General features: G+C 63.4%; 48 protein-coding genes and 3 tRNA genes (2 of these 51 only partly in view). 28 read left to right on the plus strand and 23 right to left on the minus strand.

What is annotated here, in order from left to right:
* The 4 genes from JQX08_RS15040 to JQX08_RS15055 all read left to right on the plus strand — a co-directional run.
* A protein-coding gene (locus tag JQX08_RS15040) for a histidine phosphatase family protein (RefSeq protein WP_205349212.1) crosses the window boundary here: on the plus strand, positions 1–302 show its end. It extends 406 nt beyond the left edge of the window; the window shows 302 of its 708 coding nt (coding positions 407–708); the start codon falls outside the window, past its left edge; the stop codon is at positions 300–302.
* Positions 303–363: 61 nt separating this feature from the next.
* Positions 364–678 carry an SCP2 sterol-binding domain-containing protein gene (locus JQX08_RS15045; protein WP_205349213.1) on the plus strand — a complete coding sequence of 105 codons (315 nt, stop codon included), beginning with the start codon at positions 364–366 and terminating at the stop codon, positions 676–678.
* Positions 679–875: 197 nt separating this feature from the next.
* Entirely contained in the window at positions 876–1,943 is a 1,068-nt protein-coding gene (locus JQX08_RS15050) for a phosphotransferase family protein (RefSeq protein ID WP_205349214.1), read from the plus strand.
* A gap of 24 nt (positions 1,944–1,967) precedes the next feature.
* Positions 1,968–2,735, plus strand: a complete 768-nt coding sequence (locus tag JQX08_RS15055) for an SDR family oxidoreductase (protein WP_205349215.1) — start codon at positions 1,968–1,970, stop codon at positions 2,733–2,735.
* Positions 2,736–2,795: 60 nt separating this feature from the next.
* Here the strand turns inward: JQX08_RS15055 and JQX08_RS15060 are convergent, their stop codons facing one another.
* The gene (locus tag JQX08_RS15060; RefSeq protein WP_205349216.1) at positions 2,796–3,446 is read right to left on the minus strand and encodes a hypothetical protein; all 651 of its coding nucleotides are present in this window, start codon (positions 3,444–3,446) and stop codon (positions 2,796–2,798) included.
* 101 nt (positions 3,447–3,547) lie between these two features.
* Between JQX08_RS15060 and JQX08_RS15065 the strand changes: the two genes are divergently transcribed.
* On the plus strand, positions 3,548–4,333 hold the full coding sequence (locus JQX08_RS15065; protein ID WP_205349217.1) for a TSUP family transporter: 786 nt from the start codon (positions 3,548–3,550) through the stop codon (positions 4,331–4,333).
* Here JQX08_RS15065 and nudC read toward each other — a convergent pair.
* The 8 genes from nudC to JQX08_RS15105 form a co-directional block, all read right to left on the minus strand.
* Positions 4,301–5,134, minus strand: coding sequence for an NAD(+) diphosphatase (gene nudC, locus JQX08_RS15070; protein ID WP_205349382.1), 834 nt, complete (start codon positions 5,132–5,134; stop codon positions 4,301–4,303). The two genes, JQX08_RS15065 and nudC, sit on opposite strands and share 33 nt — an antisense overlap.
* Positions 5,134–6,807, minus strand: coding sequence for a FimL-related protein (locus tag JQX08_RS15075; protein WP_205349218.1), 1,674 nt, complete (start codon positions 6,805–6,807; stop codon positions 5,134–5,136). Before JQX08_RS15075 ends, nudC begins: the two co-directional genes overlap by 1 nt.
* Before the next feature lie 55 nt (positions 6,808–6,862).
* Entirely contained in the window at positions 6,863–7,675 is an 813-nt protein-coding gene (locus tag JQX08_RS15080; protein WP_205349219.1) for a crotonase/enoyl-CoA hydratase family protein, read from the minus strand.
* A 164-nt stretch (positions 7,676–7,839) separates the two neighbouring features.
* The gene (locus JQX08_RS15085; protein WP_205349220.1) at positions 7,840–9,195 is read right to left on the minus strand and encodes an amino acid permease; all 1,356 of its coding nucleotides are present in this window, start codon (positions 9,193–9,195) and stop codon (positions 7,840–7,842) included.
* 17 nt (positions 9,196–9,212) lie between these two features.
* Positions 9,213–11,468, minus strand: coding sequence for an arginine/lysine/ornithine decarboxylase (locus JQX08_RS15090; RefSeq protein ID WP_205349221.1), 2,256 nt, complete (start codon positions 11,466–11,468; stop codon positions 9,213–9,215).
* 135 nt (positions 11,469–11,603) lie between these two features.
* Positions 11,604–12,350 carry a DNA polymerase III subunit epsilon gene (gene dnaQ / locus JQX08_RS15095; RefSeq protein ID WP_205349222.1) on the minus strand — a complete coding sequence of 249 codons (747 nt, stop codon included), beginning with the start codon at positions 12,348–12,350 and terminating at the stop codon, positions 11,604–11,606.
* Positions 12,343–12,795: a ribonuclease HI gene (gene rnhA, locus JQX08_RS15100; RefSeq protein WP_205349223.1), complete on the minus strand. Its 453-nt coding sequence runs from the start codon at positions 12,793–12,795 to the stop codon at positions 12,343–12,345. The genes dnaQ and rnhA overlap by 8 nt, the downstream gene beginning before the upstream one ends.
* An 18-nt stretch (positions 12,796–12,813) precedes the next feature.
* Positions 12,814–13,569 (minus strand): class I SAM-dependent methyltransferase, encoded by a 756-nt coding sequence (locus JQX08_RS15105; protein WP_205349224.1) that lies wholly within the window; start codon positions 13,567–13,569, stop codon positions 12,814–12,816.
* Positions 13,570–13,637: 68 nt separating this feature from the next.
* Between JQX08_RS15105 and gloB the strand changes: the two genes are divergently transcribed.
* Both gloB and JQX08_RS15115 read left to right on the plus strand, forming a co-directional pair.
* Positions 13,638–14,414: a hydroxyacylglutathione hydrolase gene (gene gloB, locus JQX08_RS15110; protein WP_205349225.1), complete on the plus strand. Its 777-nt coding sequence runs from the start codon at positions 13,638–13,640 to the stop codon at positions 14,412–14,414.
* 100 nt (positions 14,415–14,514) lie between these two features.
* Positions 14,515–16,083 (plus strand): LysM peptidoglycan-binding domain-containing protein, encoded by a 1,569-nt coding sequence (locus JQX08_RS15115; protein WP_205349226.1) that lies wholly within the window; start codon positions 14,515–14,517, stop codon positions 16,081–16,083.
* Here JQX08_RS15115 and JQX08_RS15120 read toward each other — a convergent pair whose 3' ends face one another.
* Positions 16,084–17,529, minus strand: coding sequence for an HDOD domain-containing protein (locus JQX08_RS15120; protein ID WP_205349227.1), 1,446 nt, complete (start codon positions 17,527–17,529; stop codon positions 16,084–16,086).
* A gap of 146 nt (positions 17,530–17,675) precedes the next feature.
* On the opposite strand from JQX08_RS15120, the gene JQX08_RS15125 reads away from it, so the two are divergent.
* Genes JQX08_RS15125 through JQX08_RS15145 form a run of 5 tightly spaced genes read left to right on the plus strand, consistent with a single transcriptional unit; the run spans position 17,676 to position 25,074 of the window.
* Entirely contained in the window at positions 17,676–19,505 is a 1,830-nt protein-coding gene (locus JQX08_RS15125; protein ID WP_205349228.1) for an extracellular solute-binding protein, read from the plus strand.
* Positions 19,502–21,343 carry an extracellular solute-binding protein gene (locus JQX08_RS15130; protein WP_205349229.1) on the plus strand — a complete coding sequence of 614 codons (1,842 nt, stop codon included), beginning with the start codon at positions 19,502–19,504 and terminating at the stop codon, positions 21,341–21,343. The genes JQX08_RS15125 and JQX08_RS15130 overlap by 4 nt, the downstream gene beginning before the upstream one ends.
* Positions 21,344–22,429 carry a microcin C ABC transporter permease YejB gene (locus tag JQX08_RS15135; protein WP_205349230.1) on the plus strand — a complete coding sequence of 362 codons (1,086 nt, stop codon included), beginning with the start codon at positions 21,344–21,346 and terminating at the stop codon, positions 22,427–22,429.
* Position 22,430: 1 nt separating this feature from the next.
* Complete coding sequence (locus JQX08_RS15140; RefSeq protein ID WP_205349231.1) at positions 22,431–23,462, plus strand: ABC transporter permease; 1,032 nt, start codon at positions 22,431–22,433, stop codon at positions 23,460–23,462.
* Positions 23,463–23,466: 4 nt separating this feature from the next.
* Positions 23,467–25,074, plus strand: a complete 1,608-nt coding sequence (locus JQX08_RS15145) for an ABC transporter ATP-binding protein (protein WP_205349232.1) — start codon at positions 23,467–23,469, stop codon at positions 25,072–25,074.
* A 62-nt stretch (positions 25,075–25,136) separates the two neighbouring features.
* On the opposite strand, the gene JQX08_RS15150 is transcribed toward JQX08_RS15145, so the two are convergent.
* The 9 genes from JQX08_RS15150 to JQX08_RS15190 all read right to left on the minus strand — a co-directional run bounded on the left by JQX08_RS15150 (position 25,137) and on the right by JQX08_RS15190 (position 34,069).
* A complete protein-coding gene (locus tag JQX08_RS15150; protein WP_205349233.1) occupies positions 25,137–27,011 on the minus strand; it encodes a SurA N-terminal domain-containing protein in 1,875 nt (624 codons plus the stop codon).
* A 219-nt stretch (positions 27,012–27,230) separates the two neighbouring features.
* On the minus strand, positions 27,231–27,503 hold the full coding sequence (hupB, locus tag JQX08_RS15155) for a nucleoid-associated protein HU-beta (RefSeq protein WP_003282502.1): 273 nt from the start codon (positions 27,501–27,503) through the stop codon (positions 27,231–27,233).
* 134 nt (positions 27,504–27,637) lie between these two features.
* A complete protein-coding gene (lon, locus tag JQX08_RS15160) occupies positions 27,638–30,034 on the minus strand; it encodes an endopeptidase La (RefSeq protein WP_205349234.1) in 2,397 nt (798 codons plus the stop codon).
* Positions 30,035–30,184: 150 nt separating this feature from the next.
* Positions 30,185–31,465, minus strand: coding sequence for an ATP-dependent Clp protease ATP-binding subunit ClpX (clpX, locus tag JQX08_RS15165; protein ID WP_205349235.1), 1,281 nt, complete (start codon positions 31,463–31,465; stop codon positions 30,185–30,187).
* A gap of 107 nt (positions 31,466–31,572) precedes the next feature.
* The gene (gene clpP, locus JQX08_RS15170; RefSeq protein ID WP_205349236.1) at positions 31,573–32,217 is read right to left on the minus strand and encodes an ATP-dependent Clp endopeptidase proteolytic subunit ClpP; all 645 of its coding nucleotides are present in this window, start codon (positions 32,215–32,217) and stop codon (positions 31,573–31,575) included.
* 90 nt (positions 32,218–32,307) lie between these two features.
* Positions 32,308–33,618 carry a trigger factor gene (gene tig, locus JQX08_RS15175; protein WP_205349237.1) on the minus strand — a complete coding sequence of 437 codons (1,311 nt, stop codon included), beginning with the start codon at positions 33,616–33,618 and terminating at the stop codon, positions 32,308–32,310.
* A 131-nt stretch (positions 33,619–33,749) separates the two neighbouring features.
* Positions 33,750–33,834: transfer RNA gene (locus tag JQX08_RS15180), tRNA-Leu, on the minus strand.
* Positions 33,835–33,886: 52 nt separating this feature from the next.
* Positions 33,887–33,962 (minus strand) — tRNA-His (locus tag JQX08_RS15185).
* Positions 33,963–33,992: 30 nt separating this feature from the next.
* A tRNA-Arg gene (locus tag JQX08_RS15190) sits at positions 33,993–34,069 on the minus strand.
* Between the two features lie 276 nt (positions 34,070–34,345).
* Here JQX08_RS15190 and folD point away from each other — a divergent pair.
* Positions 34,346–35,200, plus strand: a complete 855-nt coding sequence (gene folD / locus JQX08_RS15195) for a bifunctional methylenetetrahydrofolate dehydrogenase/methenyltetrahydrofolate cyclohydrolase FolD (protein ID WP_205349238.1) — start codon at positions 34,346–34,348, stop codon at positions 35,198–35,200.
* A gap of 52 nt (positions 35,201–35,252) precedes the next feature.
* Here folD and cysS read toward each other — a convergent pair whose 3' ends face one another.
* Both cysS and JQX08_RS15205 read right to left on the minus strand, forming a co-directional pair.
* Positions 35,253–36,638, minus strand: coding sequence for a cysteine--tRNA ligase (gene cysS / locus JQX08_RS15200; RefSeq protein ID WP_205349239.1), 1,386 nt, complete (start codon positions 36,636–36,638; stop codon positions 35,253–35,255).
* A complete protein-coding gene (locus JQX08_RS15205; RefSeq protein WP_205349240.1) occupies positions 36,638–38,305 on the minus strand; it encodes a glutamine--tRNA ligase/YqeY domain fusion protein in 1,668 nt (555 codons plus the stop codon). Before JQX08_RS15205 ends, cysS begins: the two co-directional genes overlap by 1 nt.
* A 120-nt stretch (positions 38,306–38,425) precedes the next feature.
* Here JQX08_RS15205 and JQX08_RS15210 point away from each other — a divergent pair, with 120 nt between their 5' ends.
* The gene (locus JQX08_RS15210; RefSeq protein WP_205349241.1) at positions 38,426–38,923 is read left to right on the plus strand and encodes a peptidylprolyl isomerase; all 498 of its coding nucleotides are present in this window, start codon (positions 38,426–38,428) and stop codon (positions 38,921–38,923) included.
* Between the two features lie 11 nt (positions 38,924–38,934).
* Positions 38,935–39,654 carry a UDP-2,3-diacylglucosamine diphosphatase gene (gene lpxH / locus JQX08_RS15215; RefSeq protein WP_430472541.1) on the plus strand — a complete coding sequence of 240 codons (720 nt, stop codon included), beginning with the start codon at positions 38,935–38,937 and terminating at the stop codon, positions 39,652–39,654.
* A 24-nt stretch (positions 39,655–39,678) separates the two neighbouring features.
* Here lpxH and JQX08_RS15220 read toward each other — a convergent pair whose 3' ends face one another.
* Positions 39,679–40,281, minus strand: coding sequence for a MiaE family protein (locus tag JQX08_RS15220; protein ID WP_205349243.1), 603 nt, complete (start codon positions 40,279–40,281; stop codon positions 39,679–39,681).
* Between the two features lie 222 nt (positions 40,282–40,503).
* Here JQX08_RS15220 and JQX08_RS15225 point away from each other — a divergent pair, with 222 nt between their 5' ends.
* The gene (locus JQX08_RS15225; RefSeq protein WP_205349244.1) at positions 40,504–41,367 is read left to right on the plus strand and encodes a universal stress protein; all 864 of its coding nucleotides are present in this window, start codon (positions 40,504–40,506) and stop codon (positions 41,365–41,367) included.
* A 27-nt stretch (positions 41,368–41,394) separates the two neighbouring features.
* Here the strand turns inward: JQX08_RS15225 and JQX08_RS15230 are convergent, their stop codons facing one another.
* On the minus strand, positions 41,395–41,871 hold the full coding sequence (locus tag JQX08_RS15230; RefSeq protein ID WP_205349245.1) for a DUF1289 domain-containing protein: 477 nt from the start codon (positions 41,869–41,871) through the stop codon (positions 41,395–41,397).
* A 395-nt stretch (positions 41,872–42,266) separates the two neighbouring features.
* On the opposite strand from JQX08_RS15230, the gene acnB reads away from it, so the two are divergent.
* The 12 genes from acnB to JQX08_RS15290 all read left to right on the plus strand — a co-directional run.
* Positions 42,267–44,876, plus strand: coding sequence for a bifunctional aconitate hydratase 2/2-methylisocitrate dehydratase (gene acnB, locus JQX08_RS15235; protein WP_205349246.1), 2,610 nt, complete (start codon positions 42,267–42,269; stop codon positions 44,874–44,876).
* Between the two features lie 123 nt (positions 44,877–44,999).
* Complete coding sequence (locus JQX08_RS15240) at positions 45,000–45,209, plus strand: YgdI/YgdR family lipoprotein (protein ID WP_205349247.1); 210 nt, start codon at positions 45,000–45,002, stop codon at positions 45,207–45,209.
* 186 nt (positions 45,210–45,395) lie between these two features.
* Positions 45,396–46,619, plus strand: coding sequence for a CmpA/NrtA family ABC transporter substrate-binding protein (locus JQX08_RS15245; RefSeq protein WP_205349248.1), 1,224 nt, complete (start codon positions 45,396–45,398; stop codon positions 46,617–46,619).
* Positions 46,613–47,197: an ANTAR domain-containing response regulator gene (locus JQX08_RS15250; RefSeq protein WP_205349249.1), complete on the plus strand. Its 585-nt coding sequence runs from the start codon at positions 46,613–46,615 to the stop codon at positions 47,195–47,197. The genes JQX08_RS15245 and JQX08_RS15250 overlap by 7 nt, the downstream gene beginning before the upstream one ends.
* Before the next feature lie 137 nt (positions 47,198–47,334).
* Positions 47,335–48,573 (plus strand): alanine transaminase, encoded by a 1,239-nt coding sequence (alaC, locus tag JQX08_RS15255; protein WP_205349250.1) that lies wholly within the window; start codon positions 47,335–47,337, stop codon positions 48,571–48,573.
* Positions 48,574–48,752: 179 nt separating this feature from the next.
* Entirely contained in the window at positions 48,753–50,051 is a 1,299-nt protein-coding gene (locus tag JQX08_RS15260; RefSeq protein WP_205349251.1) for a PQQ-dependent sugar dehydrogenase, read from the plus strand.
* A 3-nt stretch (positions 50,052–50,054) separates the two neighbouring features.
* Complete coding sequence (locus JQX08_RS15265; RefSeq protein ID WP_205349252.1) at positions 50,055–52,127, plus strand: TonB-dependent receptor family protein; 2,073 nt, start codon at positions 50,055–50,057, stop codon at positions 52,125–52,127.
* Between the two features lie 129 nt (positions 52,128–52,256).
* Positions 52,257–52,946: a polysaccharide lyase family 7 protein gene (locus JQX08_RS15270; protein ID WP_205349253.1), complete on the plus strand. Its 690-nt coding sequence runs from the start codon at positions 52,257–52,259 to the stop codon at positions 52,944–52,946.
* 102 nt (positions 52,947–53,048) lie between these two features.
* Positions 53,049–53,477: a thioesterase family protein gene (locus JQX08_RS15275; RefSeq protein ID WP_205349254.1), complete on the plus strand. Its 429-nt coding sequence runs from the start codon at positions 53,049–53,051 to the stop codon at positions 53,475–53,477.
* Positions 53,478–53,937: 460 nt separating this feature from the next.
* Positions 53,938–54,606, plus strand: a complete 669-nt coding sequence (locus tag JQX08_RS15280; protein WP_205349255.1) for a hypothetical protein — start codon at positions 53,938–53,940, stop codon at positions 54,604–54,606.
* A 444-nt stretch (positions 54,607–55,050) separates the two neighbouring features.
* On the plus strand, positions 55,051–56,262 hold the full coding sequence (locus JQX08_RS15285) for a NarK family nitrate/nitrite MFS transporter (protein WP_205349256.1): 1,212 nt from the start codon (positions 55,051–55,053) through the stop codon (positions 56,260–56,262).
* A gap of 183 nt (positions 56,263–56,445) precedes the next feature.
* On the plus strand, positions 56,446–57,671 hold the 5' portion of the coding sequence (locus JQX08_RS15290) for a bifunctional protein-serine/threonine kinase/phosphatase (protein WP_205349257.1). It continues 442 nt past the right edge of the window; only the first 1,226 of its 1,668 coding nucleotides appear in the window; the start codon lies at positions 56,446–56,448; its stop codon lies off the right edge, out of view.

Consider the following 57,671-nt stretch of genomic DNA (forward strand, 5'->3'; position numbering starts at 1 on the left):
CCGCCGAGCTGGAAAGCTGGGCGCAGTTCGTCGACAAGGTGCGCGGCGGCCTCGAGCGCATCCTCGCCCAGGCGGACAGCCGGCAGAACATCGCCGTGTTCACTTCGGGCGGCACCATCACCGCCCTGCTCCACCTGATCAGCGGCGTACCGGCCGACAAAGCCTTCGAATTGAATTGGCAGATCGTCAACACCTCGCTCAGCCGCCTGAAGTTCCGCGGCCGCGAAGTTGCCCTGGCCTCTTTCAACAGCTGTATTCACCTGGAGCTGTTGAAGACCCCGGAGCTCATCACTTACCGCTGAGCCCCATCCACCCCGGCCCCGCAAAGGCCGATGGAACACCAAAACTAAAAAGGATCGACCCATGACCACAGTTGCTGACATCGTCAAAACCATGCAGTCCAAGTTCAACGCCAGCGCCGCTGCCGGCCTGGACCTGGTCTTCCAGTTCAACATCGAAGACGGCGAGAACCACTACCTGGTCGTGAAAGACGGCACCTGCGACCTGCAGCAAGGCGACGCGCCGAACCCGAACGTCACCCTGATCATGAACACCGAAACCCTGAAAGGCATCACCAGCGGTGAAACCGACGGCATGCAAGCCTTCATGGCCGGCAAGCTGCGCGCCGAAGGCGACATGATGCTCGCCATGAAGCTCGGCGAGCTGTTCCCGGTCTAAGCTTGCCGGCAGCATGCAACAACAGAAAACCGGAGTCCCATGACTCCGGTTTTTTTTCGTCGATAAAGAGCAATCAGGCAGGTTGATCAGGCGGCAACACCGAGGCCAATAAGGGCTGGCGACGCTTGTGACACCACGGCAGCGGCATTAGATTAACCAATAATCTGACGCCCCCATCATAACTAGAAGGGATACGCATGGCGCTTACCGACCAGTCCACTCGCATCCGCGATGGCGAAGAACTCGACGCTGCGGCGATCGATACCTACCTCAAGGCCAACATCCCCGGCCTCAGTGGCACGCCGCGCATCAGCCAGTTCCCCGGCGGCGCCTCGAACCTGACGTACCTGCTGGAATACCCCGAGCAAGAGTTCGTCCTGCGTCGCCCGCCATTCGGTCACAAGGCCAAATCGGCGCACGACATGGGTCGCGAGTTCCGCATCCTCAATCGCCTGAACGATGGCTTTCCGTATTGCCCCAAAGCCTATCTGCACTGCACGGATGATTCGGTACTCGGCGCCGAGTTCTACGTCATGGAGCGGGTCAACGGCATCATCCTGCGCGACCAGCTGCCGCCCGAGCTGAACCTCGACGCAACGCGTACCCGTCAGCTGTGCCAGAACTTCGTCGACAAGCTGGTCGAACTGCACAACGTCGATTATCAGGCCTGCGGCCTGGCCGACCTGGGCAAGCCGGAAGGCTACGTGCAGCGGCAGATCGGCGGTTGGACCGACCGTTACGAGAAGGCCATGACCCCTGACGCGCCGCAATGGGACGCGGTCAAGGTGTGGCTGAAAGAGAAGATGCCGGCCGATCACCACAAGCCGAGCATCGTGCACAACGACTACCGCCTGGACAACGTCATCCTCGATCCGCAGAACCCGATGAAGATCATCGGCGTGCTCGACTGGGAGCTGACCACCATCGGCGATCCGCTGATGGATCTCGGCAACACCCTCGCCTACTGGATCCAGGCCGATGATCCAGCGCCGATGCAGACCCTGCGTCGCCAGCCGAGCCACCTGCCCGGCATGCTGACCCGCCAGGAGTTCGCCGACTATTACGCCGAACGTGCCGGCGTCGACGTCGGCCACCTCGATTACTACTACACCTACGGCCTGTTCCGCCTGGCCGGCATCATGCAGCAGATCTACTACCGCTTCTATCACGGCCAGACCAAGGATCAGCGCTTCGCGCAGTTCATCCATGGCAACAAGCTGTTGGAGCAGATCAGCTTGCAGACCATCGATAAATCCCGGCTGTAAAACGCCTACAACAAGGGGAACCCCATGTCCAAGACCCAACTGTTCGACCTCGACGGCAAGATCGCCTTCGTATCCGGCGCCAGCCGCGGCATTGGCGAAGCCATCGCCAAGCTGCTGGCCCAGCAAGGTGCCCACGTGATCGTTTCGAGCCGCAAGATCGACGGTTGCCAGGCAGTCGCCGACGCCATCGTCGCCGAAGGCGGCAAGGCCACCGCGATCGCCTGCCACATCGGCGAGATGGAACAGATTCAGAGCGTCTTCGCGCAGATTCGCGAGCAGTTCGGTCGCCTGGACATCCTGGTCAACAACGCGGCGACCAACCCGCAGTTCTGCAACGTGCTGGACACCGACCTCAGCGCCTTCCAGAAGACCGTCGACGTCAACATCCGCGGCTACTACTTCATGTCCATCGAAGGCGGCAAGTTGATGCGCCAGAACGGCGGCGGCAGCATCATCAACGTCGCCTCGGTCAACGGCATCAGCCCGGGCGAGTTCCAGGGCATCTACTCGGTGACCAAGGCCGCGGTGATCAGCATGACCAAGGTCTTCGCCAAGGAATGCGCGCAGTTCGGCATCCGTTGCAACGCCCTGCTGCCGGGCCTGACCGACACCAAGTTCGCCTCGGCACTGACCAAGAACGACGCCATCCTCAACGCCGCGCTGCAGCGCATCCCGCTCAAGCGCGTAGCCGACCCGAGCGAGATGGCCGGCGCCGTGCTGTACCTGGCCAGCGACGCCTCCAGCTACACCACCGGGGTTTCGCTGAACGTGGACGGCGGCATGCTCGCCTAAGGCCTGCGCCCCAATGAAAAAGGGACCTTCGCGGTCCCTTTTTTCATGCCTGCTGATCGGTCAGCGCCAGTCCTTCAAGGCCTGCTCGGCCGCCTGATTGAGCGGCTGGGCCAGCAACCCGGTGGGCGTCAGGCTCACCGCATACACCGCGCCGTTGACCATCGGCAGGTAGGTGACCCGCAGCGCCTGCGCATCGAAGATCAGCAGATCGTGCTGCCCCACCCGCAGCCAACGCCACAGATCGATGCCATAGCGGCTCTGCGCAAGGACGGCCTGGCCGTGCTGCGCCATGTCCTGCTGCTCCTTGGCCAGATAGCGCCCGGACAGCTTCTCCAGGCGATAGCCCGGCGCCAAGCCGATCAGCTCAGCCAATCCTTTCCAGCGAAACAAGCGGGCATCCAGCTGCCAGAGGTCGCCCTCCAGGGTGACATTGCGCTCGTCTGCACCCTCCAGCAGGCTGACCCGATAGCGCTGCGACCCATCCGCCTGGAAGCTCACTGTGACGATCGGCTTGCCTTGCGGCAGCGCGGAGTAGCTGGTCAGGTCGTAGGCAACCAGCGCGACCAGCCCGGCGAGCGCGAGGAAGGCCAGACCGCAGGTGCCGCGCAGCCAGCCGAGGAACCAATGGCGGTTGAAGAGGATGCGTGCCGCTACCAGCAAGGCCAGCAGCGCAAGCAACGCAATGCACCAGGCCAAACCGTCATACTGCATAAGCGCCAATTCCTTGTGCTGAAAATAGCCGGCATTATGCTCAGCGCGTTGGCCTGCGGCCAGCGAGGCCACCCGACAATCGGACACACGTCGAACTATTTATGCCATTTCCCTTCGAGCTCGCGGTCGATCCACTCACTCTGGCCATCCTCGCCGGGGTGGCATTTCTCGCCGGTTTCATCGATGCCATCGCCGGCGGCGGCGGGCTGCTGACCATTCCCGCACTGCTCACTGCCGGTCTGCCGCCGCACCTGGTGCTGGGTACCAACAAGCTGTGCGCCACCTTCGGCTCGGCGACCGCCAGCTACACCTTCTACAAGCGCAAGCTGTTCGACCCAAAGGAATGGCGCTTTGCGCTGCTCGCCACCTTGATCGGCGCGCTGCTCGGCGCCTCCGTTGCCCACTGGCTGCCCGCGGCCTGGCTGAATCAGATGCTGCCCGTGGTGGTGTTCGGCTGCGGCCTGTACCTGCTGTTCAGCCGCACGCCGGTAGCGCCACGGATCACCGACCAGCCCATCGCCAAGGGCCGGCAATGGCCACATGGCCTCGGTCTGGGTTTCTACGATGGGGTCGCCGGTCCCGGCACCGGCGCGTTCTGGACGGTCAGCAGCTTGCTGCTCTATCCGCTCGACCTGCTGCGCGCCAGCGGCGTGGCGCGCAGCATGAACTTCGTCAGTAATGCCGCCGCGCTGGCGGTGTTCATCATCGGCGGTCAGGTCGCCTGGGCGTTGGGCATCAGCATGGGCGTGGCGCTGATGGCCGGCGCATTTCTCGGCGCGCACACAGCCATCCACGGCGGGGCGAAGTTCATCCGCCCGGTGTTCATCTTGGTGGTACTGGCGCTGACTGTGCGCCTAGCGTGGCAGCACTGGTTCGGGATGGCCTAGACGGCGCGCCAGATACAGGTCGATCAGGTAGCGGGCGATGGAGCGCTGCATCGGCAAGGGCGGCAACTGCTCGTAGTGGAACCAGCGCGCGTCCTCGATCTCATCGGCCTGCGGGGTGATCTCGCCGGACAGGTACTCGGCGTGGAAACCCAGCATCAGCGAATGCGGGAACGGCCAGCCCTGGCTGCCCAGGTACTGCAGATTGCCGACCTCCAGGCCGACCTCCTCGCGCACCTCGCGCGCCACGCACTCCTCCACCGACTCGCCAGGCTCGACGAAGCCCGCCAGGGTACTGTACATCCCAGGCACGAAGCGTGGTGAACGCGCCAACAGGATCTCGTCGCCGCGGGTGACCAGCACGATCATGCTCGGCGAGATGCGCGCGTAGCTGTCCAGGCCGCAGTCTGGGCAGCGCAGGCAGCGCTCGCCGCTGACCTGCTGGTTACGCGCGCCACAGCGACCGCAGAAGCGATGATGAGCGCTCCAACTGCCGATCTGCTCGGCGAACGACAGCATGCGGAAGGTCGGGTAATCGGCCTGCAGCATGAACTGGCGTAGCCCCTGCCAATGGCAGCCTGGCAGGTCGGCCGGGGCATCCAGTTCTAGCAACCAGACCGGCTCGCCATCGAACTGCCCCAGGCCGTGCTCTGCCACATAGGGCAGGTCCTGGCGCTTGAGCCATTCGCGCGGAAACAGCACGCCGTTATCATCGGCCAGGAAGCCCTGCGCGCAACGCGCCAGGGCCCAGCCGCCGGACACCGCGTTATCCAGCGGCGGAGTGGTCAGCCAGCCCTGCTTCATCATGCAGCCACCGGGCGGCCAAGGGCGCGCACGCTTTCGGCGGCCAGATCGAGCACTCCCGGATTGGCTTCGGGGCGCAGCACGCCACCACCCTCGAGGTAGTACTCGAGACTGGTCAGCGCATCTGCCAAGGTTTCCAGCATCTGTTCGGACGGCATCTGAGGAGTCTCCAGCATCTGCTTCTGGATGTAATCGGCACAGGCGCCGATCAGTTGCGCGGCGCGCTCCTGACCGAGGAACCACAACCCGCCACGCACAGCCTGCAGGCTGAACGGCACGTTGGCCAGGTGCAGTTTGTCGCCATTGGCTTCCAGATAGGATGTGATCGCTCGCTTGGCCAGCGCCAGGCCGGCCTGCGCCTCATCGACTACCACGATTCGCGCCTCGACCAACTGGTGCTGAGCGAACGACTCGACTTCTTGACCCGGCGCCGCCTCACGAATCTGCCGGCGCTCACCGCGCTCCAGGTTCGCCACCATGCTTTCGACGAACAGCACGGCATCGGCCAGCTTGTTCATCGATGGCAAGTCGGCGGCCTGCGCCTCGACCCAGCCATTCACGGTGGGCAATTGCGCGGACAGTGCGGCGCTCGCCGAGCCCAGGCCGACCATGCTGAGGGTCTTGCTCTGCCGGGCCAGCAAACTGTGCAGGCTGGCGAAGCTCTCGGATTCGTGGGTGCCGCGTTCAATCAGGTCAATCAAATCCTTGATGCTGTTCAGCTCTTCGCGGATCGCCGACGACAGCGAACGCATCACCGCCTGACCAGGACCGGACAGGCGCTGGTATTCCTCTTCGAGCAGCTGATCAGTGAACGGCAGGGTCGCCAGGCCGAAAGTTTCGCGCACCTGCGTCGCCAGCGGGCCACGGCTGTCGGCCAGCGCCACCAGGTAGAGCAGCTCCTTCAACAGGTTGCGCGGAGCGTCGTACTGGGCGTTGCCGAGCAGTTGCTTGAGTTCACGATCGAGACGGGAGAACAGCTGCTTGCGCGACTTGCGCGGCAGCAACTGTCCATCAACCTGCGCTTCCAGTGCCGCGGCAGCGACCCAGATCAAGCGGCCGCTGGCTTCGCCGGCAAACAGGCTGTCCAGCCGCGCAAATGCCCGCGCCATCAGTTTGATGCCGGCCTGCGGGTTGTGATCGCGCAAGAAGCCAAGCAGGCCCACCTGGTACATATGGCGCAGCTGGCGAATCTGCTCGAGACGCGCAGCCGGCTCGAGAGCACGGCTGGCAGTCGCCGGGCGCACCTGGTCGAGGCGCGCGCTAAAGAAGAAGCTCTCCGGCAGGCTGGCCTGGCCACCCGCCTGGCGCAGGTCGTTGATCGCCGGCAGCAGCAACTCGGGGAGCTCCTGACGGTGGCTCTCGACGTTTTCCAGGTAGCGGCGCAGCACATGCAGGGCGTTGCTCAGCGCCGACAGCTGGCCGTCGCGCTCTTCGCCGGCACCGGCGGGAATGTCGGTGGCCTGTTGCAGCACTTCCTGCGCCAGCAGCTCGGCACCGGCCAGTTCGATCAGGCTCAGGGTGCCACGCACTTGGTGCAGACCTTCGACGGCCTGTTGCAGGAGACTGCCGTTATGACGCTCGGCGATGAAATGTTCGAGGCTCTGCTCGGCCTCTTCCATGGTCGCGAACAGCTCGTCGCGAACCAAACTCAGGGATGTAGCTCCAGAAACCATGCCTTATGTGCCTCCCGCGCGGGGTTGACGGATTGCAGCGAATGCCCCGAAGGGTTCAATCGGCAAATTCGGGTTTCTGCTTGCTCATGAACGCAGTCATGGCCACGCGCAAGTCCGCGGACTGCAGCATTGCCGCGTTCCAGGTCGCGACGTAGTCGAGGCCGTCGGCGATGCTGTGATCGCGCATGTACGAGAGCATCCGCTTGGAGCCGCGTACGGCGACCGGCGACTTGCTGGCGATCACCCGAGCAATCTCAAACACGCCGGCGATCAGCGCGTCGTAGTCGGCGTAGGTGCGGTTGACCAGGCCCATGCTTCGAGCCTCTTCGCCGCTGATGTCGCAGCCGGTGTAGGCCAGTTCGCGCGCCAGACCGTCGCCGATAATGCGCGGCAGGCGCTGCAGGGTGCCGACGTCGGCGGCCAGACCCATGTCGACTTCGCGGATCGACAGCTTGGCGTCGACCGTGGCGTAGCGCATGTCGCAGGCGGTGATCAAATCGATGCCGCCGCCCAGGCAGTAACCCTGGATCGCCGCCAGCACCGGCTTGCGGCACTCATCCACGGCGGTGAACGACGCTTGCAGCTTGAGAATCTGCCGACGCATCAGGTCGGCGTTGCGCGCCGCATCCGCGCCGAACTTGGTCGCGGTCTGGGCCAGCATCGCCACGTCGATTCCTGAGGAGAAATGCGCCCCCGCGCCGGACAGCACCACCACACGGACTTCGTCGGTCTCGTCGGCCCACCGAAAGATATCGATGATCTCCGTCCAGAAATCGGCATTCATGGCGTTGAGCTTTTCCGGACGGTTGATCACCACATGGGCGATCTTGTCCTTCAGTTCGACACGAAAGGCTTTGTAGTCAGACATGACGCTCCCCAGTACAGCGCAGGCGCGGATAGAAATATTGTTATGGGTAGAACCGCCCAACTATAACAAGCGAGACATAAAAGTCGATGCTGGCGATTGTGATGCAGGACACGGCGCAAACTTCGCGCAAAATCGTGCGAAGAGCCAGTAACTGATTGATCTGCCTAGAGTGGTCGCCCGAGCGCCTCGGCTTCGACGCGGTTGCGCCACTGCCGCCAGGTGTACAGCGGGATGCCTGCGATCAGGACCAGGAAGCCCCAGAAAATCGCCTGCTCGCCGGTGCCGTACAGCGCCCACAGTGAATACAGGAAGCCCAGCGTGCCCAGGGCCACCAACGCAGAGCGCTCGCGCGGCTTGAACTTCTCTGGCGAAACGGCGAGGAACTGCAGCAGCGCCGCCGTACAGAAGGCATACGGCACGACCCCGGTCATGGTGCCGAGCAGGATGATGACGTTGAACACGTCGACCAGATTGCCCTGCCCGTCGACCAGCACCAGCGCGGTGACCAGCACCCCGGACACCAGCAGGCCATTCGCCGGCACATCGTGCTTGTTGGTTTTCGCCAAGGACTTCGGCAGCAGGCCGTCGCGCGCGGTGGCCATGGGAATCTGCCCCTGCAGCAGCACCCAGCCGTTCAGCGCGCCAAGGCAGGCGATCACCGCGCCACCGGCCACTAGGTAATAGCCCCAGGCACCGAGCAGCACCTGCGCCGCATCGGCGAACGGTGCGTGCGATCGCATCAGCACCTCGGGCGGCAGCACGCCCTGCACCGCGGTGATCGACAGCACGTAGACCCCGGCAGCGACCAGCGTGCCAAACACCGTGGCGCGCGGAATGGTGCGTTTCGGGTCGCGCACGTGCTCGGCCGGCACCGTGGCCGATTCCAGGCCGATGAACGACCAGAGGGTCAACGCCGCGGTGGTGGCGATCGCCTGCGCGTAGCCGCCACCACCAGGAATGTCCTCGGGCGCGGGAATCGTCAGGTACTCCGGGTGGAAGGAAAACCAGCCGAGCACGCCGATCAGCAGCAACGGCAGCAGTTTCAGGGCGGTGAGAATGTTCTGCGCCAGGCCGAACGCGCCGATACCGCGCAGGTTGATGAAGGTGCACAGCCAGATCGCGCCGATCGCGGTACCCACCGCCAGCAGCGGGTCCTTCAAGGCGGGAATGAACACCTGCAGGTAACCGACCAGGGTTACCGCGATCGCCGCGTTGCCGATCCAGGCGGCCTTCCAGTAGGTCCAGGCGCACAGGTAGCCGGCGAAGCTGCCAAAGCCGTCACGGGTATAGGCGTAAGGGCCGCCGGCCGCCGGATTGAGCCGCGACAAGCGCGCGAAGGTCAGCGCCAGGATCACTGCGCCGACGCTGGAGACCAGCCAGCCGAACAAGCTGAGGCCGCCGAAGGCGGCGAGACTGGCCGGGAGCAGGAACACCCCCGAGCCCACCATGTTGCCGACCACCAGGGCGGTGCAGGTCCAGAAGCCCATCGTGCCCGCTTGCACTGCCTTTCCCTGACTCATCTGCACTCCCGGCTGGTCTATGGCTTGATGCAATCAACTGTATAACAGCGTTCGCCGTTTATTTCCTCATGCTGCAGACCATGCACGTCGGCGTCGAAGCCGGGGAAGCGGCGATCGAAGGCGCGGGCGAACTCCAGATAGTCGATGATCGAGCGCGTGGCCTGGGTGAACCGCTCGCCCGGCATGATCAACGGAATGCCCGGCGGATAGGGCACCAGCATCACTGCCGCGATGCGCCCTTCGAGCTGATCGATTGGCACCGCTTCCACTTCGCCACGGACCAGTTGGTCGTAGGCATCCGCCGGCTTGATCGCGACTTCCGGGAGCACTGTGTACATCCGCTTGAGCGCCTTGGCCGTGGCGTTCTCGCGGTAGCAGCCATGCAGCTCATCGCACAGATCGCGCAGGCCCATGCCTGCATAGCGCGCCCCACCCGCCTTGGCGATGCTCGGCAGAGCCTGATGCAGCGGCAGATTGGCGTCGTAGGAGCGTTTGAATTCGAGCAGTTCGGTGAGCAGCGTGCTCCATTTGCCCTTGGTGATACCCATCGAGAACAGCACCAGGAAGGAGTACAGGCCGGTCTTCTCCACCACCAGGCCGCGCTCCCAGAGGAACTTGCTGACCACCGCCGCCGGAATCCCGTGCTCGTCGAGCTTGCCCCCGGCCGTCAGGCCCGGAGTGACCAGAGTGACCTTGATCGGATCGAGCAGCACGTAGTCGTCGGCGATATCGCCAAACCCGTGCCATTCGGCATTCGGCGCCAGCACCCAGTCGCTGGTCGCCACTCCTTCGGCGCCTTCCGCCTGCGGCGGCTGCCAGATGCTGAACCACCACTCTGCGGCAGGCAGGTTCTGGCGCAGGTTGGCCAGCGCGCGGCGGAAGCTCAGTGCCTCGTCGAAGGTCTCCTGGATCAGCGAACGACCTGCCGGGCCCTCCATCATCGCCGAGGCCACGTCGAGCGACGCGATGATGCTGTACTGCGGCGAGGTGGAGATATGCATCATGAACGCTTCGTTGAAGCGATGCCGGTCCAGGCGACGCTTGCCGCCTTCCTGCACGTGGATCATCGAGGCCTGGCTGAAGGCCGCCAGCAGCTTGTGCGTGGAGTGGGTGGTGAACACCATCGGCGAGTGCGGATCGCACTGCGTGCCCATGCCATAGCGGCCCTTATAGAACTCGTGGAACGCCGCGTAGGCATACCAGGCCTCGTCGAAATGCAGCACCTCGACGCTGTCGCCGAGCGCCTGCTTGACCATCTCGGCGTTGTAGCACAGGCCGTCGTAGGTCGAGTTGGTCACCACGGCCAGTTTGACCTTGGGTTCGCGGCCCTTGGCCAGCGGACTGGCGTCGATCTTGGCCTGGATCGACTCGCGGGAGAATTCGGACAGCGGAATCGGCCCGATGATGCCTAGCTCGTTGCGCTCCGGGCACAGGTACAGCGGGATCGCCCCGGTCATGATGATCGAATGGAGGATCGACTTGTGGCAGTTGCGGTCGACCAGCACCAGGTCATCGCGACCGACCATCGAGTGCCAGACGATCTTGTTCGCCGTCGAGGTGCCGTTGATGACGAAATAGGTGTGGTCGGCGCCGAAGTTGCGCGCCGCACGGGCTTCGGCCTCGGCCAGCGGGCCAGTGTGATCGAGCAGCGAGCCGAGCTCAGGGACCGACACCGACAGGTCGGAGCGCAGGGTGTTCTCACCGAAAAACTGGTGGAACGCCTGCCCCACCGGGCTCTTGCGGTAGGCCACGCCGCCACCGTGGCCAGGCGTGTGCCACGAATAGTTGGACTGCGCGGTGTGCTCGACCAAGGCGCGGAAGAATGGTGGCAACAGCCCTTCCAGATAGCCACGTGCGGCGCGTGCCACCTGGCGGGCGAGGAACGGCACGGTGTCCTCGAACAGGTAGAGCAGGCCGCGCAGCTGGTTGAGGTCGGCCATCGCCTCGGCCGGCGCGTTCTCGATGGTTACCTGCTCGCCCAGCGCGAAGATCGGCAGTTGCGGCGCGCGCACTCGCGCCACGCGGATCAGTTCGACCACATCCTGCAGCAGGCGCTGGTTCTCGCCCGCCCCTTCGGCGGCGACCAGGATGCAGGCCAGGCCATGGTGAGTGGAGGCGACGATGCGCCCTTCGGTCGAATTGGCCGTGGAGAGGATGCTGAAGCCTTCCTGCTCCAGCTCGCGAGCGATTTCGCGCACGCGGTCACCGGCGACGGTATCGGCCTTGATGTCGCGGTGGACGATGAGGATGGGGAATTTAAGGTCTTTGTACATTGTGCGCCCCTGAAGCGGGTGGCCACGGACGGGCCACCGATCATTTCAGGGTAGAGGCCCGCCCCGGTCGGCGGAACCCCTGCAGCTTGAGGCTGTACGAAAAGGTCGCGCGTCCGTAAGTCCGCGCGCCTCGCCTCATGCCTCGGCGGGCGCCTGCTCCAGCTGCACCCACAGCGCCGGCGCGCCGGCCGACTTCTCAATCGCCGCCAGCCGCGCGGCATGCGCCGCCAGCTCCTCGGCATTGGCCTGCAGCACCTGGGTGCGCACGCGGTCGGCGGCCAGGCGGCGGATCTCGCTGGCCTGGGCGAGACCACCATTGCCGTTGCCATCGGAGGCGTTGCCGGCCAGCGACAGGCTGGTCTGCCCGCCGGTCATCGCCAGGTAGACGTCGGCAAGAATCTCGGCGTCGAGCAAGGCGCCGTGCAGTTCGCGGCCGGAGTTGTCGACGTCGTAGCGCTTGCACAGCGCATCGAGGTTGTTGCGCTGCCCCGGATGCCGCTCGCGCGCCATCATCAGCGTGTCGAGAATCGAGCAGTACTCGCTGACATCGGCGCGCTCGTGCTGCGCCAGCAGGGCGAACTCGTTGTTGATGAAGCCAACGTCGAACGCCGCGTTGTGGATGATCAGCTGCGCGCCGGTGATGAACTCAAAGAACTCGTCGGCGATCTCCTTGAAGCGCGGCTTGTCGGCGACAAACTCGTTGGTGATGCCGTGCACCGCGATGGCGCCTTCGTCGATCTCGCGCCCCGGGTTGAGGTAGACATGGAAATGTCGTCCGGTCAGACGCCGGCCTTCCAGCTCGACGCAGCCAATCTCGATGATCCGGTGGCCATCGCCGACCGGCATACCGGTGGTTTCGGTATCCAGCACCACACTACGCATGCTTCATTCCCCTCACTTCATCGACGCCGCGGTTGGCCAACTGGTCTGCCTTTTCATTGCCCGGGTGGCCGGTATGCCCGCGCACCCACTGCCACTCCACCTGATGCCGATTGACCTGCTCGTCCAGCGCCTGCCACAGGTCGGCATTCTTCACCGGCTCCTTGGCCGCGGTCTTCCAACCGCGCTTCTTCCAGTTCGGCATCCACTCCTGAATGCCCTTCATCACGTACTGCGAGTCGGTGATCAGGCGCACCGAGCAGGGTCGAGTCAGGGCCATCAAGCCACAGATCGCGGCCATCAGCTCCATGCGGTTGTTGGTGGTATCCGGCTCGCCGCCCCACAGCTCCTTTTCCACGCCCTTATAAATAAGCAGCGCGCCCCACCCGCCCGGGCCGGGATTTCCCTTGCAGGCACCGTCGGTGAAGATTTCGATCAATTCGGACATTTCGAGGTTCAGCTCTGGCTATTCGGAATCCCGCTGGCTGACTTTGGCCACCGGCATCGGCACCAGTTTGCCCATTGGCGCGCGCTGCGTCTGCCGCAACGGCCGCAGACCGACGACGATCTTGCGTGCGACCAGCAGGTAGAAACCGGCACCAAAGGGCTGCCAACGCTCGCCCCAATGCTCCAGACGAACAAGGCGCGATTGCCAGACAGCGGAAGAAAGCGGCGGACGATAGCACCCGAAGCGGCGTTTCTCCAGCGCGAAGCCAAGCAGATTGAGCCAGTCGCCGAGGCGGTTGACCGAGATGCAGTGGGCATCGCGAAAGGCGTCACGGGCGAACCAATGACGCAGTCCCCAGGCACTCCAGGGGTTGATCCCGACAATGATCAGATGCCCGCCAGGCCGCACGCAGCGCGCCGCTTCACGCAGCAGGCCGTGTGGAGAAAGACAGAAATCCAGGCCGTGCTGCAGCAGCACCACGTCCGCGGCGTGCTCGCTGATCGGCCAGGACTGCTCGTCGCCGACGATCTCGACACCCGGCAGGTTGGCGCCCAGGTGCACGCGCCGCTGAATCTGCCCGCACCCCGCCGCGCGTTCGGGCGAAGGGCCGTAGTGCACCAGATAGCCACCGAACAGGCGCGCCAGCTCCTGCTCCAGCAGCGCGCGCTCCTGTTCCAGCATCTGCTGGCCCAATGGCCCGGCGAGCCAGGCGCGCGCGGCGCGGATCAGGGCCAGCCGTTCGGCGTCGGCTTCGCAATGAAGGAGGTCGGTCATGGCAATACCTGCCTGGCGCGCTTTGCGCCTAAGATACGGTGATGAATGACAGCTTAGCGACTTCCCCCATGATACAGATCGACGCCCTGCCCGCCTTCACCGACAACTACCTGTGGTTGTTACAAGACGCTGCCACCCGGTGCTGCGCCGTGGTCGATCCCGGCGATGCCGCACCGGTGCTCGACTGGCTGGCCGCTCATCCGGGCTGGCAGCTCAGCGACATTTTGGTCACCCACCACCACCACGACCACGTTGGCGGTGTCGAGCGCCTCAAGCAGGCGACCGGCGCCACCGTGTACGGCCCGGCCAAGGAAAACATTCCGGCGCGCGATGTCGCCCTCGCCGACGGACAGCGCATCAGCGTGCTGGGTCTCGACTTCGAGATCCTGGAAGTACCAGGCCACACCCTCGGCCACATCGCCTACTACCATGCGGCCGCGCAGCCACTGCTGTTCTGTGGCGACACCCTGTTCGCCGCCGGCTGCGGGCGCCTGTTCGAAGGCACTCCGGCCCAGATGTACGCCTCGCTCAGCCGCCTGGCCGCACTGCCCGGCAACACCCTGGTGTACTGCACCCACGAATACACCCTGAGCAACCTGCGCTTCGCCCGCGCGGTCGAGCCGGACAACCCGGCCATCGCCAAGCGCTTCGCCGAGGTCAGCGCCTGGCGCGACGCCGGGCGCATCAGCCTGCCCTCGACCATCGCCCTGGAGCAGGCCACCAACCCGTTCCTGCGCAGCCAGGAGCCGGCAGTGGCGAGGCAAGCCGACGAGCGGAGCGGCCCACTCGAAGCGACGCCCAGCGCGGTGTTCGCCAGCCTGCGCGCCTGGAAAGACCGGTTTTGACCGGGCGCTGAAGATCGCCGCCAAGCGATCAAAACTTGACCAGCTGTGGGCCGATTCCTAGAATCCCCCGACCTTCAAGCTTGGAATAAGCCCCCAGCCAATGTGGTCAATCACTTCTAAAACCCTCGATCTAGACGCATTGGCACGGCCGACTCGACTGCTGCTGGCAACGCTCGTCCTGGGTTTGGCGGGTTGCCAGAACATGGGCGGCGTCCAGGACAGCAACAGCCGCACCACGCCCGCCCCAGTCGTCGAACAGCAGCCGCAGTGGCTGGACAGCGCCGCCGAAGACGAGCCGCCACAGGACGTCTGGGAGCGCATGCGCCGCGGCTTCCAGTTGCAGGACGAGATCGGCACCAACCCGCGCATCGAACGCCAGCGCCTGTGGTTCGCCAGCAAGCCGTCCTACCTGGAAAGCGTCAGCGGGCGCGGCAGCCTGTACGTGCACTACGTGGTCGAGCGCCTCGAAGAACGCGACATGCCGCTCGAACTGGCGTTGCTGCCGGTCATCGAAAGCTCCTACGACCCGTTCGCCTACTCGCGCAGCAACGCCGCCGGCCTCTGGCAGTTCATCCCGACCACCGGCCGCCACTACAACCTGCAGCAATCCAGCTGGTACGACGGTCGTCGCGACATCACCGCCTCGACCGGCGCCGCACTCAACTACCTGAGCCGCCTCCACGAGATGTTCAACGGCGACTGGCTGCTGGCGCTGGCGGCTTACAACGCTGGGGAAGGCACAGTCAGCCGGGCCATCGAGCGCAACCAGAAGCTCGGCCTGCCCACCGACTACTGGAACCTGCCGCTCCCCCAGGAAACCCAGGACTACGTGCCCAAGCTGCTCGCCCTGTCGCAGCTGGTCAAGGCTCCCGAGGCCTACGGCATCAACCTCGATCCGATCGCCAACGAGCCCTATTTCGAAGTCGTCGAACTGAAGCAGCGCATGGACCTGTCCCGCCTGGCGGCGCTGGCGAACATCGACGCCGACGAGATGTACCAGCTCAACCCGGCCTTCAAGAAGCGCATCACCTACGGCGGCCCGCAGCAGCTGCTGGTGCCGGCGGCCAAGGCTGAGTTGCTGACCGCCAACCTGTCGATGCTCAAGCCGCAGGACAAGGTCGACTGGCAGAACTACAAGGTACGCAAAGGCGACACCCTGCAGAGCATCGCCCGGCGATACGACCTGTCAATAAACAGCCTGCAGGACATCAACAACCTGTCCAACTCGCGCCTGCATGCCGGGCAGAGCCTGACCCTGCCGCTGCGCGCCGGCGAGCAGCCGCGCCAGGCGGCACAACCGACGATCGCCGTGGCCACGGTGAGCAAGCCGCGCACCTACCGGGTCAAGAACGGCGACAACATGTGGCAGATCGCCAAGGCCAACAACGTCGCGGTCGACGACCTCAAGCGCTGGAACAAGCTCTCCAACCACGGCCTCAAGGTCGGCCAGGTGCTCAACCTGCAAGGTGCCGGCGCCAAGCCCGCGGTGCGTGCAGGCAAGCCGGCCGCCCGCGAAGCGGTCACCTACTACAAGGTGAAGAAGGGCGATTCGATGTACATGATCGCCAAGCGCTTCAATGTCGAAACCCAGCACATCGCCGACTGGAATCCGCAGACCGGCAGCGCCCTGCGCCCCGGCCAGACGCTGACGCTGTTCCTGCAGGACTGATCAGCCGCGCTTGCTCAGGGCCGCCAGGCAGCGCTCGGTCAATTGGCTGAAGCGCTGAAAGGCCACGAACTGCTCATGCTGCAACGCACGCCCGGAGAGCCGGCGATCGGCATACAGCACGCCGATATCGCGCTTGCCGACGCGCAGCGGGGCAATGAAGAACATGCCCTGCCCCAGCAACTGGCGAAGCGGCAACGTCACCAGCTCGCTGAGGTTGTGACTGGCCGGCACGCCCATCCACAGGGTTTCGTGATGGCGCAGCACGTAGCTGAACAGGTGCTGCTGCTCAGGCTGATCGACCGGCAGGACGAACTCCGTCAGCCACGCCTCGCTCCCCTCACCCAGCGCCCGCTTGACCCGGAACGTCGATTGCCCGTCGGCCAGTACCGCAAGCATCACCCGCTCCAGGCCGGCGCCCTGGTGCAGGCCCTGGCAGACGGTATCGAGCACCTTGTTCAGCTCCGCCTGGCCGGCGATCAAGCCGCCGAGGTCCTGCAGCGCCTGTTGCAGGATCAGCAGATTGGGCTGCAGCAGACGGGCGCGGCGCTGCTCTTGCTGCACGCGAATCTGTTCCGGGTCGGTGTTGGGGATCAGGTGACACAGCCGGCTGGCGCCGAAGGTGGCCGCCACCTTGACCGCCTCGTCGGCACTGGCCAACACCTGCTGTAACGCCTCCTCGGCGGGCACACCGATAAAGGTCGCCAGCTGGCCAACCAGACGCTCGACCGCCGGTGAGTCCCACCCCTGCAGCGCGGCCTCGCTGATCTGCACGCCCAGGGCCACGGCTTTCGCCGCCGGATCGAGCTGGCTGCCACGACTGTGCGCCAGACCGGCCACCTCGCCGAGGTTCCAGCTTTTGACCAGGCCCTGGGTCAACTGACGGAAGCTGAAACCCAGCAGCGCGCGCGCCGTGCTGTCCGCCTCAACGCCGGGTTGCGCCAGGGCCGCCGCCAACTCGTCGGCCTGCTCACCACCGCAGCCCCAGAACGCCAGCTCACCGACCTGGTTGAGCAAAGCGGCAATGAACACTTCTTCCTGATGCTTGGAGAGCACGTAGCCGGCGATGTTGCGTGCCTGCACCGCGGCATGGAAGGCCCGCGCGAGCAGCTCCTGCAATTGCTCACGCGGCTGCCGCGCGAGTAAATGGTCGATCAGGCTGACCGACAAACCGATCACCCGCACCTGCTCGAAGCCGATCAGCACGATGGCCCGGCTAATGGTGCGGATCGCTTCCTGAGACGGGTTGTAGTAGACGCTGTTGGCGACGCGCAGCACCTTGGCGGTCAGCGCGGCGTCACGCAGCAGCACCTCGGCCAGTTGCTGGACCGAGGAATGTTCGGGTTGCGCGAAGCGCTGCAGATCCTGGACCACCGCGGCCAATGCCGGCAGCTCGGCCTGGTTCAGCCGCTCGATCCACGCTTGTAAACCATGACTGCGCTCGCTCACCAGACAACCCCGCTCCAATCTTCGTAGAGGTCCTGCTCAGTGGATGGCACGAGCCCCGGCCGGGTCACTCTTTTTCCAGTGGATACAAGCTGTTACTGTACCGAACAAGCAGCATATAGCCGCCACGGATCGGAACCCTGCGCCAGATGCGACTCCTGCTCCCGCTGATTCTTAGCCTGGCATTCAGCTTCGACGCCCTGGCATCGCTGACCGAAAGCCATGGCTATGCGCAGTTCGGCGACCTCAAGTACCCAGCCACCTTCACCCACTTCGCCTGGGTCAACCCCGACGCGCCGAAGGGCGGTACCGTGCGCCTGATGGCGGGCGGCACCTTCGACACGCTCAATCCCTACACCTTCAAGGGCACCAGCCCGATCGCCACCGGCGACTTCCTGCAGTATGGCATCAACGAGCTGAACGAAACGCTGATGTCCGGCAGCGGCATGTACGACCCCTCGGGCGACGAGCCCGCCTCCAGCTACGGCCTGATTGCCCGCAGCGTGGAGTACAGCGACGACCGCAGCTGGGTGGTGTTCAACCTGCGTCCGGAAGCGCGCTTCCACGATGGCGTGCCGATCACCGCCTATGACGTGGCGTTTTCCTACCGCACCCTGCTCAAGCAGGGGCATCCGCAGTACCGCACCAACCTGCAGGAAGTGAAGCGCGTCGACATTCTCAACCGTCATCGCATCCGCTTCGTGTTCAAGCGCGCCGGCAATCCGCTGCTGATCCTGCGCCTCGGCGAACTGCCGGTGTTGCCGCAGCACTACTGGAAGCAGCGCAACTTCAAGGCCACCAGCTTCACCCCGCCGCTGGGCAGCGGCCCGTATCGGATAAGCCGCGTGGTGCCGGGGCGCGAGCTGGTGTTCGAGCGCGTCAAGGACTGGTGGGGGCAGAACCTGCCGGTCAATCGCGGCAAGTACAATTTCGATCGCGTCGAAGTGGAGTTCTACCGCGACAACGACATCGCCTTCGAAGCGTTCAAGGCCGGCGAGTTCGATTTCTACATCGAGCACCAGGCGAAGAACTGGAGCACCGGCTACCGTTTTCCCGCCGTGCGCCGCGGCGACGTGGTGCAGGCCGAGATCAAGCACCAGATTCCCACGCAGACCCAGGCGCTGTTCATGAACACCCGCCGCAACACCTTCGCCGAGCGCAAGGTTCGCGAGGCGCTGGGGCTGATGTTCGACTTCGAATGGACCAATCGCGCGCTGTTCAACGACGCCTATGTGCGCAGTCGCAGCTACTACCCGAACACCGAATTCACCGCCAGCGGCAAGCCGGAAGGCCATGAGTGGCTGCTGCTGTCGCCGTACCGCAAGCAACTGCCCGCCCGCCTGTTCAGCGAACCCTTCACCCTGCCGCAAACCGACGGCGATGGCATTCCGCGGGAAACCCTGCGCCGTGCGCTCGGTCTATTGCGCGAGGCCGGCTGGACGCTGTCCGGCCAGCGCTTGATCAACAGCCGCGGCGAGCCGCTGCGTTTCGAGATCCTGCTGGTCAACCCGAGCCTCGAGCGCATCCTCCGCCCGTACAGCGCCAACCTCGCCAGCATTGGCATCCAGGCCAGCCTGCGCACGGTGGACCGCGCCCAGTACAAGCAGCGCCTCGACCAATTCGACTACGACATGATCCTGATGACCCTGCCACAAACCCTCAGCCCTGGCCTCGAACAATGGCAGTATTTCCACTCCAGCCAGGTCAAGGTCAAAGGCAGCAAGAACTATGCGGGGGTCGCCAATCCGGTCATCGATCAGATGCTCAACAAACTGCTCGCCGCGCAGACCCGCGACGATCAGGTCGCCGCGGCCCGCGCGGTGGACCGCGTCTTGCTTTGGCAGCACTACAGCATTCCCAACTGGTACATCGATTATCACCGCGTGGCGTACCGCAACCGGTTCGCCTTCGTCACCACGCCGCCCTACACTCTCGGCCTGCGCGCCTGGTGGCTGAAGCCCACGGAGACCTCCCTATGATGCAAGCCCTGCGCGCCCTGCTCCACGGCAGCAGTTTTCTGCTGCTCGGCGTCGCCGGCCTCGTCCAGGCCGCCCCGCAACATGCGATCACGCTCTACGATGAGGCGCCGAAGTACCCGGCCAGCTACCAGCACTTCGACTATGTGAACCCCGCGGCGCCCAAAGGCGGCACCCTGCGCCTGGCCAACTACGGTGGCTTCGACAGCCTCAATCCGTTCATTCCCAAAGGCAACGTGGAAAGCCGTATCGGCATGATCTACGACAGCCTGACCTATCACTCGCCGGATGAGCCGTTCACCGAGTACGGCCTGCTCGCCGAGAAGATCGAGAAGGCGCCGGACAACGGCTACGTGCGCTTCTACCTCAACCCCAAGGCGCGCTTCCACGACGGCAAGCCGGTCACTGCCGAGGACGTCGAGTTCACCTTCGGCATGCTGATGCAGCACGGCGACCCGATGTACCGCAACTACTACGCCGACGTCGACAAGGTGGTGGTCGAGGGTCCACTGAAAGTGCGCTTCGACTTCAAGCACAAGGGCAACCGCGAGCTGCCGCTGATCCTCGGCCAGCTGCAGGTGGTACCGAAGCACTGGTGGCAGGGTCGCGACTTCAGCAAGACCAGCCTGGAGATCCCCCTCGGCAGCGGCCCCTATCGGGTCGCCAGCCTGGAGTCGGGGCGCACCATTCGCTACGAACGGGTCAAGGACTGGTGGGGCAAGGATCTGCCGGTAAGCCGTGGCCAGTACAACTTCGACGCCATCGTCGTCGACTATTACCGCGACATGTCGGTGGCCCTGGAAGCCTTCAAGGGCGGCCAGTTCGACCTCAACCTCGAGTACTCGGCCAAGGACTGGGCCACCGGTTACCAGTCCGCCGCGCTGACTGACGGCCGGATGATGAAGGAAGCGGTGCCCAACCATAACCCGGTCGGCATGCAGGCCTTCGCCTTCAACATCCGCCGCCCGGTGTTCCAGGACCGCCGCGTGCGCGAGGCGATCAGTCTGCTGTTCGACTTCGAATGGTCGAACAAGCAGCTGTTCTTCGGCTCCTACAAGCGCACCACCAGCTACTTCGAAAACTCGGAAATGGCCGCCCACCAGCCGCCGTCGCCAGCCGAGCTGAAGATCCTCGAGCCGCTGCGCGACAAGCTGCCGGCAGAGGTGTTCGACCAGGTGTTCAGCCTGCCGGTAACCCAGGGCGACGGCATCATTCGCGACCAGAAGCGCCGCGCCTATCAGCTGCTGCAGGAAGCCGGCTACCGCATCGAGAACGACCGCATGGTCGGCCCGGACGGCAAGCCGCTGGCCTTCGAGTTCATGCTGTTCCAGACCAACATGGAACGCATCCTGCTTCCCTACAAGCGCAACCTCAGCGAGCTGGGCATCGACATGCAGATCCGCCGCGTCGATGCCTCGCAGTTCATCAACCGCCTGCGTTCGCGCGACTTCGACATAACCAGCGCAACCTGGGGCCAGTCCAGCTCGCCCGGCAACGAGCAGCGCGAGTTCTGGCACTCCAGCAGCGCCGACAACCCCGGTAGCCGCAACTTCATCGGCCTGCGCGACCCGGCCATCGACCAACTGGTCGAGGGGCTGATCCGCGCCGACTCGCGGCAAAGCCTGATCGACCACGCGCGCGCCCTGGATCGCGCCCTGCAGTGGGGCTACTACGTGGTGCCCAACTACTACGTCGACACCTGGCGCCTGGCCTACTGGAACAAGTTCGGCCGCCCGGAAAAGACCCCGCTGTACGACTACGGGCTGATGACCTGGTGGCTCAAGAGCGATCAGGCGCAAGCCGCCACGCCTGCGGCCGCCGTCGCCAAGGATGGCGAGTAGATGCTGGCCTACATCCTGCGGCGCCTGCTGCTGATCATTCCCACCCTGCTGGGCATCCTGCTGATCAACTTCATCATCATCCAGGCCGCTCCCGGCGGCCCGGTCGAACAGATGATCGCCAAGCTGGAAGGCTTCGACTCGGCGTCCGGCGGCGCCACCGGGCGAATCTCCGGCGGCGGTGGCGAAGTTGCCCAGGCCGGCTCCAACTACCGCGGTGCGCAGGGTCTCGACCCCGAGCTGATCAAGGAGATCGAGCGCATGTACGGCTTCGACAAGCCGGCGCCTGAGCGCTTCTGGATCATGCTGAAGAACTACCTGCACCTGGACTTCGGCAGCAGCTTCTTCCGCGACGCCAAGGTCACCGACCTGATCATCGAGAAGATGCCGGTGTCGATCTCGCTGGGGCTGTGGAGCACGCTGATCATGTACCTGGTGTCCATCCCCCTGGGCATCGCCAAGGCGACCCGCCACGGCAGTACCTTCGACCTGTGGACCAGCACCGCGATTATCGTCGGCTACGCCATCCCGGCATTCCTGTTCGCCATTCTGCTGATCGTGCTGTTTGCCGGCGGCAGCTATTGGGACTGGTTCCCCTTGCGCGGGCTGACCTCGAACAACTTCGACGAGCTCAGCCTGGGCGGCAAGATCCTCGACTATTTCTGGCACCTGGCGCTGCCAGTGACTGCACTGGTGATCGGCAACTTCGCCACCCTCACCCTGCTGACCAAGAACAGCTTCCTCGACGAGATCAACAAGCAGTACGTGGTCACCGCCCGCGCCAAGGGCCTCACCGAGCGCAGCGTGCTGTACGGCCACGTGTTCCGTAACGCCATGCTGCTGATCATCGCCGGCTTCCCGGCGGCGTTCATCGGCATCTTCTTCACCGGCTCGCTGCTGATCGAGGTGATCTTCTCGCTCGACGGCCTCGGCCTGATGAGTTTCGAGGCGGCCATCAACCGCGACTACCCGGTGGTGTTCGGCACGCTGTTCATCTTCACCCTGGTCGGCCTGCTGGTGAAACTGATCGGCGACATCACCTACACCCTGGTCGATCCGCGCATCGACTTCGAAAACCGGGAGGGTTGAGATGGGCTTCACTCTCAAGCTGTCGCCACTCAACCGCCGCCGCTTCGAGCGTTTCAAAGCGCACAAGCGCGGCTGGTGGTCGCTGTGGCTGTTCCTCATCCTGTTCGGCCTCAGCCTCGGCGCGGAGCTGATCGCCAACGACAAGCCGCTGGCGGTGCGTTACGACGGCGAATGGTACTTCCCGGTGCTCAAGCGCTATCCGGAAACCACCTTCGGCGGCGAGTTCCCCCTGGAGGCCAACTACAAGAGCCTCTACATGCGCGAGCTGATCGAGGCGAAGGACGGCTGGCTACTCTGGCCGCCGATCCCGTTCAACTACTCGACCATCAACTACGAGCTCAAGGTGCCGGCGCCGGCTCCACCCTCGGCGGAAAACTGGCTGGGCACCGATGACCAGGGCCGCGACGTGCTGGCCCGGGTGATCTACGGCTTCCGCATCTCGGTGCTGTTCGCCCTGGTGCTGACCCTACTCAGCTCGGTGATCGGGGTGATCGCCGGCGCGCTGCAGGGCTTCTACGGCGGCTGGGTCGACCTGTTCGGCCAGCGCTTTCTCGAGGTGTGGTCCGGGCTGCCGGTGCTCTACCTGCTGATCATTCTCGCCAGCTTCGTGCAGCCGAATTTCTGGTGGCTGCTGGGCATCATGCTGCTGTTTTCCTGGATGAGCCTGGTCGACGTGGTACGCGCCGAGTTCCTCCGCGGCCGCAACCTCGAATACGTCCGCGCCGCGCGGGCCCTGGGCATGCAGAACGGCGCGATCATGTTCCGCCATATCCTGCCCAACGCGATGATCTCGACCATGACCTTCATGCCGTTCATCCTCACCGGCGCGATCGGCACCCTCACCGCCCTCGACTTCCTCGGCTTCGGCCTGCCGCCTGGCGCACCGTCGCTCGGCGAGCTGGTGGCGCAGGCCAAATCCAACCGCCAGGCGCCCTGGCTGGGCATCAGCGCCTTCGTGGTGCTGGGCCTGATGCTGAGCCTGCTGGTGTTCATTGGCGAGGCGGCGCGCGATGCCTTCGACCCCCGGAAGTGAAACCATGTCAGACAACCTGATCGAAGTGCGCGACCTCGCCGTGGAATTCGTCACCGCCGACCGCCGCCAGCGCGTGGTCGAAGCGGTGAGCTTCGACATCCGTCGCGGCGAAACCCTGGCCTTGGTCGGCGAGAGCGGCTCGGGCAAGTCGGTCACCGCGCATTCGATCCTGCGCCTGCTGCCCTACCCGCTCACCCAGCATCCGACCGGCAGTATCCATTACGCCGGCATCGACTTGCTGAAGGCTCCCGAGGCCAAGCTGCGCGGCATTCGCGGCAACCGCATTGCCATGGTTTTTCAGGAGCCGATGACCTCACTGAACCCGCTGCACAGCGTGGAGAAACAGATCAACGAGGTGCTCGCCCTGCACAAGGGACTGACCGGCAAGGCCGCCACCCGGCGCACGCTCGAACTGCTCGAGCTGGTGGGCATCCCCGAGCCGCACAAACGCCTCAAGGCATTCCCCCACGAGCTGTCCGGCGGGCAGCGCCAGCGCGTAATGATCGCCATGGCGCTGGCCAACGAGCCGGAACTGTTGATCGCCGACGAGCCGACCACCGCCCTCGACGTCACCGTGCAGCTGAAGATTCTCGAACTGCTCAAGGACCTGCAGCGCCGCCTCGGCATGTCGCTGCTGCTGATCAGCCATGACCTCAACCTGGTGCGGCGCATCGCCCAGCGGGTGTGCGTCATGCAGCGCGGCCAGATCGTCGAGCAGGCGCCTTGCGAGCAGCTGTTCCAGTCTCCGCAGCATCCCTACACCCAGGAGCTGCTCGGTGCCGAACCACGCGGCGAGCCGGTGGACAACCCGCCCGGACCAGCGCTGCTCGAGGTCGACGACCTGCGGGTCTGGTTCCCGATCAAGAAAGGCCTGCTGCGACGCACTGTCGACCACGTGAAAGCAGTGGACGGTATCCGCTTCAGCCTACCCAAGGGGCAAACCCTGGGCATTGTCGGCGAGAGCGGTTCCGGCAAGTCCACCTTGGGCCTGGCCATCCTGCGCCTGCTAGGCAGTCAGGGCTCGATCCGCTTCCAGGGCCAGCCGCTGAATGGCCTGACGCAGCATGAGGTGCGCCCGCTGCGGCGACAGATGCAGGTGGTCTTCCAGGACCCCTACGGCAGCCTCAGTCCGCGTATGTCGGTGGGCCAGATCGTCGGCGAAGGCTTGGATATCCATGGCATCGGCACCCCCGCCGAACAGGAGCAGGCCATTATCGCCGCGCTGCTGGAGGTCGGACTGGACCCGGAAACCCGCCACCGCTACCCCCACGAGTTTTCCGGCGGGCAGCGCCAGCGCATCGCCATTGCCCGCGCCCTGGTGCTGAAACCCGAGCTGATCCTGCTGGATGAGCCGACCTCCGCGCTCGATCGCACGGTGCAGCGCCAGGTCGTCGAGCTGCTCCGCTCGCTGCAGGCCAAGTACAACCTGACGTACCTGTTCATCAGCCATGACCTGGCCGTGGTCAAAGCCCTCAGCCACCAGTTGATGGTGGTCAAACAGGGCCAAGTCGTCGAGCAAGGCCCGGCGGAAGCCATCTTCACCGCGCCGCAACACCCCTACACCCAGCAGCTCCTCGAGGCGGCATTCCTGGTCCCGGCCGGCGCCGAATAAGTCCTAGCGCTAGAAAACAAAAAGGCCGCTAAGTGCGGCCTTTTTGTTGGTTGGCAAAGAACTCAATAGCGTTCGATCTTCGCCTGCTTCTCCAGCCCGTTGCGATAGGCCGAGAAGTCCTGCTGGCCGCTGCGCGAAGCCAGGAAGCGGCGATACATCTCTTTCTCGTCCGCCGCCAGCTCGCCCTTCGGCTCGCTGACGCCTTTGAGTTGCAACACCGCGTAGTCACCGTTCGGCAGCACCAGACCGGCGAAGGTCGCTTTGTCGGCAGCTTCCGGTTTGGCCATCTGGAACAGCGTCTGCAGTACCGACGGCTCGATGCCTTCCTGACTGCGGGTAGCGGCTTCGACCTGCTTCCAGGATTGACCTTGTTGGGCTTGCGCGATCGGCGTCTTGCCTTCGCGCAGGCTGGCCACCAGCGCCTCGCCCTTGCTCTTCGCCGCTTCGCCAGCTTGCTGTTCGCTCAGCTGCTCACGAATGGCCGCAGCCACTTGCTCCAGCGGCAGCTGTTCGGGCTTCTTGTGCTCCTTGACGCGCAGCACCACCACGGTGTCCGGGTCCAGCTCGATCGCCGTGCTGTTGGCGCCGTCTTCGAGGACTTCCTGGGTGTAGGCGGCCTGGACCACCTGATGGTTGGCAGCAAGGCCTTCGCCACCCTCACGACCAAACGGAGCGGTGGTCTTGATCTGCAGGCCGAGGTCCTGCGCCGGCTGAATCAGGTCGGAAGCTTCGAACGCGGAGTCCTCCAGCGCCTTGGTCGCTTCGACGAAGCGCTGCTCAACCTGTTGCGCCTTGAGGTCGTGAACCAGCTTGCCCTTGAGACTCTCGAAGCTCGGCACCTGCGGCGCCTGCACGCCCAACAGCTTGACCAAGTGCCAGCCGTAAGTGGAACGCACCGGCTGGGACACCTCGCCTTTCTTCAGCGCATACAGCGCCTTCTCGAACTCAGGATCGTAGACACCCGGCCCGGCATAACCCAGATCGCCGCCATTGCTGGCCGAACCCGGGTCCTGGGAGAACTCTTTCGCCAGCGCGTCGAAGCTCTGCCCTTGGCTCAGGCGCTTCTGGATGTCCTCGATCTTCGCCTTGGCCTGCTCGTCAGTGGCCTTGTCGTTCACTTCGATCAGGATGTGCGCGGCCTCGCGCTGCTCGGCAAGGTTGGCGATTTCTTTCTGGTAGCTGGCCTGCAGGTCTTCGTCCTTCACGCTGACCTTGTCGAAGAAGGCTTCCTTCTTCAGTTCGACGTATTCGGCAATTACCTGCTCGGCGCTCATGTACTGAGTGGCGTGCTCGTCGTAGTAGGCCTTCACTTCGTCGTCAGAGACCTTCACCGCGCTCTTGTCGGCGGCGATGGTCAGCATCGCGAAATCGCGAGTCTGCTTCTCGAGGCGGGCAAATGCCTGGATCTCATCATCAGTGACGAAGCCAGTGCCGGCGACGCCTGCACGCAGCTGGCCGATCAGCATCTCCTGCTCGAGCATCTGACGGAATTGCAGCCGGGTGTAGCCCATCTGCCGAATGACCTGGTCGAAACGGTCCGAATTGAACTTGCCGTCAACCTGGAACTCCGGGGTCTGCAGAATGACCTGATCCAGTGCTGCCGAAGGGAAGGAAAACTTCGCATTGCTGGCGCTTTGCAGCAGCAGCTTGCGCTCAATCAGGCCCTTGATGGCAGCGTCACGGAGCAGCTTTTCATCCAGACGCGAGGCATCGAATTCCTTGCCCAGCCGCTGAATCAGTTGGCGCCGCTGCATATCCACGGCCTGGCTCAAGTCGTTCTGGCTGATCTCGTCGCCGTTGACCTTGGCCGCAACCTGGTTGTGGGTGACCGCGTTGAAAATGGCATCGAAGCCGGTCAGCGCCATCAGCATGACGATGACACCGATAATGGTCTTGGCAATCCAGCCTTGTGAATTGTCCCTAATGTTCTGCAGCATGCGTGCCCCCAGATACGGCCGTACTGAACGGGACAGCCGCGGAGTGTGGGTAAATCCAGATATAAGAAAGGCGCATCCGAGGATGCGCCTTCGATGTACTGCTGGAACGGTGGAGGATTGTAGCTACGCCCCTCACTTTCCTGTCGGTGGACCGACCAGTTACCGCTCCATGCCAGGCAGACGGTGCGTCCGCCTGGTAGGGCAAGGCCCGAAGAGCGCTTAGTTAACGGCGTCTTTCAGGGCTTTACCAGCTTTGAAGCCTGGGATCTTGGCAGCAGCGATGTTGATCGGCTTGCCAGTCTGCGGGTTGCGACCGGTGCGAGCAGCACGCTCTTTGACAGCGAAAGTACCGAAGCCAACCAGCACTACAGAGTCACCAGCCTTCAGAGCGCCAGTAACGGATTCGATTACTGCGTCCAGCGCACGGCCAGCGACAGCTTTCGGGATATCAGCAGATGCGGCGATAGCATCAATCAGTTCCGACTTGTTCACTCTTAAGTCCCCTTATTCCTGTTGAGTTTGTTTCTTAATTTTTGGTGTAAGCAAAGCGGGTGGCTGAGTGGCCTGCCGACACAAGAGCCGCTTTATAACAAGGGCTAGAAAAATGTGTCAAGGAAGCCCCCCGGCTAATGCGTGCTGATTCGCTCCTTGGAATCAGTCTCGCGCTTGTCATCCTTTGCAACCAGCTCCGGAGCCGCATCGGGCAAGGGCTCCGGGGCGTATTGCAGCGCAATTTGCAGGACCTCGTCAATCCATTTAACCGGTTTAATCTGCAGGTCTTGCTTAATATTCTCGGGAATTTCCTTGAGATCACGAACATTCTCTTCGGGAATGATCACGGTCTTGATTCCACCCCGATGGGCTGCCAGCAATTTCTCTTTAAGACCACCAATTGCGAGCACCTGACCACGCAGGGTGATCTCCCCGGTCATCGCCACATCGGCACGTACCGGAATCTGCGTCAATGCCGAAACCAGCGCCGTGCACATGCCAATACCGGCGCTCGGACCATCCTTCGGAGTAGCCCCCTCGGGCATATGGATGTGGATATCGCGCTTCTCATGGAAGTCCGCCGCTACCCCCAGGCTCTGCGCCCGGCTGCGCACCACGGTGAGCGCCGCGGTGATGGATTCGACCATGACGTCGCCCAGCGAGCCGGTCTTGATCAATTGCCCCTTGCCGGGGACGACCGCTGACTCGATGGTGAGCAACTCGCCACCCACCTGCGTCCAGGCCAGACCGGTCACCTGACCAATTTGATCCTGCTGTTCCGCCAGGCCGTAGCGGTACTTCCTGACCCCCAGGAAGTGCTCCAGCGAGTCTGGGGTAACGGTTACCTTGAAGCGCTTCTCTTGCACATGCTCCTTGACGGCCTTGCGGCACACCTTGGCAATCTGCCGCTCGAGCCCACGCACGCCGGCCTCGCGGGTGTAGTAACGAATGATGTCGCGAATCGCCGCCGACTCGAACTCTAGCTCGCCCTTCTTCAGGCCATTCGCCTGGGTCTGCTTCGGCGCGAGGTACTTCACCGCGATGTTGACTTTTTCGTCCTCGGTGTAACCCGGCAAGCGAATCACTTCCATCCGGTCCATCAAAGGCGCCGGAATGTTCATCGAGTTGGCAGTGCAGAGGAACATCACATCGGAAAGGTCGTAGTCGACTTCCAGATAGTGGTCGTTGAAATTGTGGTTCTGCTCGGGATCAAGCACTTCGAGCAAGGCAGACGCGGGATCGCCACGCATGTCCTGGCCCATCTTGTCGATTTCATCGAGCAGGAACAGCGGGTTGCGCACACCGACCTTGGTCATCTTCTGAATCAGGCGGCCCGGCATCGAGCCAATATAGGTGCGGCGGTGCCCGCGAATCTCTGCCTCGTCGCGCACACCACCCAAGGCCATGCGCACGAACTTGCGGTTGGTCGCATGCGCAATCGATTCGGCCAACGAGGTTTTACCTACGCCCGGCGGGCCTACAAGGCACAGCACGGGCCCTTTGACGGTTTTGACACGCTTCTGCACAGCGAGGTACTCAAGGATGCGTTCCTTGACCTCTTCAAGGCCGTAATGGTCGGCATCCAGAATCGCCTCGGCCCGCGCCAGGTCCAGACGCACCTTGCTCTCGGCTTTCCATGGAACATTGACCAACCAATCGATGTAGGAACGCACGACAGTAGCTTCCGCCGACATCGGCGACATTTGCTTGAGCTTGTTCAGTTCGGCCTGCGCCTTGGCATAGGCCTCCTTGCTCATGCCGGAGTTCTCAATACGCTTCTTGAGCTCCTCAAGCTCGCTGTGCCCTTCGTCGCCATCACCGAGTTCCTTTTGAATGGCTTTCATCTGCTCATTCAAGTAGTACTCGCGCTGGCTGCGCTCCATCTGTTTCTTGACGCGGCCGCGAATGCGCTTTTCGACCTGCAGCAGATCGATTTCTGCGTCCAGCAGCGCGAGCACATGCTCGACGCGCGCCGACAGATCGGTAATCTCGAGAATTTCCTGCTTCTGCTCGATCTTCAACGCCATGTGCGCGGCCATGGTGTCGACCAGACGACCAGGCTCATCGATGCTGTTCAGCGACGAGAGCACTTCGCTCGGCACTTTCTTGCCCAACTGCACGTACTGCTCGAACTGACTCAACAAGCTGCGAACAAAGACCTCGGACTCACGTTCCGCCGTTTCAGTTTCCTCGATCAACGCCACATCGACTCGGGTGTGACCATCCACCTCGACAAAGCGCTCGGCGGCCGCGCGCTGCTCGCCCTCGACAAGCACCTTGACAGTGCCGTCCGGTAATTTGAGCAATTGCAGCACGGTTGCAACCGTGCCGACGCGATACAGCGCTTCCTCGCTTGGGTCATCGTCGGCCGGATTCTTTTGCGCAAGCAGCAGGATCTGCTTGTCGCCGGTCATAGCGGCCTCCAGCGCCTCGATCGACTTCTCGCGACCGACAAACAGCGGGATGACCATGTGCGGATAGACCACGACGTCACGCAGCGGCAAAAGTGGCAATTCAACTGTTGGCTTCATGATTTTGGCTCTACGGCGGCCATTTGGCCGTGAAAGGAAGGAGGTGCCTTGTCGCTAAGATGGAGGCAGGGGAAGGAAAAAACAAGCGCTGGAGCCGGGAAATAAAAAAGGGGCCCGAAGGCCCCTTTTCTAGCTTATACAGCACACCAATCAGGCATCTGGCGCGGCTTTCGCAGGCTGCTCACTGTTCTCGTAGATCAGCAGCGGCTTAGAGGAGCCGGCAATAACGCTCTCATCGATAACCACTTTGCTGACTTCCGTCTGCGACGGAATCTCGTACATGGTGTCCAGCAGCACACCTTCCAAGATGGAGCGCAGCCCACGCGCACCGGTCTTGCGCTCAAGCGCGCGCTTGGCGACCGCACGCAACGCATCAGAACGGAACTCCAAGTCCACGCCCTCCATTTCGAAGAGCTTGGCATACTGCTTGGTCAGAGCATTCTTGGGCTCAGTCAATATCTGCATGAGTGCGGCTTCGTCCAGCTCGTCCAGAGTCGCAATGACCGGCAGACGGCCTACAAACTCCGGGATCAAGCCAAACTTGACCAAATCATCCGGTTCGACCTGACGCAGCGACTCGCCGACCTTCTTGCCCAGATCCGGACTGCGCACTTCTGCGTTGAAGCCAATCCCACCCTTGCTCGAGCGGTTCTGGATGACCTTCTCAAGCCCGGAAAACGCGCCACCGCAAATAAACAGGATGTTGCGCGTGTCGACCTGCAGGAACTCCTGCTGGGGATGCTTGCGGCCACCCTGCGGAGGAACGGAGGCGACAGTGCCTTCGATCAGCTTCAACAGTGCCTGCTGCACACCTTCACCCGAGACATCACGCGTAATCGACGGGTTGTCGGACTTGCGCGAAATCTTATCGATTTCGTCGATATAGACGATGCCCATCTGGGCCTTTTCCACATCGTAATCGCACTTCTGCAGCAGCTTCTGGATGATGTTCTCCACATCCTCGCCGACGTAGCCGGCTTCCGTCAGCGTCGTCGCGTCAGCAATGGTGAACGGCACATTCAGCAGACGCGCCAGCGTCTCAGCAAGCAGCGTCTTGCCGGAACCCGTCGGCCCGATCAGCAAGATGTTGCTCTTGCCCAATTCAACGTCTTCTTTCTTATCGCGCTGGTTGAGTCGCTTGTAGTGGTTGTATACCGCTACAGCGAGGATCTTCTTCGCGCGCTCCTGACCGATAACATATTGATCGAGGATGCCGCTGATTTCCTTGGGTGCCGGAAGCTTGTGCGCATTGTTCTCGGCCTGCGCCTCCTGCACCTCCTCACGGATGATGTCGTTGCACAGGTCGACGCATTCGTCGCAGATAAAGACCGAGGGGCCGGCAATCAATTTGCGTACTTCGTGCTGGCTTTTGCCGCAGAAGGAACAATAGAGCAGCTTGCCGTTATCCTCGCCGTTGCGGGTATCAGTCATTCGATCAATCCAATCCGGTAGGCTTGAAACACAAGATGAAGGCAAATGCGGGCATTTTCAAGCCCGCAGAGCGGTCGGCCAACGACCGACCGTAAGTGCGGAGGGGCTTAGCTGGCGATCTGGCGCTTGGTCAGAACCTGGTCAATCAGGCCGTATTTGACCGCGTCTTCGCCACTCATGAAGTTGTCGCGATCGGTATCACGGGCGATGACATCGATAGGCTGACCAGTGTGGTCGGCCAGAATCTTGTTCAGACGTTCACGAATGGTGAGGATTTCGCGCGCGTGAATCTCGATGTCCGACGCCTGCCCCTGAAAACCGCCCAGTGGCTGGTGAATCATCATGCGCGAGTGCGGCAGGCAATAACGCTTGCCGGCAGCGCCGCCCGCCAACAACAGGGCACCCATGCTGCAGGCCTGGCCGATGCAGATGGTCGACACGTCGGGCTTGATGAATTGCATGGTGTCGTAGATCGACATGCCAGCAGTCACCGAGCCGCCCGGCGAGTTGATATACAGGTGAATATCCTTGTCCGGGTTCTCGGCTTCAAGGAACAGCAGCTGCGCGGCAACCAGGTTGGCCATGTAGTCTTCGACCTGGCCGATCAGGAAAATCACGCGCTCCTTCAGCAGGCGCGAATAGATGTCATAGGCACGCTCACCGCGTGCCGACTGTTCGATAACCATCGGCACCAAGCCACCTGCGGCCTGGATGTCGGGCATTTGCTGCGTGTAGAACGGATTACGGGACATGTCTTGCGATCGCTCCCTAACTTGTCATGTCTCAGATACACATAAGCCAGCACGGAGGCTGGCTTATGGTGTGCTCGTACTTCGGGAGGATCAGGCTGCTTGCGGAGCTTCAGCCGGCTTGACCGCTTCCTCGTAAGAGACCTGTTTGTCGGTCACTTTGGCCTTCTGCAGAACAGTATCTACAACTTGCTCTTCCAGCACAACCGAACGCACTTCGTTGAGCTGCTGGTCGTTTTTGTAGTACCAGGCGACTACTTGCTCCGGCTCTTGGTAAGCCGAGGCCATTTCCTGAATCAGCTCACGAACGCGGGCTTCGTCCGGCTTCAGCTCGAACTGCTTGACTACTTCAGCGACGATCAGACCGAGGACCACGCGGCGCTTGGCCTGCTCTTCAAAGAGCTCAGCCGGCAGTTGATCAGGCTTGATGTTGCCACCGAACTGCTGCACCGCTTGCACGCGCAGACGGTTCACTTCGTTGCCGATCAGCGCCTTCGGCACCTCGATCGGGTTAGCAGCCAGCAGACCATCCATCACCTGATTTTTCACCTTGGACTTGATGGCCTGGCGCAGCTCGCGCTCCATGTTCTTGCCAACTTCGGTCCGGAAGCCTTCGAGGCCACCTTCCTTGATCCCAAACAGGGCAAAGAAGTCGTCGTTCAGCTCAGGCAGCTTGGCTTCGGAAACGCTGTTCACAGTAACAGTGAACTCGGCCGCTTTACCGGCCAGATCCAGATTCTGGTAGTCCTCCGGGAAGCTCAGGCTCAGCACACGCTCTTCGCCAGCCTTTGCACCCACCAGACCTTCCTCGAAGCCCGGAATCATGCGACCCGAACCCAGCACCAGCGCGGTGCCCTTGGCCGAGCCACCAGCGAATGCTTCGCCGTCAACCTTGCCAACGAAATCGATGTTCAGTTGATCGTCATTCTGAGCGGCGCGCTCGACCTTCTCGAAGCGAGTGTTCTGCTTGCGCAGAATTTCCAGCATGCTGTCGACATCGGCAGCGTGAACATCAGCTTGCAGACGCTCAACGGCAACAGCGTCGAAGCCCGACACCTGGAATTCCGGAAACACTTCGAAGGTCGCGACGTATTCCAGATCCTTGCCTTTCTCAAAGGCCTTCGGCTCGACCGACGGCGCGCCTGCCGGGTTCAGCTTCTGCTCGACGACTGCTTCGTAGAAGGTTTCCTGGATCAGGTCACTCAGCGCTTCCTGGCGCGCAGCACCTTCGTAGCGCTGGCGAATCACGTTCATCGGCACCTTGCCCGGGCGGAAGCCTGGGATCTTGGCGCGGCGGGCAGTCTGTTGCAGACGCTTGTTGACTTCAGTCTCGATACGCTCGGCCGGAACGCCGACAGTCATGCGACGCTCAAGAGCGGAAGTGTTTTCAACAGAAACTTGCATGGATATTCCTCGTTGCACAGACGTTAGCCGGGCGTTCCGGCCCCAGAATCAAGGGCAAGCATTCTAGTAGGTGATTTCGAAGAAGTCACCCTGCCGGTGACCGGGACAGCAGGAAGGAAAGCCTTGAATGATGGTGCGGACGGAGAGACTCGAACTCTCACACCTTGCGGCGCCAGAACCTAAATCTGGTGTGTCTACCAATTTCACCACGTCCGCAGACAAGCTTTAAAGCAAGACGCCAGGCTTAAACCTGGCGTCTTGTAAAATATGGGGTGGACGATGGGAATCGAACCCACGACAACAGGAATCACAATCCTGCGCTCTACCAACTGAGCTACGCCCACCATATTGCATGCTTGCATGAAACTGCCGAATGGCGCACCCGGCAGGACTCGAACCTGCGACCATCCGCTTAGAAGGCGGATGCTCTATCCAGCTGAGCTACGGGCGCTTAATCATCGCACTTCAGTTGAAGCACAGACTAAAAGCTTTGGCAGGAACAAATCAGAACCAACTTGCCTTGCCTTCTAACCCGGCGCTAGCCGTGCTCGACAAGCGGGGCGAATGTTAATGGCGCATCTGAAACACGTCAACAGCAAAACGCAAAAAAATCAGCGAGATAAAGGAGTTACATGAATTTGCCGCCGCGCTGCCTTTGCCCACACCCCGAGGCATGCGAGAATGCGCGTCCTTTTTCCCACTCCTTCTTGATGGTTAAGCACGCGTCATGACTGCACAATTGATCGACGGCAAAGCGATCGCCGCTAGCCTCCGCCAGCAGATCGCCCAGCGTGTCGCCGAGCGCCGCGAGCAGCAACTGCGAGCCCCCGGACTGGCTGTAATCCTGGTCGGCACCGACCCCGCCTCTCAAGTCTATGTTTCGCACAAGCGTAAAGACTGCGAAGAAGTCGGCTTTCTCTCCGAGGCCTACGATCTCCCCGCGAACACCACGCAGAATGAGCTACGCGAGCTGATCGATCGACTCAATGATGCGCCGGAGATCGACGGCATTCTGCTGCAGCTGCCGCTGCCGGAACACCTGGACGCCTCGCAACTGCTTGAGCGCATCCGCCCGGACAAAGATGTCGACGGCTTCCACCCGTACAACGTCGGCCGCCTAGCGCAGCGCATCCCGCTACTGCGCCCCTGCACGCCGAAAGGCATCATGACACTGCTCAACAGCACCGGCGCCAACCTGTACGGCATGAACGCCGTGGTAGTCGGCGCGTCCAACATTGTCGGCCGACCGATGGCGCTGGAGCTGTTGCTGGCTGGCTGCACGGTCACCGTCACGCACCGCTTTACCAAGGACCTGGCAGCCCACGTGGTAAACGCCGACCTGGTGGTGGTCGCGGTCGGCAAACCTGGACTGGTGAAAGGCGAATGGATCAAGCCAGGCGCCATCGTCATCGATGTCGGCATCAATCGACAGGAAGATGGCAAACTCATCGGTGACGTCGGCTATGAAGCGGCGCTCGAGCGCGCCAGCTGGATCACTCCGGTCCCCGGCGGCGTCGGACCAATGACCCGCGCCTGCCTGCTGGAAAACACGCTGTACGCCGCCGAGCACCTCCACTCGTAAGGCACAGCCAATAAAAAAGGCCGCATCAGCGGCCTTTTTTATTGCTGGCGGATTACTCAGCCAGGCGCCAGGTCGTACCCGCCTTGCCATCCTCGAGCACAACTCCGAGTGCGGTGAGCTGATCGCGAATGCGATCGGACTCAGCCCAATCCTTCGCCGCCCGTGCAGCCAAGCGCGCCTGAATCAGTGCCTCGACCTGCCCTGCATCCACCCGTCCCTCGGCACCCGCTTTGAGGAACGCATCCGGATCCAGTTGCAGCACGCCCAGCAAGCCAGCCAGCTCCTTCAGCCGAGCAGCCAGCCCAGCAGCCGCCCGAGCATCGCTCTCGCGCAACCGATTCACCTCGCGAGCCATCTCGAACAGCACCGCGCAGGCTTCCGGCGAGTTGAAATCATCATCCATCGCCGCCGCGAACCGCTCGACAAACACCTCACCGCCCGCCGGCGCAGTCTCTGGCAGCCCCTTCAAGGCATGGTAGAAGCGCTCCAGGGCGCCCTTGGCCTCCTTGAGGCTGTCTTCGGAGTAATTGATCGGACTGCGGTAGTGACTGGACACCAGCAGGTAGCGGACCACCTCGGGGTGATACTTTTCCAGCACTTCGCGGATGGTGAAGAAATTGCCTAACGACTTGGACATCTTCTCGCCATCCACGCGCACCGCGCCGGCATGCATCCATGCGTTGGCGTAGAGCTTGCCGGTGGCCGCCTCGCTTTGGGCAATCTCGTTCTCGTGGTGCGGGAACACCAGATCCGGCCCACCGCCATGGATGTCGAAAGTCTCGCCCAGGCAGCAGGTCGACATCACCGAACACTCGATATGCCAGCCCGGACGACCGGCACCCCACGGCGACGCCCAGCTCGGCTCACCCGGCTTGACGCCCTTCCACAGGACGAAATCCAGCGGATCCTGCTTGGCCTCGTCGACCTCGATGCGTGCACCGATGCGCAGGTCCTCGATCTTCTTGCGCGACAACTTGCCGTAGCCGACGAACTTGCCGACCCGGTAGTACACATCACCATTGCCTGGCGCGTAAGCGAAGTCTTTGTCGATCAGGGTCTGGATCATTGCGTGCATGCCGGCGATATGCTCGGTGGCACGCGGCTCCGCATCGGGACGCAGCACCGCGAGGCGCGCCTCGTCCTCATGCATCGCGGCGATCATGCGCTCGACCAGTGCCTCGAACGGCTCGCCATTCTCATTGGCACGACGAATGATCTTGTCGTCGATGTCGGTGATGTTGCGCACATAGGTCAGCGCATAACCGCTGTGGCGCAGCCAGCGCGCAATCACGTCGAATGCCACCATTACCCGGGCATGGCCGATGTGGCAGAAGTCGTAGACGGTCATGCCGCACACGTACATGCGCACGTTGTTACCGTCCAGCGGCTTGAAGACTTCCTTGGTCTTGGACAGGGTGTTGTAGATCGACAGCGCCATCATTGACCCCAGGAGTCACGCAGGGTGACGGTGCGGTTGAATACTGGCGCACCCGGCTGACTATCTTTCAGGTCAGCGCAGAAGTAGCCCTCGCGCTCGAACTGGAAGCGATCTTCGGCCTGCGCCTGAGCCAACGACGGTTCGGCGCGGCAACCCTTGAGCACCACCAGCGAATCCGGGTTGATGTTGTCGAGGAAGCTACCGCCATCCTCGGCCTTCTCCGGATTGGCGGAGCGGAACAGGCGATCATATAGCCGCACTTCGCACTCCACGCTACCGACCGCCGGCACCCAGTGGATCACGCCCTTGACCTTGCGCCCCTCCGGGTTCTTGCCCAGGGTGCCCGGATCGTAGGAGCAGCGCAGCTCGACGATGTTGCCGTCGGCATCCTTGATCGCTTCGTCGGCACGAATCACATAGCTGCCGCGCAGACGCACTTCGCCGTTCGGCTCCAGGCGCTTGTAGCCCTTCGGCGGGTTCTCGTCGTAGTCACCGGCATCGATGTACAGCTCGCGGGCGAACGGCAGAACGCGCACGCCCATGTCTTCCTTCGGATGACGCGCCAGTTCGAGATTCTCGACCTGCCCTTCCGGATAGTTGGTGATCACCACCTTCAACGGACGCAGCACGCACATCGCCCGCGGCGCCGTGGCGTCCAGGTGGTCGCGAATGCTGAATTCGAGCATGCCGATATCCACCACGCCGCTGGCCCGGTTGACGCCGACCATCTCGCAGAAATTGCGGATCGCTTCCGGGGTGTAGCCACGACGGCGATAGCCGGACAGGGTCGACATGCGCGGATCGTCCCAGCCCTCGACATGCTGCTCATCGACCAGCTGCTTGAGCTTGCGCTTGCTGGTGATGGTGTAGTTCAGGTTGAGACGGGAGAACTCATACTGGCGCGGCTGTGCCGGCACCGACAGGTTGGCCAGGAACCACTCGTAGAGCGGCCGGTGATCCTCGAACTCCAGGGTGCAGATCGAGTGGGTGATGCCTTCGATGGCGTCCGACTGGCCGTGGGTGAAGTCATAGCTCGGGTAGATGCACCACTTGTCGCCGGTCTGGTGATGATGGGCATGCCGGATGCGGTAGAGGATCGGATCGCGCAGGTTCATGTTCGGCGAAGCCATGTCGATCTTCGCCCGCAGCGCACGCGCGCCATCGGGGAACTCACCAGCCTTCATGCGGGCGAACAGGTCAAGGTTCTCTTCGACCGAGCGCTCACGGAACGGACTGTTCTTGCCCGGCTCGGTCAGGCTGCCGCGGTAGGCGCGCGCCTCGTCGGGCGACAGGTCGTCGACATAGGCCTTGCCGGCCTTGATCAGCTCAACGGCCCAGCCGTGCAGCTGATCGAAGTAGTTGGAGGCATAGCGCTCCTCGCCTGCCCACTCGAAGCCCAGCCAGCGCACGTCACTCTTGATCGCGTCGATGTACTCCTGATCTTCCTTCGCCGGGTTGGTGTCGTCGAAGCGCAGGTTGCACTCGCCACCAAACTCCTTTGCCAGACCGAAGTTCAGGCAGATCGACTTGGCGTGACCAATGTGCAGGTAGCCGTTCGGCTCCGGCGGAAAGCGCGTGACGATCTTCTGGTGCTTGCCGGAGTCCAGGTCGGCCTGGACGATGGGGCGCAGAAAGTTGGGGGCGGCAGGAGTCTCTGGCTTGCTCATGGGATCCTTGATCATGCTGGTGCGCGGCTCAGGGTAGGCCGCTCAAATCAAAGCGCTTATCATAGCCGAAGCTGTCAACCCCCTGACAGGCCTTCGATTTTTCGACAGAGCGATTCCACCATGATCAAACTGCACACCAATTACGGCGTCATCACCCTGCAACTGTTCGCCGACAAAGCCCCTGAAACCGTGGCCAACTTCGAGGAATATGTGAAGGCTGGTCAGTACGACAACACCGTCTTCCACCGCGTGATCAACAACTTCATGATCCAGGGCGGCGGCTTCGAGCCGGGCATGAAGCAGAAGGCCACCCGTGCCTCGATCAAAAACGAGGCCAACAACGGCCTGTCGAACAAAATCGGCACCGTCGCCATGGCCCGCACCATGGAACCGCATTCGGCCAGCGCGCAGTTCTTCATCAACGTCGCCGACAACAACTTCCTCGACCACAGCGCGCCGACCGTACAGGGCTGGGGCTATGCGGTGTTCGGTGAAGTGGTCGACGGCATGGACGTGATCAACAAGATCAAAGGCGTGGCCACCACCATGCGTTCCGGCCACCAGGACGTGCCGGTAGATGACGTGATCATCGAGAAAGCCGAGGTGGTCGCCGAGTAAGCAGCGTGAGCATCCTGCTGATCTCCGATCTGCACCTTGAAGAGGAGCGCCCGGATATTACCCGGGCGTTTCTGCATTTCCTCCAGACCCGCGCGCCGCAAGCGGAAGCGCTGTACATCCTCGGCGACTTCTTCGAGGTCTGGATCGGCGACGACGCGATGACGCCGTTCCAGCACAGCATCGCTCAGGCGCTGCGCCAACTGTCCGCTGGCGGCACGCGTGTCTACCTGATGCATGGCAATCGCGACTTCATGATCGGCCGGCAATTTTGCCTGGAAGCCGGCTGCACCCTGCTCGCCGACCCCACTTGCGTGGAGATGAATGGCGAGCGCGTGCTGCTGATGCACGGTGACAGCCTGTGCACCCGCGACGAGGCCTACATGCGCCTTCGCCGCTTGCTACGCAATCCGCTGGTGCTGTGGACGCTGCGGCACCTGCCGCTCGCCACCCGGCAGACGCTGGCGCGCAAACTGCGCAACGAAAGCCGCACGCAGACTCGCATGAAAGCCAGCGAGATCACCGACGTCACCCCGGAAGAAGTGCCGCGCATCATGGCGCTGCATGGCGCCACCACCTTGATTCACGGCCACACCCACCGACCCGCCACTCACCCGTTGAAGATCGACGATCGCGCCGCCCAGCGCATTGTCCTCGGCGATTGGGACCGGCAAGGCTGGGCCCTGCAGGTCGACGAGCAGGGATTCCACCAACAGCCCTTCGCCCTCAGCTAGCGAAAGGTTGCCGACGCGCCTGCGTCAGGCCGCAGGCACACCGCTGTGGAAGCGGAACTCGCTATCGGGACTTTCGATCAGCTCGCGCTCGACCACCCGAACCTTCTCGATCACCCGCTCCACATCCGCGGCCTCGCCATACTGGTAGGCAAACCGCAGGTAGTTCTGGAAATGCCGGGCCTCGGACTTCAGCAGGCCGAAATAGAACTTGCCCAACTCCTCGTCCAAGTGCGGCACCACGGCCTCGAAACGCTCGCAACTGCGCGCCTCGATGAACGCCCCCACCACCAGGGTATCGACCAGCTTGCTCGGCTCATGGCTGCGCACCACGGCACGCAAGCCCGAGGCGTAACGACTGGCGGAGATCGGCCGCAGACCAATCTTGCGTTTCTTCAGAATGCGCAGGACCTGCTCGTGGTGGACCAGCTCTTCGCGGGCCAGGCGCGACATGTAGTTGATCAGATCGACATGCTGGCCGTACTTGGCGATCAGGCTGAGCGCGGTCGACGCGGCCTTGAATTCGCAGTTCTTGTGGTCGAGCAGCATTACGTCCTGCTGCGCCAAGGCCGCCTGGACCCAACCGTCTGGAGTCCGGCACCCCAGGAATTCATGGATTTCAGGCAGCATCGCCGCACTCCAGACGCAGAGGCAGACAGGCAGATAGGGGGTCTAGAAGCACAAACATGGCTCACACAGGCGCCAGGCGGCGCGGAATCGATAGAGGGCGGCATTATACGAATGCCCGCCGGCAGGACCAGCCGACCTTATTGATCCAGCTCAAGAATCACCCTCCCCGCCAGCAACTACAGTTGTATCAGGCACGAGAAACTGTTCAGGGAGGCACAAGCCATGCAAGCCATTCGTAGCATTCTGGTGGTAATGGAACCCAATCAGCCGGAAGGGCTGGCGCTCAGACGCGCCAAGTTGATAGCCAGCGTGACCCAGTCGCACCTGCATCTGCTGGTCTGCGACAAAAAACATGATTACACCGACTTCCTCGGCGAAGTCACCGGTACTTTGCAGGAAGAAGGCTTCAGCGTATCGAGCCAGCAGGCCTGGCACGAAAACCTGCACCACACCATCATCACCGTGCAGCAGGCCGAAGGTTGCGGCCTGGTGGTCAAGCGCCACCTGCCGGACAACCCGCTGAAAAAGGCCCTGCTCACTCCCGACGACTGGAAGCTGCTGCGCTACTGCCCGGGCCCGGTGCTGATGGTCAAGACAGACAAACCCTGGGCCGGCGGCGTGATTCTCGCCGCGGTCGACGTCGGCAACGCGGACGGCGAACACCGCACCCTGCACTCCAGCATCATCAGCCACGCTTTCGACATTGCCAGCCTGGCCAAGGCCAACCTGCATGTAGTCACGGCGCACCCGTCGCCAATGCTGTCGGCAGCCGATCCGGTGTTCCAGCTCAAGGAATCGATCGAAACGCGCTACCGCGAGCAGTGCAAGAGCTTCCAGGACGAGTACGGCTTCGGCGATGAGCAGTTGCACATCGAGGAAGGCCCGGCCGATGTGCTGATCCCCTATGTCGCACACCAACTGGGCGCCGCGGTCACCGTCATCGGCACCATCGCGCGCACCGGCCTGTCCGGCGTGCTGATGGGCAATACCTCCGAAGTGGTCCTCGATGCGCTGGAAAGCGACGTTCTGGTGCTGAAACCGGAGGCCGTCATCGGTCATCTGGAGGAGCTGGTGGCGCAGCGCTGAACGGCGCCAAGCGAAGCCGCGGTCGAGTCAAACGCGGCTTTCCACCCCTTCTACAAGGAAACGCGGCGCGATATAGCGCTCGTAGTGCGCTTCGGACAGCAGGAAAAATTCCCGATCAATGGCATCGCGCAGCGCCGGCAGTTCCCAGTGGCGAAACTCCGGCATCAGCGCCACGCCATAGGCGTCCAACTGATTGATCAACCGTGCGGCGCGCGCGATCAATTGATAGGCCCAGCAGTAAGGCGACTGCTCAGGAACGAAGCGAATACTGCGCTGCTCCAGCTGAGTGCGCAGACGAACGGTATCGAAGACATCCAGCTTCGACTCCATGACCTGCACCAGCAGCATCTCCAGGCGCAGCCATACCGCGCGCTTCTCTTCGTCGGCGTACAGATTCCAGTTCACCACCTCATGGTGAAAGCGCTTGCAGCCCCGGCAGACCAAGTCGCCGTAGACAGTGGAGCAAAGGCCGACACAGGGGGTTTTGATGCGCTGGGTAGACATGGCGACAGGAGAACGGAACGCAAGAAGTGGGCTGGCATCTTAGCCCTTTGCCTGGGCAGGGTCACCCTGCTTGCCCCCCGAGGGATTGGCTTAACTTTGTCGCGCCATTCCAGTAGAATCGCAGCGCCTTTAGAGGCGCCGATGTCCGTTGGAAGCTGTTTTCAAAGCGTCACGAGCACAGTTTATCCAGCAGGAACAAGTTGGCGCCGGATCTCTTCCGAGCTCTGCGCCAGCCCTCATCAGTCCGTTCCTGCAAGCGTAAAACTTTGAAAACAGCTTCTGGATGGGGCTACTGAAACCATCGTATCCAGCTCAAAAAGCTGCGACGCGGATGTGTTTAGTGGTTCCTGAATGCGTCCCGGACACCCCTTGGGACCACTGATGAGGGTAATACTGTGCTTGAAGCCTATCGCAAACACGTAGAAGAGCGTGCCGCTCAGGGAATCGTTCCCCAGCCGCTGAACGCCGAACAAACTGCAGGCCTGGTCGAGCTGCTGAAGAATCCCCCAGCCGGTGAAGAAGCTTTCCTGGTTGACCTGCTGACCAACCGCGTCCCGCCAGGCGTCGACGAAGCCGCCTACGTCAAGGCCGGTTTCCTGTCCGCCATCGCCAAGGGCGAAGCCAGCTCCCCGCTGATCAACAAGCAACACGCTGTTGAACTGCTGGGCACCATGCAAGGCGGCTACAACATCGCCACCATGGTCGAGCTGCTGGACAGCGCCGAGCTGTCGAGCGCGGCTGCCGGGCAACTCAAGCACACCCTGCTGATGTTCGACGCGTTCCACGACGTCGCCGAGAAAGCCAAAGCCGGCAATGCCAACGCCAAAGCCGTGCTGCAATCCTGGGCTGACGGCGAGTGGTTCCAGAACCGCCCGGCACTGGCCGAGAAGATCACCCTGACCGTGTTCAAGGTGACTGGCGAAACCAACACCGACGACCTGTCGCCGGCTCCGGATGCCTGGTCGCGCCCGGACATCCCGCTGCACGCCCTGGCCATGCTGAAAATGGCCCGCGACGGCATCAACCCGGAAGTTCCGGGTACTGTCGGCCCGCTGAAGCAGATGGAAGACCTGAAAGCGAAAGGCTTCCCGGTTGCCTACGTCGGCGACGTGGTGGGTACCGGTTCCTCGCGTAAGTCCGCCACCAACTCGGTGCTGTGGTTCTTCGGCGACGACATCCCCAACGTCCCGAACAAGCGCGCTGGCGGCTTCTGCTTCGGCACCAAGATCGCCCCGATCTTCTACAACACCATGGAAGACGCCGGCGCCCTGCCGATCGAATTCGACTGCACCAACCTGGGCATGGGCGACGTCATCGACGTGTACCCGTACAAAGGCGAAGTGCGCCGTCATGGCAGCGATGAGCTGGTCACCAGCTTCGAGCTGAAAACCGACGTCCTGCTCGATGAAGTTCGCGCCGGCGGCCGTATTCCGCTGATCGTTGGCCGTGGCCTGACCGAGAAGGCCCGTGCTGAGCTGGGCCTGGCTCCGTCCACCCTGTTCAAGAAGCCGGTAGCTCCGGTAGACAGCGGCAAGGGCTTCACCCTGGCGCAGAAGATGGTTGGCCGTGCTTGCGGTCTGCCGGAAGGCCAAGGCGTACGCCCGGGCACCTACTGCGAGCCGAAGATGACCACCGTCGGTTCCCAGGACACCACTGGCCCGATGACCCGCGACGAGCTGAAAGACCTGGCGTGCCTGGGCTTCTCCGCTGACCTGGTAATGCAGTCCTTCTGCCACACCGCGGCCTATCCGAAGCCGATCGACGTCAACACCCACCACACCCTGCCGGACTTCATCATGACCCGCGGCGGCGTGTCCCTGCGTCCGGGCGACGGCATCATCCACAGCTGGCTGAACCGCATGCTGCTGCCGGATACCGTCGGTACCGGTGGTGACTCGCACACCCGTTTCCCGATCGGCATCTCCTTCCCGGCCGGTTCCGGCCTGGTAGCGTTCGCCGCAGCCACCGGCGTCATGCCGCTGGACATGCCGGAATCCGTACTGGTGCGTTTCAAGGGCAAACTGCAACCGGGCATCACCCTGCGTGACCTGGTCCATGCCATCCCTTACTACGCCATCCAGGCCGGTCTACTGACCGTCGAGAAGAAAGGCAAGAAGAACATCTTCTCCGGCCGCATCCTCGAGATCGAAGGCCTCAACGACCTGACCGTCGAACAAGCCTTCGAGCTGTCCGACGCCTCGGCCGAGCGTTCCGCTGCAGGTTGCACCATCAAGTTGCCGGAAAAAGCCATCGCCGAGTACCTGACCTCCAACATCACCCTGCTGCGCTGGATGATCAGCGAAGGCTACGGCGATGCCCGCACCATGGAACGTCGCGCTCAAGCGATGGAAGCCTGGCTGGCCAACCCGCAGCTGCTGGAAGGTGACAAGGACGCCGAATACGCCGCCGTGATCGAAATCGATCTGGCCGACGTGAAAGAGCCGGTTCTGTGCGCCCCGAACGATCCGGACGACGCGCGCCTGCTGTCCACCGTGCAAGGTCGCAAGATCGACGAAGTGTTCATTGGCTCCTGCATGACCAACATCGGTCACTTCCGCGCTGCCGGTAAGCTGCTCGACAAGGTCAAGGGTGGCATTCCGACCCGTCTGTGGCTGGCTCCGCCGACCAAGATGGACGCTCACCAGCTGACCGAAGAAGGCTACTACGGCATCTACGGCAAGGCTGGCGCGCGCATGGAAATGCCGGGCTGCTCGCTGTGCATGGGTAACCAGGCACGTGTTCAGACTGGTGCGACCGTGGTCTCCACCTCCACCCGTAACTTCCCCAACCGTCTGGGCGACTCCACCGACGTGTTCCTGGCTTCGGCCGAGCTGGCGGCGGTCGCTTCGATCACCGGCAAGCTGCCGACCGTCGAGGAGTACATGGAGTACGCGAAGAACATCGACAGCATGGCTGCCGATATCTATCGCTACCTGAGCTTCGACCAGATCGCCGAGTTCCGCGAAGCGGCAGCGAGCGCCAAGATCCCGGTCGTTCAAGCCTAAGCGTTAGTCGGTAACGAGAAAGCCCCGCTCTGTGCGGGGCTTTTTCTTTTCAGCCTTGCAGGCGGTGCTTCAGCGACTAGCTTTCTTGGGTAGGACTTTCTTGCCCACGAGGAGTAGTACCCCATGAAGCACTGGATTCTCGCGTTCTGCTGTCTAGCCGCCCTCACCGGCTGCTCCAGCGAATACATCATCACCACCACCGACGGGCAGATGCTCACCAGCGACGACAAGCCGGAGCTGGATGAAGACACCGGCATGCTGGAGTTCGAGGACAGCGAAGGCCGCAAGCAGCAGATCCCGCAAGCCAACGTGAAGCAGATGCTCGAACGCTGAGCACACTCGCGGCACCAGAGCCCCGCTTCGGCGGGGCTTTTTTCTGCCCGCACGCTGGCACATGCCTTGCTAACTCGTTACTGCAGCTGTCTCCAAAGGCGGAACAGCACCCGACAAAGGCGTCGTTCTGGCCACCGATTTTTTGGCAGGAACGGCGTTTTTTCGTTACAGGATGGAATTGGGCACATGAGCGACCACCGCACCACCCGCGACGACACCCTGGCTTGGGTCGCCGGCAGCGACGCACCGGAAAAGAGCAGCTTGGACCTTGGCTTCATGCCGCTCACCGACTGCGCCTCGCTGGTTGTCGCAGCCACCCAGGGCTTCGCCCAACCCTACGGCCTGAACCTCAACCTGCATCGCCAGGCCTCCTGGGCCACCTTGCGCGACCGCCTGCTGAGTGGCGCGCTGGATGCCGCGCAGATGCTCTACGGCCAGGTCTACGGCACGCACCTGGGGATCGGCGGCAGCGCCACGCCGATGGCCATTCTTATGGGCCTGAGCCAGAACGGCCAGGCGATCAATCTGTCCCAAGCGTTGAAGAGCGCCGGCGTGACCAACAGTGAAGCGCTCGCCAAACACGTGCACCAGAACGGCGCCAAACTCACCTTCGCCCAGACCTTCCCCACCGGCACCCACGCCATGTGGCTCTACTACTGGCTCGCCAGCCAGGGCATTCATCCGCTCGAGGATGTCGCTACGGTGGTGGTGCCGCCCGCGCAGATGGTCGCCCACCTGCAGGCCGGACGAATCGACGGCTTCTGTGCCGGCGGCCCGTGGGGCGCGCTGGCCATCGAAGAAGGCCAGGGCTTCACCCTGGCGACCAGCCAGATGATCTGGGCCGACCATCCGGAGAAGGTCCTCGGCGTCACGCGCGCTTTCGTCGAACAGTACCCCAACACCGCCCGCGCGCTGAGCATGGCGGTACTCGAAGCCAGTCGTTTCATCGATGCCAGCGAGGCCAACAAGCGCAGCACCGCCCAACTGCTCAGCGGCAGCGATTATGTCGGCGCCTCGCTGAGCAGCATCGAGCCACGCTTCCTCGGCCACTATGCCGATGGCCTGGGCAATCGCTGGGACGATCCGCATCCGTTGCGCTTCCATGGCGATGGCGCGGTGAACATGCCCTACCTGTCCGACGGCATGTGGTTCATGACCCAATTCCGCCGCTGGGGCCTGTTGCGCAGCGACCCCGATTACCTGGGCGTGGCCGAGGACGTGCAGCAGATCGCGCTGTACCGCGACGCCGCCAGCGCGCTGGGCATCCAGGTGCCGGACGCGACGATGCGCAGCGCCACGCTGATCGACGGCAAGCACTGGGACGGCAGCGACCCCAGCGGCTACGCCCGCAGCTTCACCCTGCACGCCCTGCACGACCAGCCGCGCTCACGGAATCACGCCCCATGCTGAAAATCCTGTTGATCAACGACACCGTGAACAAGGTCGGCCGGCTCAAGGCGGCCCTGGTCGAGGCCGGCTTCGACGTCATCGACGAGTCCGGCCTGACCATCGACCTACCGGCGCGCGTCGACGCCGTGCGTCCAGACGTGGTGCTGATCGACAGCGAGTCGCCGGGGCGCGACGTCATGGAGCAGGTGGTGCTGGTCAGCCGCGACCAGCCGCGGCCGATCATCATGTTCACCGACGAGCAGGACCCCGGCGTGATGCGCCAGGCGATCCGTGCCGGGGTCAGTGCCTACATCGTCGAAGGTATCCAGGCGCAGCGCCTGAAACCAATCCTCGACGTCGCCATGGCCCGTTTCGAAAGCGACCAGGCCCTGCGCGCGGAGCTGCAAGCCCGCGATGCACAACTGGCCGAACGCAAACGCGTGGAGCACGCCAAGGGGCTGCTGATGAAGATGCGCCAGTGCAGCGAGGAAGAGGCCTACACGCTGATGCGCCGCCAAGCGATGAGCAAACAGCAGAAGCTGCTGCAGGTCGCCGACCAGATCATCTCCATGCACGAATTGCTCGGCGGCGGCGCGTAGCACGGCTGGGTGCGGCAACAAGCTGGCGGCGCCTCTCGACAGCAGCCCCCGTGCCCGCTTATCTTCGCTGCCAGGTCACACGCATGTGACCAACGTCGCTCGGACGGTTCCGGGCGCTTACGTACCTCGAGGAAAGCATGGCTGACCAGCCTTCGCGCCGCTTTGCGCGCATCGATCGTCTCCCCCCCTACGTTTTCAACATCACTGCAGAACTGAAGATGGCCGCCCGCCGCCGTGGCGAGGACATCATCGACCTCAGTATGGGTAACCCGGACGGCGCCACGCCGCCGCACATCGTCGAGAAACTGTGCACTGTCGCCCAACGCGAAGACACCCACGGCTACTCCACCTCGCGCGGCATTCCGCGCCTGCGCCGCGCCATCTCGCGCTGGTACGCCGAGCGCTACGACGTGGAGATCGACCCGGAAAGCGAAGCCATAGTCACCATCGGCTCCAAGGAAGGCCTGGCGCACCTGATGCTGGCCACCCTCGACCATGGCGATACCGTGTTGGTGCCCAACCCCAGCTACCCGATCCACATCTATGGCGCGGTGATCGCCGGAGCCCAGGTGCGCTCGGTGCCGCTGGTGCCCGGCGTGGACTTCTTCGCCGAGCTGGAACGGGCAATTCGCGAAAGCATTCCGAAGCCGAAGATGATGATCCTCGGCTTCCCCTCCAACCCGACCGCGCAGTGCGTCGAGCTGGACTTCTTCGAACGCGTGGTGGCCCTGGCCAAGCAGTACGACGTGCTGGTGATCCACGACCTGGCCTACGCCGACATCGTCTACGACGGCTGGAAAGCCCCGTCGATCATGCAGGTGCCGGGCGCCAAGGACATCGCCGTGGAGTTCTTCACCCTGTCGAAGAGCTACAACATGGCCGGCTGGCGGGTCGGCTTCATGGTCGGCAACAAGGAGCTGGTCAGCGCCCTGGCGCGGATCAAGAGCTACCACGACTACGGCACCTTCACCCCGCTGCAGGTCGCCGCGATCGCCGCCCTGGAAGGCGACCAGCAGTGCGTGCGCGACATCGCCGAGCAGTACCGCCAGCGCCGCAACGTGATGGTCAAAGGCCTGCACGAGATCGGCTGGATGGTCGAGAACCCCAAGGCGTCGATGTACGTCTGGGCGAAGATTCCCGAGCCCTATGCCCACCTCGGCTCGCTGGAGTTCGCCAAGAAGCTCCTGGCTGAGGCCAAGGTCTGCGTCTCGCCGGGCATCGGCTTCGGCGACTACGGTGACGACCATGTGCGCTTCGCCCTGATCGAAAACCAGGACCGCATTCGCCAGGCAATCCGCGGCATCAAGGGCATGTTCCGCGCCGATGGCCTGCTGCCGCCGGCGCCGCCGGTCAAAGGCAAGGCGCCCGCCCGCTGAGTCTCCGCTAGCCGCAGAAAAGCCCGCCTTGTGCGGGCTTTTCCGTTTTCTTGTACATGCATTTTTGGATTTGTGGACTGTGCTTTTCCCCGACGAATGGCACACTCCTCATCCGTAGTGAACCGCCCTCCTCAACCCGCTGTCCTCCTAGCAGTCCCAGCCACAAAAGGAACTTCGTGATGATCAGCCGCCTGCTCCCGCTCACCCTGCTCGCCGCCAGCCTCGCCGCCCATGGCGAAAGCGCCACCCTGTCGGTGATGGACGGCACCGGGCCGAATCCGAAGCTGCCGGAGCCGAACAAGACCCTGCTGCCCACCGTCAACATCGCCAAGGCGGTCGGCTGGGCAGAAGGTGCCGCCCCCGTGGCCGCACCCGGCACCCAGGTCAACGCGCTGGCCAAGGGCCTCGACCACCCGCGCTGGCTCTACGTGCTACCCAACGGCGACGTACTGGTGGCCGAAAGCAACGCCCCGGCGCGGGAAACCAGCGGTGTGAAGGATTGGGTCACCGGCAAGATCATGGCCAAGGCCGGCGCCGCTGTGCCCAGCGCCAACCGCATCACCCTGCTACGCGACGCCGACCACGACGGCGTGGCGGAAACCCGCAGCACCTTCCTCAAAGACCTCCACTCGCCCTTCGGCATGACCCTGGTCGGCAACGAGCTGTACGTCGCCAATGCCGACGCGCTGGTGCGCTTTCCGTACAAAGACGGCGACACCGAGATCAGCGCCGCCGCCAGCAAGGTGGTCGACCTGCCGGCCGGGCTCAACCACCACTGGACCAAGAACGTCATCGCCAGCAAGGACGGCAGCAAGCTGTACGTCACCGTCGGCTCGAACAGCAACGTCGGCGAGAACGGCATGGACATCGAGGAAGGCCGTGCGGCGATCTGGGAGATCGACCGCGCCAGCGGCACGCACCGTATCTTCGCCAGCGGCCTGCGCAACCCCAACGGCCTGGGCTGGGAACCGAGCACCGGCGTGCTGTGGACCGCCGTCAACGAACGCGACGAGATCGGCAGCGACCTGGTGCCCGACTACATCACCTCGGTGCGCGACGGCGGCTTCTACGGCTGGCCGTACAGCTACTTCGGTCAGCACGTCGACGAGCGCGTGCAGCCGCAGAAACCCGAGCTGGTCGCCAAGGCTCTGGTCCCCGACTACGCGCTCGGCCCGCACACCGCCTCGCTGGGCATCGCTTTCGCCGAAGGCACGCGTCTGCCGGCGCAGTTCCAGCAGGGCCTGTTCGTCGGCCAGCACGGCTCGTGGAACCGCGACCCGCACAGCGGCTACAAGGTGATCTTCGTGCCCTTCGTCAACGGCCAGCCGCACGGCCAGCCGGTCGATGTGCTGTCCGGCTTCCTGAATGCCGAGGACGAGGCGCAGGGCCGGCCGGTCGGCGTGGTGATCGACAAGCAAGGCGCCCTGCTGGTGGCCGATGACGTCGGCAACGTGATCTGGCGCGTCAAGGCGCAATAAACGATGCCCCGTCGCTTGCCGCTGCTGTCCAGTCTGCTGATCGCTCCCTTCGCCACTGCAGCTAGCGGCGTCGACCTGCAACCGCTGGTGGTCAGTGGCTCGCGCAGCGAGGCGGCCGGCTTCGACCTGCCGTTCTCGGTCGACAGTCTCGACCGCCGGCAGATCAGCGAAGGCCAGCCGGGCATCAACGCCTCGGAGGTGCTGCAGCGGGTCCCCGGCCTGGTGGTGCAGAACCGTCAGAACTACGCCCAGGACCTGCAGATCTCCTCGCGCGGCTTCGGCGCGCGCTCGACCTTCGGGGTACGCGGCATCAAGCTGATCGCCGACGGCATTCCGGCCAGCACTCCGGACGGCCAGGGCCAGGCGGCGACCTTCAACCTCGACACCGCCGAGCGCATCGAAGTGCTGCGTGGGCCGATGGCCACGCTGTACGGCAGCAACGCCGGCGGCGTGATCCAGGTGTTCTCGCGCGACGGTGCAGGACCGCCGCAGGTCTCGGCCGGCAGCGCGCTCGGCAGCGATGGGCTGCGCCGCGAGCGCCTCGGCGCGCAAGGCGGCAACGAACAGGCCGGCTTCCTGATCGACAGTTCCCGGCTGGATACCGACGGCTACCGCGACCACAGCAGCGCACGCCGCGAACAGAACTTCGCCAAGCTGCACGTCAAACCCGACGCCGACAGTCGCCTGGCGCTGATCTACAGCGACCTCAACCAACAGAGCGACGATCCACTGGGGCTCAGCTGGGACGCTTACCGCGCCGACCCGCGCTCGGTGGCGCCGGTCGCCCTGCAGTTCAACACACGCAAGAGCATCGACCACCGTCAGCTGGGCCTCAACTACGAGCGCGACGTCGGCGCCGCGCGCCTGCAGAGCACGCTGTACGCCGGCACGCGGCGCGTCGTGCAGTACCAGTCGATTCCCCGCGCGGTGCAGCTGGCCTCCGCCACCCACGCCGGCGGCGTGATCGACTTCGATCGCGACTTCTACGGCGGCAGCCTGCGCTGGCTGCAACCGGTCGAGGCGCTGCCGGGCGAGTTCGAGTGGGTGCTCGGCCTCGACTACGACGTCAGCGAGGACGACCGTCAGGGCTACGAGAACTTCGTCGGTACGCAGCTGGGCGTAAAGGGCCGCCTACGCCGCGACGAGATCGACACCGTCAGCAGCCTCGACCCCTATCTGCAGGCCAACTGGCGGCTGGGCGACTGGACGCTGCAGGCCGGGCTGCGGCACAACCGCGTCGAAGCGGAAGTGGACGATCGCTTCCTCGCCAATGGCGACGACAGCGGCAGCCGCACCTATCAGCGCAACACCCCGGCGCTCGGCGTGATGTACGCCTTCACCCCCGAGCTGCACGGCTATATGAGTGCAGGCAAGGGCTTCGAAACCCCGACCATGACCGAGCTGGCCTACTCGCCCGGCGCCGGGGGTTTCAACCTCGGCCTCGATCCGTCGACCAGCACCCAATACGAGATCGGCCTCAAGGCGCGGCTCGGCGCCGGCACGCGGCTCAACGCCGCACTGTTCGAGATCCATACCGACGACGAGCTGGTGGTCGCCTCCGCCGAGGGCGGGCGCACCACCTACCAGAATGCCGCGCGCACCCTGCGCCAGGGCCTCGAACTGTCGCTGGACAGCCAGCTGAACGAGCACTGGCGGGCCAATCTCGCCTACACGCGGCTGTCCGCCACCTATGACGACGACTTCGTCAGCAATGGCCAGACCATTCCGAAAGGCCGCCACCTGCCCGGCGTGCCCGGCACCACGGTGTACGGCGAACTGGCCTGGCAGCCGCGCCAGGGTTTCAGCAGTGCGCTCGAGGGGTTGTACCGCAGCCAGGTGTACGTCGACGACAGCAATCAGGCCAAACCGGCGCCCAGCTACGCGGTGTTCAACTGGCGCGCGCGCTTCGAGCAGCAACTCGATCACTGGACCTTCGGCCAGACCCTGCGCCTCGACAACCTGCTCGACCGCGAGTACATCGGCTCAGTGATCGTCGCCGACGGCAATGGCCGCTACTACGAACCCGCGCCGGGTCGTAACTGGTACGCCGGCGCGGACCTCGCCTACCGCTTCTGATCGGCCGAACCGCCATCAACAGCGTCTAGCACGGGCATCCTGCCAGTACCCATTCGTCAGTCCATTTTGAACTTGCCGGCCTGCTGCCGACCGAACGCAGGCTTTTTCATGTTCGAGAAGGAACTTTCAGTGATCGATCTCAGCACCTGGGTCCTCAGCGTCCCCACTCAGACCACCATCACCGACGTCAGCACCGCGCGCCTCAACAACGGCTACCAGAGCCAGTACTTTCGCCAAAACTCGGACGGCAGCGTGACCTTCTGGGCCCCGGTGACCGGCGGCCACAGCGAAGATGCCGTCTACCCGCGCAGCGAGCTGCGCGAGAGCCAGGCCGACGGCAGCCTGAGCAACTGGCCCTACGCGCAGGCTGACAACTACCTCAGCGCCGTGCTGACCGTCACCCAGGTGCCGAGCAAGAACAAGATCGTCATCGGCCAGATTCACAGCAAGGACCAGCCCGGCAGCCAGAACGATCCGCTGCTCAAGCTGCAGTACCACTACCGCAATGGCGTCGGGCGCATCGAAGCGCTGCTGCGCAAGCGCCCCGGTGACAAGACCGTGCAGAACATCCTGATCGCCGAGAACATCCAGCTCGGCGAGCGCTTCGGCTACGACATCCGCCTGACGCCAACCGGCAAGCTCGGCATCAGCGTGACCAGCAGCGGTGGCGACAAGGGCTCGCACTACCAGCCGATCAGCGCCTACTGGAGCAAGCAGCTGCTCTACTTCAAGGCCGGCGCCTATGTGCAGGACAACGCCGGGCCGAGCAACGAAGGCGGTCGCGTGACCTTCTTCTGGCTGAACGCGGTACACAAGTGAACGGGTGAGGCGGGCCCCGGCCAGCGATTCGTTCGTTTGGCCGAATCCACGGCGCCGGCGGTAACGTAGAATTGCCGCCTTTTCCTCCGTCCGAGATTGACCATGGCGCGCCTGAAGCTCGAGTTCCCCTCCGAACTGTTCATCTACACCACCACGCTGACCGTTCGGGTCACCGACATCAACGGCGCCAACCACCTGGGCAACGACTCGATGATCTCGATGATCTCCGAGGCCCGCGCGCGCTTCCTGTTCGACAAGGGCATCCGGGAAACCGGCATCATCGTCACCGACCTCGCCACCACCTACAAAGCCGAGGCGCACGCCCGCGACCAGCTGCTGTTCGAGGTCGGCGTGATGGACTTCAACAAGTACGGCGGCGACATCATCTTCCGCATCACCCGCCCGGCCGACAGCACGCTGGTGGCGATGGCCAAGTCCGGTTTCGTGTTCTTCGACTACAAGCAGGCCAAGGTCGTGGAAATCCCCGAGCAATTCCGTTCGATCTTTCCCAACGTCAACTGGCTGATCTAATCGCTGACTTGCCAGTCACGCCAAATAAGCGGCGCCAAGTTCCCTATAACCGACGAATGGTCGTCATTTTCAGAACCTGACCATGTAGCCAGCTTTTTGCGACGCTACGCCTCTAGGTCGGGGAATCGAAAAAGACCCATCCAAACAACGAACGGACAGCAAATGTCCGTTCGTCAGTTATAGCCCTTTCGTATCAGACTAAGGTCTGAACCAAAGCCCCTCTATCGACTCATAATGGCTGCCCCGGCAGGACGTATCCGCGATTTGCCGAGGCACCCCCGTTGGATTTCCAGCCAACCACCGCAGACCGTACCCATCGGGTACGCGGGATGCTTTTGCGCCGCTGGAAGGGCAAGACGCCATGCAAGAAGGATCGTTCCACGGGATCACGCACTGAAGGAGCAACGACACCAACGATGTGATTGCATCACCTGTTAACCGATAAGAAGAGGTAACTCCCATGGAGCTGTTTGAATTTGTCACTTCCCTGCTCAAGCAGGAAGTCACCATGGAGCTAACGCGAATGGGCGTGATCTATGCCCACCTGATTGCTTGCTGTGTCGCCATCGGCATGGTCATCGTGAGTGATGTCGCGATGCTCAAGAACCTGCTGTCCAGCGCCCCGGCCAAACCTCAGGACAGCGAACACCTGGAACAACTCAAACGCGTCGTGGCCTGGGCCCTTGGCGCCCTGTGGATTACCGGCTTCCTGGTGATCGCCATCGATGTCTCCAGCAAGGGCATGGAATATTTCCTCAATCCCAAGCTGCAGGCGAAACTGCTGATTGTCGGTCTGCTCACCGTCAACGGCTTCGTGCTCCACCACTTCGTGATGCCCGCCATGCAGAAGGCCGGCTGCATCCTCAAGCTGGAAGCCAACGCGAAAACCCTCGCGGTATTCGCCGGCACCGTGTCCGCCGTGTCCTGGCTGTATGCCGCCATGCTCGGTGTTGGCAAGCCGCTGGCCTGGAAGTACACCCTCGGCGAGCTGATGATCGCCTACCCGCTGCTGATCGCTGCCGGCTTCACCGTGACCCTGCTGCTGATCGACTGGAAAACCTACCGCGACAAGCAGCCGCGTCGCGCCGTACCGGCCTACGCCGGCATCATCGCCCTCAATCAGCGCTAAGCGCGCATCCCGCGGACAAGGACGTCCCGGCGCCCGCCCCATCAGGGCGCAAGCGCGGTGCACAGCGCTCCGTTTTGCACCAGCCGCACCCCGCCAAACCCGCTAACTCGCTGATTCTAAAGCCCCGCTCGACTTGGCCCAGCTCTTGCTGAAGAGACTGCGCAGGTAGCCAACGGCGGTTGCCTCCACCCACGACAAAGACGTCGCCCCACCCTTCGCCCATGGCGGACAGGTGCTGCGGCGTTTTTTCGTTTTGGCCCCGGGTTCCGGGGCTGGTGGAGCGGCCGCGATCCGGCGCTCCGCTGGTAACTCCTTTCAACCTGCTGTGGCCTCGGCCACAGGGCGACGTGTCACGAGCACGGAGCCTTCCGCCCGGTTGTCGCCAACGTGCCCACGACACGGCAGCGACAACCGAGCGGGCCCTACCAACGGATGAGGTGTGAGATGACTACGAGTTTCTGGAAAGCCGGGCACACGCCCACCCTATTTGCCGCCTTCCTCTATTTCGACCTGAGTTTCATGGTCTGGTACGTGCTCGGCCCGCTCGGCGTGCAGATCGCCACCGACCTCGGCCTGACCACCCAGCAGCGCGCCATGATGGTCGCCACACCGATCCTCGCTGGCGCCGTGCTGCGCTTCCTGATGGGCCTGCTGGCGGACCGTACCTCGCCAAAGAGCGCCGGCATCCTCGGCCAGGTGATCGTCATCGGCGCCCTGTTCGTCGCCTGGCAACTGGGCATCCACAGCTATGAGCAGGCCCTGCTACTCGGCCTGTTCCTCGGCTTCGCCGGCGCTTCGTTCGCCGTCGCCCTGCCGCTCGCCTCGCAGTGGTACCCGCCGCAGCACCAGGGCAAGGCACTCGGCATCGCCGGCGCCGGCAATTCCGGCACCGTGCTCGCCGCGCTGTTCGCGCCCGGCCTGGCCGCCGCGTTCGGCTGGAACAACGTGTTCGGCCTGGCGCTGATTCCGCTGCTGGCGACCCTGATCATCTTCATCGCCGCGGCGAAGAACGCCCCGGAACGGCCGGCGCCGAAGTCGCTCGCCGACTACCTGAAGGCGCTCGGCGACCGTGACAGCTGGTGGTTCATGTTCTTCTACAGCGTGACCTTCGGCGGCTTCCTCGGCCTGGCCAGCACCCTGCCCGGCTACTTCCATGACCAGTACGGCTTGGCGCCAGTGGTCGCCGGCTACTACACCGCCGCCTGCGTGTTCGCCGGCAGCCTGATGCGCCCGCTGGGCGGTGCCTTCGCCGATCGCATCGGCGGTATCCGCAGCCTACTGGTGGTCTACACCGTGGCGGCCATCTGCATCGCCGCGGTCGGCTTCCACATCGCCAGTGCCACCGTGGCGCTCGGCCTGTTCGTGGTCGCCATGCTCAGCCTGGGCGCTGGTAACGGCGCGGTGTTCCAACTGGTGCCGCAGCGCTTCCGCAAGGAAATCGGCGTGATGACCGGGCTGATCGGCATGGCCGGCGGCATCGGCGGCTTCTGCCTGACCGCCGGGCTCGGCGCGATCAAGCAGCACACCGGCGACTACCAGCTCGGCCTGTGGCTGTTCGCCAGCCTCGGCGTGATCGCCTGGTTCGGCCTGCATGGCGTCAAGCAACGCTGGCGCACCACCTGGGGCAGCGCCGCAGTCACCGCCGCGCGCGTCTGAGCCACACGCAGGACGGGATGAGGAACGTAGCGACGCTACCCATCGGGCTGCGGCGATGCGTGTAGCGATGCTCAACCCATCCTGCGGTCGAACCAATGCGTAGGAGCGCATTCATTCGCGACACCGGCACTCAGGAGTTGCCCGGCGTCGCGAATGAACCGCTCCTACAGAAGGATGTGCGGCATGACCTTGCAACTCAGTTTCGGTGAAGCCAGCGCCACCGGCCCGCGCGCGGAGAACCAGGACGCCCTGCGCGTTGTCACCCCGGCACCGGCGCTGGCGGCCAGCAAGGGCTACCTGTTCGCCCTCGCCGACGGCGTCAGCCAGTGCGCCGACGGCGGCCTCGCCGCGCGCGCCACCCTGCAGGCGCTGGCCCTCGATTACTACGCCACCCCGGAAACCTGGGCGGTGGCGCAATCCCTGGAACGTCTGCTGCTCGCCCACAACCGCTGGCTGCGTGCCAACGGCGGCGGCCAGCCCTTGCTCACCACGCTGACCGCGCTGGTCCTTCGCGGTCGGCGCTTCACCCTCGCCCACGTCGGCGACTGTCGCGCCTACCGCTGGCAAGCCGGCCAGCTCGAGCGTCTCAGCGAAGATCACGTCTGGGACCAGCCGGGCATGCAGCACGTGCTCAAGCGCGCGCTCGGCCTGGACCAGCACCTGGTGGTCGATTATCTCGACGGCGAACTGCGCCCCGGCGAACGCTTCCTGCTGGTCAGCGACGGCGTCTGGGCCACCCTCGGCGATACCGCCATCCAGCGCATCCTCGAGGACGCCGAAGCGCCGGAGGCGATCTGCCAGGCGCTGGTCAGCGCCGCGCACCTGGCCGGCGGGCAAGACAACGCCAGCGCGCTGCTGGTGCAAGTGGGCGACCTGCCGGAAAGCGCCCTCAGCGATACCCTGGCACAACTTGACCACTGGCCACTGCCGCCCAAGCTGCGCGACGGCCAGGCGTTCGAAGGCTGGCAGGTCGAACGCCTTCACAACGAGAGCCGCCAGTCGCTGGTCTACCGCGTGCGCGACGCCCAGGAGCGGCGCTGGCTGCTGAAAACCCTGCCGGCCAGCCGCACCGACGACGCCTTGGCCGCGCCGGCACTGCTGCTCGAAGAATGGTTCCTGCGCCGCGTGGCCGGGCGCCACTTCCCGGAAGTTCACTCGCTGCCGCAGCGCCAGCACCTCTACTATGTGCAGCGCGAGTACCCCGGCCAGACGCTCGCCGAGCACCTGCGCCTGAACGGCCCGCTGGCCCTGCCGGAGTGGCTGGACGTCGCCCCGCGGCTGCTCAAGGCGCTCGGCATGCTGCACCGTCGCAACATCCTGCACCGCGACATCAAACCGGAAAACCTGCTGTGGGGCGACGACGGCGAGCTGCGCGTACTCGACTTCGGCCTCGCCTACTGCCCCGGCCT

The sequence above is a fragment of the Zestomonas insulae genome, from assembly GCF_016901015.1.
Taxonomy (GTDB): domain Bacteria; phylum Pseudomonadota; class Gammaproteobacteria; order Pseudomonadales; family Pseudomonadaceae; genus Aquipseudomonas; species Aquipseudomonas insulae.

What these genes read in the sequence shown, in the direction of transcription:
- clpX (WP_205349235.1), bottom strand. Translation starts at nt 31,465, where the DNA reads ATGACTGATACCCGCAACGGCGAGGATAACGGCAAGCTGCTCTATTGT.
- JQX08_RS15115 (WP_205349226.1), top strand. Translation starts at nt 14,515, where the DNA reads ATGTGGTCAATCACTTCTAAAACCCTCGATCTAGACGCATTGGCACGG.
- JQX08_RS15045 (WP_205349213.1), top strand. Translation starts at nt 364, where the DNA reads ATGACCACAGTTGCTGACATCGTCAAAACCATGCAGTCCAAGTTCAAC.
- nudC (WP_205349382.1), bottom strand. Translation starts at nt 5,134, where the DNA reads ATGAAGCAGGGCTGGCTGACCACTCCGCCGCTGGATAACGCGGTGTCC.
- JQX08_RS15080 (WP_205349219.1), bottom strand. Translation starts at nt 7,675, where the DNA reads ATGTCTGACTACAAAGCCTTTCGTGTCGAACTGAAGGACAAGATCGCC.
- JQX08_RS15240 (WP_205349247.1), top strand. Translation starts at nt 45,000, where the DNA reads ATGAAGCACTGGATTCTCGCGTTCTGCTGTCTAGCCGCCCTCACCGGC.
- JQX08_RS15250 (WP_205349249.1), top strand. Translation starts at nt 46,613, where the DNA reads ATGCTGAAAATCCTGTTGATCAACGACACCGTGAACAAGGTCGGCCGG.
- dnaQ (WP_205349222.1), bottom strand. Translation starts at nt 12,350, where the DNA reads ATGCGTAGTGTGGTGCTGGATACCGAAACCACCGGTATGCCGGTCGGC.
- cysS (WP_205349239.1), bottom strand. Translation starts at nt 36,638, where the DNA reads ATGGCGCTGTCGATCTACAACACCCTGTCCAAGACCAAGGAAGTCTTC.
- JQX08_RS15085 (WP_205349220.1), bottom strand. Translation starts at nt 9,195, where the DNA reads ATGAGTCAGGGAAAGGCAGTGCAAGCGGGCACGATGGGCTTCTGGACC.
- lon (WP_205349234.1), bottom strand. Translation starts at nt 30,034, where the DNA reads ATGAAGCCAACAGTTGAATTGCCACTTTTGCCGCTGCGTGACGTCGTG.
- JQX08_RS15265 (WP_205349252.1), top strand. Translation starts at nt 50,055, where the DNA reads ATGCCCCGTCGCTTGCCGCTGCTGTCCAGTCTGCTGATCGCTCCCTTC.
- JQX08_RS15145 (WP_205349232.1), top strand. Translation starts at nt 23,467, where the DNA reads ATGTCAGACAACCTGATCGAAGTGCGCGACCTCGCCGTGGAATTCGTC.
- JQX08_RS15275 (WP_205349254.1), top strand. Translation starts at nt 53,049, where the DNA reads ATGGCGCGCCTGAAGCTCGAGTTCCCCTCCGAACTGTTCATCTACACC.
- alaC (WP_205349250.1), top strand. Translation starts at nt 47,335, where the DNA reads ATGGCTGACCAGCCTTCGCGCCGCTTTGCGCGCATCGATCGTCTCCCC.
- JQX08_RS15210 (WP_205349241.1), top strand. Translation starts at nt 38,426, where the DNA reads ATGATCAAACTGCACACCAATTACGGCGTCATCACCCTGCAACTGTTC.
- JQX08_RS15105 (WP_205349224.1), bottom strand. Translation starts at nt 13,569, where the DNA reads ATGACCGACCTCCTTCATTGCGAAGCCGACGCCGAACGGCTGGCCCTG.
- JQX08_RS15280 (WP_205349255.1), top strand. Translation starts at nt 53,938, where the DNA reads ATGGAGCTGTTTGAATTTGTCACTTCCCTGCTCAAGCAGGAAGTCACC.
- clpP (WP_205349236.1), bottom strand. Translation starts at nt 32,217, where the DNA reads ATGTCCCGTAATCCGTTCTACACGCAGCAAATGCCCGACATCCAGGCC.
- JQX08_RS15150 (WP_205349233.1), bottom strand. Translation starts at nt 27,011, where the DNA reads ATGCTGCAGAACATTAGGGACAATTCACAAGGCTGGATTGCCAAGACC.
- JQX08_RS15075 (WP_205349218.1), bottom strand. Translation starts at nt 6,807, where the DNA reads ATGGTTTCTGGAGCTACATCCCTGAGTTTGGTTCGCGACGAGCTGTTC.
- tig (WP_205349237.1), bottom strand. Translation starts at nt 33,618, where the DNA reads ATGCAAGTTTCTGTTGAAAACACTTCCGCTCTTGAGCGTCGCATGACT.
- JQX08_RS15050 (WP_205349214.1), top strand. Translation starts at nt 876, where the DNA reads ATGGCGCTTACCGACCAGTCCACTCGCATCCGCGATGGCGAAGAACTC.
- JQX08_RS15245 (WP_205349248.1), top strand. Translation starts at nt 45,396, where the DNA reads ATGAGCGACCACCGCACCACCCGCGACGACACCCTGGCTTGGGTCGCC.
- folD (WP_205349238.1), top strand. Translation starts at nt 34,346, where the DNA reads ATGACTGCACAATTGATCGACGGCAAAGCGATCGCCGCTAGCCTCCGC.
- JQX08_RS15230 (WP_205349245.1), bottom strand. Translation starts at nt 41,871, where the DNA reads ATGTCTACCCAGCGCATCAAAACCCCCTGTGTCGGCCTTTGCTCCACT.
- JQX08_RS15285 (WP_205349256.1), top strand. Translation starts at nt 55,051, where the DNA reads ATGACTACGAGTTTCTGGAAAGCCGGGCACACGCCCACCCTATTTGCC.
- JQX08_RS15055 (WP_205349215.1), top strand. Translation starts at nt 1,968, where the DNA reads ATGTCCAAGACCCAACTGTTCGACCTCGACGGCAAGATCGCCTTCGTA.
- JQX08_RS15205 (WP_205349240.1), bottom strand. Translation starts at nt 38,305, where the DNA reads ATGAGCAAGCCAGAGACTCCTGCCGCCCCCAACTTTCTGCGCCCCATC.
- JQX08_RS15125 (WP_205349228.1), top strand. Translation starts at nt 17,676, where the DNA reads ATGCGACTCCTGCTCCCGCTGATTCTTAGCCTGGCATTCAGCTTCGAC.
- JQX08_RS15065 (WP_205349217.1), top strand. Translation starts at nt 3,548, where the DNA reads ATGCCATTTCCCTTCGAGCTCGCGGTCGATCCACTCACTCTGGCCATC.
- JQX08_RS15220 (WP_205349243.1), bottom strand. Translation starts at nt 40,281, where the DNA reads ATGCTGCCTGAAATCCATGAATTCCTGGGGTGCCGGACTCCAGACGGT.
- JQX08_RS15060 (WP_205349216.1), bottom strand. Translation starts at nt 3,446, where the DNA reads ATGCAGTATGACGGTTTGGCCTGGTGCATTGCGTTGCTTGCGCTGCTG.
- JQX08_RS15090 (WP_205349221.1), bottom strand. Translation starts at nt 11,468, where the DNA reads ATGTACAAAGACCTTAAATTCCCCATCCTCATCGTCCACCGCGACATC.
- JQX08_RS15260 (WP_205349251.1), top strand. Translation starts at nt 48,753, where the DNA reads ATGATCAGCCGCCTGCTCCCGCTCACCCTGCTCGCCGCCAGCCTCGCC.
- gloB (WP_205349225.1), top strand. Translation starts at nt 13,638, where the DNA reads ATGATACAGATCGACGCCCTGCCCGCCTTCACCGACAACTACCTGTGG.
- JQX08_RS15135 (WP_205349230.1), top strand. Translation starts at nt 21,344, where the DNA reads ATGCTGGCCTACATCCTGCGGCGCCTGCTGCTGATCATTCCCACCCTG.
- JQX08_RS15130 (WP_205349229.1), top strand. Translation starts at nt 19,502, where the DNA reads ATGATGCAAGCCCTGCGCGCCCTGCTCCACGGCAGCAGTTTTCTGCTG.
- JQX08_RS15140 (WP_205349231.1), top strand. Translation starts at nt 22,431, where the DNA reads ATGGGCTTCACTCTCAAGCTGTCGCCACTCAACCGCCGCCGCTTCGAG.
- rnhA (WP_205349223.1), bottom strand. Translation starts at nt 12,795, where the DNA reads ATGTCCGAATTGATCGAAATCTTCACCGACGGTGCCTGCAAGGGAAAT.
- JQX08_RS15225 (WP_205349244.1), top strand. Translation starts at nt 40,504, where the DNA reads ATGCAAGCCATTCGTAGCATTCTGGTGGTAATGGAACCCAATCAGCCG.